The 54,668-nt window shown below is 64.4% G+C and carries 55 protein-coding genes, 1 tRNA gene and 1 pseudogene (2 of these 57 cut by a window edge); 30 read left to right on the forward strand and 27 right to left on the reverse strand.

Annotated elements, in window-relative coordinates; all coding sequences use genetic code 11:
• Positions 1-440, reverse strand: partial view of an alpha/beta fold hydrolase gene (locus ACZL02_RS19925; protein ID WP_472940637.1) — the beginning only. It extends 442 nt beyond the left edge of the window; the window shows 440 of its 882 coding nt (coding positions 1-440); the start codon lies at positions 438-440; the stop codon falls past the left edge of the window.
• A 176-nt stretch (positions 441-616) separates the two neighbouring features.
• Positions 617-1,075 (reverse strand): hypothetical protein, encoded by a 459-nt coding sequence (locus ACZL02_RS19930; protein ID WP_472940638.1) that lies wholly within the window; start codon positions 1,073-1,075, stop codon positions 617-619.
• Between the two features lie 150 nt (positions 1,076-1,225).
• On the opposite strand from ACZL02_RS19930, the gene ACZL02_RS19935 reads away from it, so the two are divergent.
• The gene (locus ACZL02_RS19935; protein WP_472940639.1) at positions 1,226-2,026 is read left to right on the forward strand and encodes an exodeoxyribonuclease III; all 801 of its coding nucleotides are present in this window, start codon (positions 1,226-1,228) and stop codon (positions 2,024-2,026) included.
• A gap of 108 nt (positions 2,027-2,134) precedes the next feature.
• On the opposite strand, the gene ACZL02_RS19940 is transcribed toward ACZL02_RS19935, so the two are convergent.
• Entirely contained in the window at positions 2,135-2,590 is a 456-nt protein-coding gene (locus ACZL02_RS19940) for a cyclic nucleotide-binding domain-containing protein (protein ID WP_472940640.1), read from the reverse strand.
• Positions 2,591-2,800: 210 nt separating this feature from the next.
• Positions 2,801-3,484: a response regulator transcription factor gene (locus tag ACZL02_RS19945; RefSeq protein WP_472935439.1), complete on the reverse strand. Its 684-nt coding sequence runs from the start codon at positions 3,482-3,484 to the stop codon at positions 2,801-2,803.
• A gap of 100 nt (positions 3,485-3,584) precedes the next feature.
• Here ACZL02_RS19945 and ACZL02_RS19950 point away from each other — a divergent pair, with 100 nt between their 5' ends.
• Together ACZL02_RS19950 and ACZL02_RS19955 are read left to right on the forward strand one after the other, a co-directional pair.
• Positions 3,585-4,121 carry a L,D-transpeptidase family protein gene (locus ACZL02_RS19950; RefSeq protein WP_472940641.1) on the forward strand — a complete coding sequence of 179 codons (537 nt, stop codon included), beginning with the start codon at positions 3,585-3,587 and terminating at the stop codon, positions 4,119-4,121.
• Positions 4,122-4,201: 80 nt separating this feature from the next.
• Positions 4,202-6,529, forward strand: coding sequence for an FdhF/YdeP family oxidoreductase (locus ACZL02_RS19955; RefSeq protein WP_472940642.1), 2,328 nt, complete (start codon positions 4,202-4,204; stop codon positions 6,527-6,529).
• Positions 6,530-6,584: 55 nt separating this feature from the next.
• Here the strand turns inward: ACZL02_RS19955 and ACZL02_RS19960 are convergent, their stop codons facing one another.
• Genes ACZL02_RS19960 through tsaD form a run of 6 tightly spaced genes read right to left on the reverse strand, consistent with a single transcriptional unit; the run spans position 6,585 to position 10,423 of the window.
• Positions 6,585-7,253: a class I SAM-dependent methyltransferase gene (locus ACZL02_RS19960; RefSeq protein ID WP_472940643.1), complete on the reverse strand. Its 669-nt coding sequence runs from the start codon at positions 7,251-7,253 to the stop codon at positions 6,585-6,587.
• 39 nt (positions 7,254-7,292) lie between these two features.
• Positions 7,293-7,511, reverse strand: coding sequence for a DUF3072 domain-containing protein (locus ACZL02_RS19965; protein WP_472935442.1), 219 nt, complete (start codon positions 7,509-7,511; stop codon positions 7,293-7,295).
• A gap of 60 nt (positions 7,512-7,571) precedes the next feature.
• On the reverse strand, positions 7,572-8,006 hold the full coding sequence (locus ACZL02_RS19970; RefSeq protein ID WP_472940644.1) for an EVE domain-containing protein: 435 nt from the start codon (positions 8,004-8,006) through the stop codon (positions 7,572-7,574).
• 3 nt (positions 8,007-8,009) lie between these two features.
• On the reverse strand, positions 8,010-8,297 hold the full coding sequence (locus ACZL02_RS19975) for a YciI family protein (protein WP_472940645.1): 288 nt from the start codon (positions 8,295-8,297) through the stop codon (positions 8,010-8,012).
• Between the two features lie 54 nt (positions 8,298-8,351).
• A complete protein-coding gene (locus ACZL02_RS19980) occupies positions 8,352-9,335 on the reverse strand; it encodes an NAD(P)H-dependent glycerol-3-phosphate dehydrogenase (RefSeq protein WP_472940646.1) in 984 nt (327 codons plus the stop codon).
• Complete coding sequence (gene tsaD, locus ACZL02_RS19985) at positions 9,332-10,423, reverse strand: tRNA (adenosine(37)-N6)-threonylcarbamoyltransferase complex transferase subunit TsaD (RefSeq protein ID WP_472940647.1); 1,092 nt, start codon at positions 10,421-10,423, stop codon at positions 9,332-9,334. The genes ACZL02_RS19980 and tsaD overlap by 4 nt, the downstream gene beginning before the upstream one ends.
• A gap of 198 nt (positions 10,424-10,621) precedes the next feature.
• Between tsaD and hemC the strand changes: the two genes are divergently transcribed.
• From hemC to ACZL02_RS20015, 6 genes are all read left to right on the forward strand, one after another.
• On the forward strand, positions 10,622-11,554 hold the full coding sequence (gene hemC, locus ACZL02_RS19990; RefSeq protein WP_472940649.1) for a hydroxymethylbilane synthase: 933 nt from the start codon (positions 10,622-10,624) through the stop codon (positions 11,552-11,554).
• Between the two features lie 3 nt (positions 11,555-11,557).
• Entirely contained in the window at positions 11,558-12,256 is a 699-nt protein-coding gene (locus tag ACZL02_RS19995; protein WP_472940650.1) for a uroporphyrinogen-III synthase, read from the forward strand.
• Between the two features lie 117 nt (positions 12,257-12,373).
• Positions 12,374-13,990 carry a COG4223 family protein gene (locus ACZL02_RS20000; protein WP_472940651.1) on the forward strand — a complete coding sequence of 539 codons (1,617 nt, stop codon included), beginning with the start codon at positions 12,374-12,376 and terminating at the stop codon, positions 13,988-13,990.
• 9 nt (positions 13,991-13,999) lie between these two features.
• Complete coding sequence (locus ACZL02_RS20005) at positions 14,000-15,610, forward strand: heme biosynthesis protein HemY (RefSeq protein ID WP_472940652.1); 1,611 nt, start codon at positions 14,000-14,002, stop codon at positions 15,608-15,610.
• Positions 15,611-15,710: 100 nt separating this feature from the next.
• Positions 15,711-16,178, forward strand: coding sequence for a tellurite resistance TerB family protein (locus ACZL02_RS20010; RefSeq protein WP_472940653.1), 468 nt, complete (start codon positions 15,711-15,713; stop codon positions 16,176-16,178).
• A gap of 4 nt (positions 16,179-16,182) precedes the next feature.
• On the forward strand, positions 16,183-16,974 hold the full coding sequence (locus ACZL02_RS20015; RefSeq protein ID WP_472940654.1) for a glutamine amidotransferase: 792 nt from the start codon (positions 16,183-16,185) through the stop codon (positions 16,972-16,974).
• A gap of 53 nt (positions 16,975-17,027) precedes the next feature.
• On the opposite strand, the gene ACZL02_RS20020 is transcribed toward ACZL02_RS20015, so the two are convergent.
• Positions 17,028-18,284 (reverse strand): MFS transporter, encoded by a 1,257-nt coding sequence (locus tag ACZL02_RS20020; RefSeq protein WP_472940801.1) that lies wholly within the window; start codon positions 18,282-18,284, stop codon positions 17,028-17,030.
• 363 nt (positions 18,285-18,647) lie between these two features.
• On the opposite strand from ACZL02_RS20020, the gene clpS reads away from it, so the two are divergent.
• The 7 genes from clpS to ACZL02_RS20055 all read left to right on the forward strand — a co-directional run bounded on the left by clpS (position 18,648) and on the right by ACZL02_RS20055 (position 24,538).
• On the forward strand, positions 18,648-18,953 hold the full coding sequence (gene clpS / locus ACZL02_RS20025) for an ATP-dependent Clp protease adapter ClpS (RefSeq protein WP_472940655.1): 306 nt from the start codon (positions 18,648-18,650) through the stop codon (positions 18,951-18,953).
• A 106-nt stretch (positions 18,954-19,059) separates the two neighbouring features.
• Positions 19,060-19,248, forward strand: coding sequence for an Rmf/CrpP family protein (locus ACZL02_RS20030; protein WP_472940656.1), 189 nt, complete (start codon positions 19,060-19,062; stop codon positions 19,246-19,248).
• A 224-nt stretch (positions 19,249-19,472) separates the two neighbouring features.
• The gene (locus ACZL02_RS20035; protein WP_472940657.1) at positions 19,473-20,309 is read left to right on the forward strand and encodes a metallophosphoesterase family protein; all 837 of its coding nucleotides are present in this window, start codon (positions 19,473-19,475) and stop codon (positions 20,307-20,309) included.
• The gene (locus tag ACZL02_RS20040) at positions 20,306-21,466 is read left to right on the forward strand and encodes an ABC transporter ATP-binding protein (protein ID WP_472940658.1); all 1,161 of its coding nucleotides are present in this window, start codon (positions 20,306-20,308) and stop codon (positions 21,464-21,466) included. The genes ACZL02_RS20035 and ACZL02_RS20040 overlap by 4 nt, the downstream gene beginning before the upstream one ends.
• Complete coding sequence (locus tag ACZL02_RS20045) at positions 21,459-22,382, forward strand: carbohydrate ABC transporter permease (protein ID WP_472940659.1); 924 nt, start codon at positions 21,459-21,461, stop codon at positions 22,380-22,382. Before ACZL02_RS20040 ends, ACZL02_RS20045 begins: the two co-directional genes overlap by 8 nt.
• A complete protein-coding gene (locus ACZL02_RS20050) occupies positions 22,379-23,215 on the forward strand; it encodes a carbohydrate ABC transporter permease (protein ID WP_472940660.1) in 837 nt (278 codons plus the stop codon). Before ACZL02_RS20045 ends, ACZL02_RS20050 begins: the two co-directional genes overlap by 4 nt.
• A gap of 57 nt (positions 23,216-23,272) precedes the next feature.
• Positions 23,273-24,538, forward strand: coding sequence for an ABC transporter substrate-binding protein (locus ACZL02_RS20055; RefSeq protein WP_472940661.1), 1,266 nt, complete (start codon positions 23,273-23,275; stop codon positions 24,536-24,538).
• A 58-nt stretch (positions 24,539-24,596) separates the two neighbouring features.
• Here the strand turns inward: ACZL02_RS20055 and ACZL02_RS20060 are convergent, their stop codons facing one another.
• Positions 24,597-25,568: a substrate-binding domain-containing protein gene (locus ACZL02_RS20060; RefSeq protein ID WP_472940662.1), complete on the reverse strand. Its 972-nt coding sequence runs from the start codon at positions 25,566-25,568 to the stop codon at positions 24,597-24,599.
• Between the two features lie 273 nt (positions 25,569-25,841).
• Between ACZL02_RS20060 and ACZL02_RS20065 the strand changes: the two genes are divergently transcribed.
• The 3 genes from ACZL02_RS20065 (at position 25,842) to ACZL02_RS20075 (ending at position 28,702) form a co-directional block, all read left to right on the forward strand.
• A complete protein-coding gene (locus ACZL02_RS20065; RefSeq protein ID WP_472940663.1) occupies positions 25,842-26,498 on the forward strand; it encodes a DUF5343 domain-containing protein in 657 nt (218 codons plus the stop codon).
• A complete protein-coding gene (locus tag ACZL02_RS20070; RefSeq protein ID WP_472940664.1) occupies positions 26,495-27,091 on the forward strand; it encodes a Swt1 family HEPN domain-containing protein in 597 nt (198 codons plus the stop codon). Before ACZL02_RS20065 ends, ACZL02_RS20070 begins: the two co-directional genes overlap by 4 nt.
• A 240-nt stretch (positions 27,092-27,331) precedes the next feature.
• A complete protein-coding gene (locus ACZL02_RS20075) occupies positions 27,332-28,702 on the forward strand; it encodes a tyrosine-type recombinase/integrase (RefSeq protein ID WP_472940665.1) in 1,371 nt (456 codons plus the stop codon).
• 224 nt (positions 28,703-28,926) lie between these two features.
• Here the strand turns inward: ACZL02_RS20075 and ACZL02_RS20080 are convergent, their stop codons facing one another.
• Positions 28,927-29,310 carry a hypothetical protein gene (locus ACZL02_RS20080; RefSeq protein WP_472940666.1) on the reverse strand — a complete coding sequence of 128 codons (384 nt, stop codon included), beginning with the start codon at positions 29,308-29,310 and terminating at the stop codon, positions 28,927-28,929.
• A gap of 349 nt (positions 29,311-29,659) precedes the next feature.
• On the opposite strand from ACZL02_RS20080, the gene ACZL02_RS20085 reads away from it, so the two are divergent.
• Positions 29,660-29,836: a hypothetical protein gene (locus ACZL02_RS20085; RefSeq protein WP_472940667.1), complete on the forward strand. Its 177-nt coding sequence runs from the start codon at positions 29,660-29,662 to the stop codon at positions 29,834-29,836.
• Between the two features lie 57 nt (positions 29,837-29,893).
• Complete coding sequence (locus ACZL02_RS20090; protein WP_472940668.1) at positions 29,894-31,096, forward strand: SIR2 family protein; 1,203 nt, start codon at positions 29,894-29,896, stop codon at positions 31,094-31,096.
• A 265-nt stretch (positions 31,097-31,361) separates the two neighbouring features.
• Here ACZL02_RS20090 and ACZL02_RS20095 read toward each other — a convergent pair whose 3' ends face one another.
• From ACZL02_RS20095 to ACZL02_RS20110, 4 genes are all read right to left on the reverse strand, one after another.
• A complete protein-coding gene (locus ACZL02_RS20095; protein WP_472940669.1) occupies positions 31,362-32,369 on the reverse strand; it encodes a hypothetical protein in 1,008 nt (335 codons plus the stop codon).
• A gap of 381 nt (positions 32,370-32,750) precedes the next feature.
• The gene (locus tag ACZL02_RS20100) at positions 32,751-33,269 is read right to left on the reverse strand and encodes a hypothetical protein (protein WP_472940670.1); all 519 of its coding nucleotides are present in this window, start codon (positions 33,267-33,269) and stop codon (positions 32,751-32,753) included.
• A gap of 233 nt (positions 33,270-33,502) precedes the next feature.
• Positions 33,503-34,033 (reverse strand): hypothetical protein, encoded by a 531-nt coding sequence (locus ACZL02_RS20105; RefSeq protein WP_472940671.1) that lies wholly within the window; start codon positions 34,031-34,033, stop codon positions 33,503-33,505.
• An 811-nt stretch (positions 34,034-34,844) separates the two neighbouring features.
• Positions 34,845-35,429 (reverse strand): recombinase family protein, encoded by a 585-nt coding sequence (locus ACZL02_RS20110; protein ID WP_472940672.1) that lies wholly within the window; start codon positions 35,427-35,429, stop codon positions 34,845-34,847.
• A gap of 497 nt (positions 35,430-35,926) precedes the next feature.
• Between ACZL02_RS20110 and ACZL02_RS20115 the strand changes: the two genes are divergently transcribed.
• Together ACZL02_RS20115 and ACZL02_RS20120 are read left to right on the forward strand one after the other, a co-directional pair.
• On the forward strand, positions 35,927-36,670 hold the full coding sequence (locus ACZL02_RS20115; RefSeq protein ID WP_472940673.1) for an FRG domain-containing protein: 744 nt from the start codon (positions 35,927-35,929) through the stop codon (positions 36,668-36,670).
• Entirely contained in the window at positions 36,667-37,749 is a 1,083-nt protein-coding gene (locus ACZL02_RS20120) for a DUF262 domain-containing protein (RefSeq protein WP_472940674.1), read from the forward strand. The genes ACZL02_RS20115 and ACZL02_RS20120 overlap by 4 nt, the downstream gene beginning before the upstream one ends.
• A 361-nt stretch (positions 37,750-38,110) precedes the next feature.
• Here the strand turns inward: ACZL02_RS20120 and ACZL02_RS20125 are convergent.
• Positions 38,111-38,186 (reverse strand) — tRNA-Ala (locus ACZL02_RS20125).
• A 266-nt stretch (positions 38,187-38,452) separates the two neighbouring features.
• On the opposite strand from ACZL02_RS20125, the gene ACZL02_RS20130 reads away from it, so the two are divergent.
• Together ACZL02_RS20130 and ACZL02_RS20135 are read left to right on the forward strand one after the other, a co-directional pair.
• Positions 38,453-38,755: a YggT family protein gene (locus ACZL02_RS20130; RefSeq protein WP_472940802.1), complete on the forward strand. Its 303-nt coding sequence runs from the start codon at positions 38,453-38,455 to the stop codon at positions 38,753-38,755.
• Positions 38,752-39,084, forward strand: a complete 333-nt coding sequence (locus ACZL02_RS20135) for a DUF167 family protein (protein WP_472940803.1) — start codon at positions 38,752-38,754, stop codon at positions 39,082-39,084. The genes ACZL02_RS20130 and ACZL02_RS20135 overlap by 4 nt, the downstream gene beginning before the upstream one ends.
• Positions 39,085-39,729: 645 nt before the next feature.
• Here ACZL02_RS20135 and ppa read toward each other — a convergent pair.
• Positions 39,730-40,281, reverse strand: coding sequence for an inorganic diphosphatase (gene ppa, locus ACZL02_RS20140; RefSeq protein ID WP_472940675.1), 552 nt, complete (start codon positions 40,279-40,281; stop codon positions 39,730-39,732).
• A 206-nt stretch (positions 40,282-40,487) separates the two neighbouring features.
• On the opposite strand from ppa, the gene ACZL02_RS20145 reads away from it, so the two are divergent.
• Both ACZL02_RS20145 and ACZL02_RS20150 read left to right on the forward strand, forming a co-directional pair.
• Positions 40,488-41,858 (forward strand): L-serine ammonia-lyase, encoded by a 1,371-nt coding sequence (locus ACZL02_RS20145; protein WP_472940676.1) that lies wholly within the window; start codon positions 40,488-40,490, stop codon positions 41,856-41,858.
• A gap of 187 nt (positions 41,859-42,045) precedes the next feature.
• Positions 42,046-42,567 (forward strand): annotated as a pseudogene (locus tag ACZL02_RS20150) (DUF2585 domain-containing protein).
• A gap of 102 nt (positions 42,568-42,669) precedes the next feature.
• Here ACZL02_RS20150 and ACZL02_RS20155 read toward each other — a convergent pair.
• Positions 42,670-43,176 (reverse strand): GNAT family N-acetyltransferase, encoded by a 507-nt coding sequence (locus ACZL02_RS20155; RefSeq protein WP_472940677.1) that lies wholly within the window; start codon positions 43,174-43,176, stop codon positions 42,670-42,672.
• A gap of 144 nt (positions 43,177-43,320) precedes the next feature.
• Positions 43,321-43,704 carry a PH domain-containing protein gene (locus tag ACZL02_RS20160; protein ID WP_472940678.1) on the reverse strand — a complete coding sequence of 128 codons (384 nt, stop codon included), beginning with the start codon at positions 43,702-43,704 and terminating at the stop codon, positions 43,321-43,323.
• A gap of 136 nt (positions 43,705-43,840) precedes the next feature.
• Here ACZL02_RS20160 and ACZL02_RS20165 point away from each other — a divergent pair, with 136 nt between their 5' ends.
• Complete coding sequence (locus tag ACZL02_RS20165; RefSeq protein ID WP_472940679.1) at positions 43,841-45,490, forward strand: flavin monoamine oxidase family protein; 1,650 nt, start codon at positions 43,841-43,843, stop codon at positions 45,488-45,490.
• A gap of 423 nt (positions 45,491-45,913) precedes the next feature.
• Here the strand turns inward: ACZL02_RS20165 and ACZL02_RS20170 are convergent, their stop codons facing one another.
• Together ACZL02_RS20170 and ACZL02_RS20175 are read right to left on the reverse strand one after the other, a co-directional pair.
• The gene (locus tag ACZL02_RS20170) at positions 45,914-46,375 is read right to left on the reverse strand and encodes a DUF3828 domain-containing protein (RefSeq protein ID WP_472940680.1); all 462 of its coding nucleotides are present in this window, start codon (positions 46,373-46,375) and stop codon (positions 45,914-45,916) included.
• 217 nt (positions 46,376-46,592) lie between these two features.
• Positions 46,593-47,444, reverse strand: a complete 852-nt coding sequence (locus tag ACZL02_RS20175) for a polysaccharide deacetylase family protein (RefSeq protein WP_472940681.1) — start codon at positions 47,442-47,444, stop codon at positions 46,593-46,595.
• Between the two features lie 196 nt (positions 47,445-47,640).
• Between ACZL02_RS20175 and ACZL02_RS20180 the strand changes: the two genes are divergently transcribed.
• Positions 47,641-48,153, forward strand: a complete 513-nt coding sequence (locus tag ACZL02_RS20180) for a GNAT family N-acetyltransferase (protein WP_472940682.1) — start codon at positions 47,641-47,643, stop codon at positions 48,151-48,153.
• Positions 48,154-48,227: 74 nt separating this feature from the next.
• On the opposite strand, the gene typA is transcribed toward ACZL02_RS20180, so the two are convergent.
• Positions 48,228-50,051 carry a translational GTPase TypA gene (gene typA / locus ACZL02_RS20185; protein WP_472940683.1) on the reverse strand — a complete coding sequence of 608 codons (1,824 nt, stop codon included), beginning with the start codon at positions 50,049-50,051 and terminating at the stop codon, positions 48,228-48,230.
• 239 nt (positions 50,052-50,290) lie between these two features.
• On the reverse strand, positions 50,291-52,333 hold the full coding sequence (locus tag ACZL02_RS20190) for a M3 family metallopeptidase (RefSeq protein WP_472940804.1): 2,043 nt from the start codon (positions 52,331-52,333) through the stop codon (positions 50,291-50,293).
• 197 nt (positions 52,334-52,530) lie between these two features.
• Here ACZL02_RS20190 and ACZL02_RS20195 point away from each other — a divergent pair, with 197 nt between their 5' ends.
• Positions 52,531-53,031: a MarR family winged helix-turn-helix transcriptional regulator gene (locus ACZL02_RS20195; RefSeq protein ID WP_472940684.1), complete on the forward strand. Its 501-nt coding sequence runs from the start codon at positions 52,531-52,533 to the stop codon at positions 53,029-53,031.
• 167 nt (positions 53,032-53,198) lie between these two features.
• Here ACZL02_RS20195 and ACZL02_RS20200 read toward each other — a convergent pair whose 3' ends face one another.
• Both ACZL02_RS20200 and ACZL02_RS20205 read right to left on the reverse strand, forming a co-directional pair.
• Positions 53,199-54,209 carry an LLM class flavin-dependent oxidoreductase gene (locus ACZL02_RS20200; RefSeq protein WP_472940685.1) on the reverse strand — a complete coding sequence of 337 codons (1,011 nt, stop codon included), beginning with the start codon at positions 54,207-54,209 and terminating at the stop codon, positions 53,199-53,201.
• A gap of 310 nt (positions 54,210-54,519) precedes the next feature.
• Positions 54,520-54,668, reverse strand: partial view of a lmo0937 family membrane protein gene (locus ACZL02_RS20205; protein ID WP_472935514.1) — the 3' portion only. 1 nt of this gene lie beyond the right edge of the window; 149 of the gene's 150 nt are visible here — the last part of the coding sequence; only part of the start codon is in view: it crosses the right edge, with 2 bases visible at positions 54,667-54,668; its stop codon occupies positions 54,520-54,522.

Raw genomic sequence — 54,668 nt, forward strand, 5'->3', positions numbered from 1 at the left:
TAGGTCTTCAGGGCGGCTTTGGCGTCCATCGCCTCCCAGACATCGATGGTCGGGACGATGTCGATGACGGCAAGTCGGGCCACCCTGTCCGGGTGGTCGAGCGCCAGCCGGTAGGCCACCCGTCCGCCGCGATCGTGCCCGGCGACGTGAAACTGCTGGTGTCCGAGAGTGCTCATCACCGCCGCCATGTCGGCGGCCATCACCCGCTTGGCATAGGCCTTGCCGCCCCGGCTCTCCGGCGCCGAGGATTGCCCGTAGCCGCGCAGGTCCGCGGCGACGACCGTGAAGTGCTCCGCCAGTTCATTGGCGATGCCGGCCCACATCGCCGAGGTCTGCGGGTAGCCGTGCAGCAGCAGCAGCGGTGCGCCGGTACCCTTGATGTGGACGAAGATGTCGGCACCGGCACCGGGAACGAGACGGGTCTCGAAGCGGTCGAACATCGGCTTTCCCTCCGGAAGGCCGTCCGCGCCGGATGGCGATCCCTATCGAACGGACTGAAGGCCGAGATCTAGGGCGCCAAGCGGGCCTTTGCACAAGACAGCCGAAGGCCCGGCTCCGGAACCCCGGCGCCGGACCGTCCTTGCGTTGATCCCGGTTCCGCGGGAGCCGCCTTGCGTTAGCGGGCGAGGAGGGCCGAAGGCCGCTCGACCGGGGCGCGGCCGAGATGCGGGGCGAAGCCCGAGGCCAGGGCTTCCTTCACCTGCTGGAGCCAGGCCTCCGCCTTGATCGCACGGTTGTTCGCCAGGGCCGCCGCGGCATTGGCGCGCTGCGTCTCGTCGCGGGCTTCCTTCAGCTCGGCCTGCATCCCCTGGCATTCGTCGAGCATGGCCTTCTTCTGGATCTCGATCTGCGTCTTCAGCGACTCGACCTCGGCATCCTTCTGCCAGAGCACGCCGCTCGCATTGCCGATCATCTCCAGCATGCCCGACCATTCCACCGCCTTCTCCGGCTCGTCCGGCAGGCTGGGCAGAGAGGCCATCACCTCCCGGTCAAAACTGTCGGGAATGGTGACGGTGATGTCTTGCCGGGTCTGCCACTGGTCCACTTCGACGGCACGCAGGTAGGTCTTTTCCATCGGATCCTCCGATCTCATCCATGGCGATTCAGAATTTCTTAACCCGCGAGGCTGCCCGGAAGCTGTCCTCCCGGCACAGTGATCGAGACTTGCACGCCCCGCTGCCCGCTCGCATAAGGGCGCGACCCTCCTGCCGCTGGAAGCCCCCGCATGTTTTCGATCGCCACCTGGAACATCAATTCCGTTCGCCTGCGGCTGCCGCTGGTCGAGCGCTTCCTCGGCTCGCACCGGCCCGACGTCCTCTGCCTGCAGGAGATCAAGTGCCAGGAGGACCAGTTTCCGCTGACGGCGCTGCAGGCGCTCGGCTACGAGCACATCGCGATGCACGGCCAGAAGGGCTATCACGGCGTGGCGACGCTCTCCTTGCGGCCGCTGGTCGACGTGACCCGCCAGGACTTCTGCGCCATCGGCGACGCCCGGCACCTGTCGGTGCGCATGGACGTCGGCGGTCGGCAGCTCAGGGTGCACAATTTCTATGTCCCGGCCGGCGGCGACGAGCCGGACCGGACGGTCAACCCGAAGTTCGGCCACAAGCTCGACTTCATCGACGAGATGCGCCGCACCAGCGCCATGGCCGAGCCGGGCGTCTCGTCGATCCTCGTCGGCGATCTCAATATCGCGCCGTTCGAGACCGACGTCTGGTCGCACAAGCAGCTCTTGAAGATCGTCTCGCACACGCCGCTCGAGACGGAGGGCCTGCTGCGGGTGATGACCGACGGCCACTGGGTCGACCTGATGCGGGCGCAGGTACCGATCGAGGAGAAGCTCTACACCTGGTGGAGCTACCGCGCGAAGGACTGGCTGGCAGCCGACCGCGGCCGGCGCCTCGACCATGTCTGGGGCTCGGCCGACCTCGCGCCGCTGCTGAAGGGCCTCGAGATCCTCAAAGATGCCCGCGGCTGGGATCGGCCGTCGGACCATGTCCCGGTGGTCGTCAGCCTCGACATCTGACGCCGCTGGCCGCCTTCGCGGCGCCCGGCTGCGCCAGGTCAGCTCTGTCTGCACGCCCGTGCGTTACGAGACTTCCGAACACGCGCCAGCGCTCCTGCCGGAAGGCCGTCAGTCGGTGAAGCGGTGCTCCAACGCGGCGATGTCGTGCATCATCTGGCCGAGCTGGTCGGCGATCCGCTCGTGCAGGACCAGCGCGAGATCCGGATATTCCTCAAGCATCCGCCGGAACAGCGTGCGCGGAATGCGGATGAGGTCGCAGGTGCCCTCCGCGAACGCCGTTGCGGCGCGGCGGGTCTCGGTGATCAAAGCGAGTTCGCCGAGGAGGGCGCCCGGACCGTAGCTTGCGACCGGCACTTCCGCGCCTGCCGGACCGGCCTTCAAGGCGATCTCGCCGCTGACGATGACGAAACCCTCGTCGGCCCGTGCAGCCACACGGAAAAGCGTCTCGCCCGACTTCAGACGGCGATGTTCCGACCCGAAGGCCAGCAGCCGCAGCTGATCTGCCGTCAGATCGGCAAACAGCGGAACCTGCCTCAGCACCGCGATGTCGCTTTCGAGGCTCATCCGGCGCTGACCACTCCCGTCCCGAACGAAGCCGCACCCGATGCGGCCCCTGAGAGGCTGACTCTATATCGATCGACATTGCTCAGGAAAACTGCGTTCCCAGCCCATCAACACAACATACAGGAATACCGTACGTCGATACCGGGGCGATGTGGACGCCTGAACGCAGATCACCGAAAGGCCGAACGCGACCTGAGGGCGGCCCGGCTGCTACGGCATCAGCTTGTAGCCGCCGGACTCCGTAACGATCAGCCGGGCATTCGACGGGTCCGGCTCGATCTTCTGGCGCAGGCGATAGACGTGCGTCTCCAGCGTGTGGGTGGTGACGCCGGAATTATAGCCCCAGACCTCCTCGAGCAGGATATCGCGAGTGATGACCTTGCGGTCCGCCCGGTAGAGATAGCGGATGATCGCCGTCTCCTTCTCGGTCAGCCGGATCTTGCCGCCGCGATCGTCGAGCAGCACCTTCTGGCTGGGCTTGAAGATGTAGGGACCGACCTGGAACGTCGCATCCTCGCTCTGTTCGTGCTGGCGCAGCTGGGCGCGGATGCGGGCGAGCAGAACCGCGAAACGGAAAGGCTTGGTGACGTAGTCGTTGGCGCCCGCTTCGAGGCCGAGGATGGTGTCGGAGTCCGTGTCCTGTCCGGTGAGGATGATGATCGGCGCCTTGAAGCCGGACTTGCGCAGCACCTTCACCGCCTCGCGGCCGTCCATGTCGGGCAAACCGACATCCATGCAGACGAGGTCGATCAGCCCCGCGCGGGCGGCGGCGATCCCCTTGGCGGCGGTCGGTTCCTGCAGGACGGTGAACTCCTCGTGCAGCGACAGCTGCTCGGCGAGGGTCTGCCTCAGGTCGTCGTCATCATCGACGATCAGGATGCTGCGTGCGGTCATGAATGGCCTTCGCTCGGTTTATGCTGCCGTCCCGTTGCGGCGGACGGCATCGGGACGGTAACAATTCGTGACATCAGATAGGGTTCTTCTCGGCGACGTCATGCAAAAAAACACCCGTTGCACCGATATCCGTGTCCGCCGCTCGCCGCTCGACCCGCGCCGGGGCATCCTCTCGGCGGGAGCCTTGCGTCTTCCCTGTGCGCTCGGCCGCTCGGGAACGACGGTGTTCAAGCGCGAGGGCGATGGTGCGACGCCCGTCGCGGCGATGGCACTGCTCGGCTGCTATGTCCGCTCCGGCAGGCTTCCCGGCGTCCGTCCGGCATTGCCGATACTCCGCAGCCGCCCCGACAGCGGCTGGTGCGACGCTCCGACGCATCCGGCCTATAATTGCCCGGTGCGGTTGCCGTTTCCCGCGAGCACCGAGACGCTGCAGCGGGCGGACCGGCTCTATGATCTCGTCGTCGTGCTCGACTGGAACATCACCCGGCGCCAGCGCGGCAAGGGCAGCGCGATCTTTCTGCACATCGCCCGGCCGAACTATGCGCCGACGGAAGGCTGTGTCGCGGTGTCCCCGGCCGACATGCGGCGGCTGGCGCCGTTCCTGCGCCGTGGGGCCCGGCTGACGGTTTTGCGCTGAAAGCCGATGGAACGGCTCCAAACAGAGCCCGTTGCTCTGGCGATGCCGGCGGCCTGGCCCGCCTTTGCGGGAGATTTTCCATGGAACGCGCCGAAATCACCAACAATCCGGTCATTTCCGCCTACGACAAGCCGTCGGGCGGCTGGGGTTCGCTGAAGTCGGTGCTCGAGAAGATCCATGCCGAGGGCCTGTCGGTCGGTACGATGACCGAGATGCTGCGCAAGCAGAACAAGGCGGACGGGTTCGCCTGCGTCTCCTGCTCCTGGGCCAAGCCCGAAAAGCCGCATTTGGCCGAATTCTGCGAGAACGGCGCCAAGGCGACGGTTTGGGAAGTGACGTCGAAGCGCTGCGACCGCGCCTTCTTCGCCAAGCACCGCGTCAGCGAACTGCGCAACTGGACCGACCACGACCTGGAAAAGCAGGGACGCCTGACGACGCCGATGCGCTACGACGCCTCGCTCGACCAGTACATCCCGGTCAAATGGGCCGATGCTTTTCGCGAGATCGGCGCCGAGCTGCAGCAGATGGAGCCGGACAGCGTCGTGTTCTACGCCTCGGGGCGCGCGTCGCTGGAGACGTCGTACATGTGGCAGCTGATGGCCCGCATCTACGGCACGTCCAACCTGCCGGACTCCTCCAACATGTGCCACGAGTCGACGTCCGTCGGCCTGCCGAAGTCGATCGGCTCGCCGGTCGGCACCGTGCAGCTCGAGGACTTCGAGCTCTGCGACATGATGTTCTTCTTCGGCCACAACACCGGCACCAACGCGCCGCGGCTTCTCCACCAGGTGCACGACGCCCGCCAGCGCGGCGTGCCGGTGGTGACGTTCAACCCGCTGCACGAGCGCGGCCTGATGCGCTTCAAGGATCCGCAGTCGCCGATGGAAATGTTGTCGGGCGGCGAGGGCGTAAAGATGTCGAGCGACTACTACCAGGTGCGGTCGGGCGGCGACATGGCGGCGATGACCGGCATCGCCAAGGGCGTACTGGCGCTCGACGATGCCGCCATCGCAGCAAGCCGCCCGCGGGTTCTGGATACCGCCTTCATCGAGGAGCACTGCCACGGCTTTGCGGAATTCGAGGCTTTCGTCCGGGCGACCGGATGGGACGAGATCGTCCGCTGCTCCGGCATTCCGCAGGAAGAGCTCGAGCATGTCGCCCGCCAGTACTCGACCGCAAAGGCGGTCATCGCCAATTACGGCATGGGCCTGACCCAGCACCGGCACGGCACCGAGAACGTGCAGATGCTCTGCAACCTCCTCCTGATGCGCGGCAATATCGGCAAGCCGGGCGCCGGCATCTCGCCGATCCGCGGGCACTCCAACGTCCAGGGACAGCGCACCGTCGGCATCTCGGAAAAGCCGGAACTGGTGCCGCTCGACAAGCTCGCCGAGCTCTATCATTTCGAGCCGCCGCGCACGAAGGGGCTGGATACGGTGGCCTCGTGCAAGGGCATCCTCGACGGCAGCGTGCGCGGCTTTATCGCCCTCGGCGGCAATTTCTCCCGCGCGGCGCCGGAGACGGTGCTGCTCGAGGACGGCTGGCGCAAGATGCGGCTGTCTGTGCAGATTTCGACCAAGCTCAACCGCAACCATCTGCTGCCGGGCGAGGTGACCTACATCCTGCCTTGCCTTGGGCGGCTGGAGAAGGACGTCCAGGCATCGGGCGAGCAGCACGTCTCGGTCGAAGATTCCACCGCCTGCATCCACGGCTCCATCGGCTGGAGCGCGCCGGCCTCGGCCGAGCTCCTGTCGGAGCCGAAGATCGTCGCCGAGATCGCCAAGGCGACGGTGGCCGGCCGCTCCAGCGTGCCGTGGGACGAGTGGGTCGGCGATTATTCGAAGATCCGCGACGCCATCGAGAAGACCTATCCGAAGGACTTCACCGGCTTCAACGCGCGCTTCCTGCAGCCCGGCGGGTTCCACCGCGACATCGAGGCGTGCAACCGCGTCTGGAAGACCGAGACCAAGAAGGCGAACTTCCTCGTCCCGAACGGTCTCGACGTGAACCCGGACATCCATGTCGACGGCAAGACGATCCTCACCCTGATGACCGTCCGCTCCAACGACCAGTTCAACACCACGGTCTACGGCTACGACGACCGGCTGCGCGGCATCAGCGGCACCCGCATGGTGCTGTTAATGAATGCCGAGGACATGCAGCGGCTGGGGTTGAAGGACGACGACCGCGTCGACTGCGCGACGCATGCCGACGACGGCGTCGACCGCCGCGTGCTGGACCTGCGCGTCCACGCCTTCGCCGTGCCGAAGGGGGCGATCGCCGGCTATTATCCCGAGCTCAACCCGCTGCTGCCGCTCTGGCACCACGCGGAAGAAGCCCATGTACCGGCGGCCAAATCGATCCCGGTCGAGATCATCCGGCGCGGCAGTTTCGTCGCGGCGGCGTGAGGCGAGTTTGGTTCGCGGAAGGTGATGCAGCGTGGGGTGCGGCGCTGGCGGAGGGTCAGCCTTTCGGCTGCCACCGCCAGACGGTGCTGCGCTTGACCTCGGCATCCTCGAGCGCCCGGGTGACCGGGACCTCGTAGGTCGCGAGGCGGGCCAGCCTGTCCAGCGGCAGGTAGGCCCTGCCGGGATCGCCGACGAGAACGGTCTTGCCGGCGGCCACAAGGGTGTCGAACCAAGGAATGATCGCGTCCGCCATAGCCCGGTCGAAGAAGACGTCGCCAGCGAGCAGCACGTCCTCTTTCACACTCCTATCGACGAGATCGTCGATGACGACGGCGAGGTGGACCTCGTTCAGCTCGGCATTGAGGAGGATGGCCTCGCGGCAGAACGGGTCGATGTCGGCGGCTGTCACCTTTGCGGCGCCGGCCTTTGCGGCGGCGATGGCGACGAGGCCCGAGCCGGACGCGAAATCCAGCACGGTCCGGCCGCGGATTTCTTCGGAGTGATCGAGCACGTATCGCGCAAGGGCTTGTCCGCCGGCCCAGGCGAAAGCCCAGTAAGGCGGCGGCAAGCCGATCGCTTCCAGCTCGCCCTCCGTTCGCAGCCAGAGATCGTGCGCCTCCGTCGCAAGGCGAAGCGCGATCTCGGGCACGTGCGGCGGTCGGAGGATATCGGTATTATCCAGGATGAAGGCGCGGGCCCGCCCGGGCGTCAGGCGCCCGGGCATCGGTTCGGGGCGGGCGGCATCATGCCGGCCCTGCCGCGGTCAGCCTTCCTTGAGACGCTTGCTGCGGCCCTGCAGCTCGTCGATCATTTTCGACGCGTCGCCCTTGGTCAGCTTGTCGTTGAAGGTCTCGCCGGTCTCCTCGCAGAGGGTCTTGAGGTAGGAGCCCTGGGCGCCGGTCATCGGCTCGTCGCCGGTGGTCCAGTCGTCCGGGTCCTTCTCGGTATTGGACTGGCCGGTATCGGTCTTGGCATCGCTCATGTGAACACTCCATGGGTTGTGTGTTCTTGCAATGTTCCGAGCGACCCGTGGGTTCCATGCTCAGCGAAGCGCCTTTTCGAGATCGACGCCGCCCATCTCGCAGAGTGTCTTGAACTCCTCTTCCGTCACCGGCTGCACCGAGAGGCGGGAGTTGGTGGCGAGCACCATGTCCTTCAGCCGCGGGTCGGCCTTGATCACGTCGAGCCCAACCGGCTTCGGCACATCGGTCACGGCGACGAGGTCGACGCATTCCCAGGCCGGATTGTCGGCGGTGGAATCGGGATGGATCTCGTGGAGCACCGCGACGATGCCGACGATCTCCTTGCCGTCGTTGGAATGGTAAAAGAAGCCGCGTTCGCCCTTCTTCATCGTCCGCATGAAGTTGCGCGCCTGGTAGTTGCGCACCCCGTCCCATTCCTGGCCCTTTGCGCCGGCCTTCTTCTGCATGTCCCAGGACCATTTCACCGGCTCAGACTTGAACAGCCAGAATGCCACGGCTCAGGCTTCCGGGTTCTTGACGGTCCAGTTCCAGCGGCGGACCGTGGTCGACGCGAAGACGCCGGCCTTGGCATAGGGGTCCCCGGCGGCGATCGTCTTGGCGCCGTCGGCATTCTCTGCATCGACCACCAGCATCGAGCCGACCGGCTTGTCGTCGTCGCCGAGGAAGGGGCCGGCGAGCTTCAGCGTGTCGCCGAGGCCGGTGAGGAATTCGAGATGCGCGGGGCGGTTTTCGAGGCGCAGCGGCAGCGCGCCGGGCTTGTCCTCGCAGAAGATGGCGAACAGCATGGGGATCCTTTCAAGGCGGAGAGTGGCGGCAACCTAGCCGGCGGCCGGGCGGAATCAACCCAATTCGCGCTTCAGCGGACGGGCGAGGAGATCGCGCACGGCGTCCTCCACCGTCATCGACCCGCTGAGGATGGCGGCGACGGTGAAGATGATCGGCGCGTCGATGCCGCGCTCCTCGGCGAGGCGGGCGGCGATCCCGGCGGAGTGGACGCCCTCGGCAAGTTTCAGGCCCTTAAGGTCGTCGCCGCGGCCGAGCGCCGCGCCATAGGCGAAGTTTCTGGACTGGCTGCCGGAGCAGGTGAGGACGAGGTCGCCGAGGCCGGAAAGGCCCATCAGCGTCTCCGGCTGGGCGCCGAGCGCCTCGCCGAGCCGGCGCAGCTCGACGAAGCCGCGGGTGACGATGGCCGCGCCCGCCGAAGCGCCGAGCCCGTTGCCGGCCACCATGCCGGCGGCGATGGCGAGGATGTTCTTCAACGCGCCGCCGGCCTCGACGCCCAGCACGTCGGTCGCGGCATAGCCGCGGAACGTCTCGGTCGACAGGCGGCGCGCGAGGTCGTCGGCGAGGCCAGGGTCGGTGGCGGCGATGGTCACGGCGGTGGGCAAGCCGCGGGCGACGTCTGCGGCAAAGCTCGGCCCTGAGAGGACGCCGAGGGTCTCGGCCGGCAGGTGACGGGCGAGGACGGCGGAGGCGAAGGCGCCGGTCGCCCGCTCGATACCTTTCGCGCAGAGCACCACCGGCGTGCCGCGGACGAGATGGCGCGCAAGGTCCGGCCCGAGGGCGCTAAGGTTCTGCGCGGGGACGACGACGAGCACGAGGTCGGCGCTTCCCAGCGCCTCGCCGAGATCGGCGGTGACGGAAAGGGTCTCGGGAAGCGCGATGCCGGGAAGATAGCCCTCGTTGCGCCCGGTGTTGCGGATTTCCGCGACGGTGCCGGGGTCGCGGGCGTAGAGCACGGTCGGCCGGCCGGCGCGGGCCTCGAGCGCGGCCAGCGCCGTGCCCCAGGCGCCGCCGCCGAGGACGGCGATCTGGCCGCTCATGCCTTCGCCCCGCGGCGGCCGAAGCCGATCAGCGGCGCGGCATTGCCGTCGAGCGGCCAGCGCGAGCGCACGGGGGCCGCCATGTCGTCGAGGAGACCGGCCTCGAAGCGCTCGAGCCCGGCATAGGCGATCATCGCGGCATTGTCGCCGCAGAGCTTCAGCGGCGGCGCGACGAGGCGCACGCCGGCCTTCTCCGCGGCGCTGTTCAAAGTCGCGCGGATCTCGGCATTGGCGGCGACCCCGCCGGCGACGGCCAGCACGGGATCGGCGAGCGCCGGAAATTCGTCGCGAAAGCGGGCGAGCGCCCGGCCGACGCGGTCGGCAAGGCTCTCGGCGGCGGCGCGCTGGAAACCGGCACAGAGGTCGGCGACATCCTGTTCGCCGAGCGGCATCGCCGCCTGCGCGGCCTGGCGGACGGCGGTCTTGAGGCCGGAGAAGGAGAAGTCGAGGCGCTTCTCGCCGCGCATCGGCCGCGGCAAGGCGAAACGCTTGGGGTCGCCTCGCGCGGCCATCGCCTCGACGTGCGGGCCGCCGGGATTGGGCAGGCCGAGCAGTTTCGCCGTCTTGTCGAAGGCTTCGCCCAGCGCATCGTCGATCGTCGTGCCCCAGCGCGCGTAGTCGCCGAGGCCGCGGACCAGCAGGATCTGCGTGTGGCCGCCGGAGACCAGCAGCATCAGATAGGGATAGGCGACGCCATCGGTCAGCCGCGGCGTCAGGGCGTGGCCTTCGAGGTGGTTGACGCCGATGAAGGCGAGGCCGCTAGCGGCGGCGAGCGCCTTGCCGGTCATCGCGCCGACGATCAGCCCGCCGATCAGGCCGGGACCGAGCGTCGCGGCGACGGCCGAAAGGTCCGCGAGCGCGACGTCGGCGTCGGCCAGCGCCGCGGCGACGATGCCGTCGATCGCCTCGACATGGGCGCGGGCGGCGATCTCCGGCACCACGCCGCCGAAGGCCGCGTGCTCCTCGACCTGGCCCAAGACGACGTTCGAGAGGATGACGGGCGCGCCCGCCGCATCGCGGCCGACGACGCTCGCGGCGGTCTCGTCGCAGCTGGTCTCGATGCCGAGGATGAGGGATGTCGGTCGCAAGGGCACGCGGTCTCCAGTCTTCCCGCCGGCGCGGGGTGTGCCTTCCCTCTGTTCACGAAGGCGAAGGTGCGCCTTCCATCGCCTTGACCGCATCGAAATGTCAAAGGTGGCGGCAGAAAAACCGCCGCGCGTTGCCCCCGGGGCCGGCGATCCCTTATGACAGGCAGAAAGCCAGATCGGACGAGACAGGGGAACGAGATGACGAGAGTCCGGATCGGCACGCGCGGCAGCCAGCTGGCGCTGGCCCAGGCGAGCGAAGTGCGGGCGCGGCTGATGGTGGCGCACGGGCTGGCCGAGGAGGCTTTCGAGATCCAGGTGATCTCCACCTCCGGCGACCGCATCCTCGACCGGCCGCTGTCGGAGGTCGGCGGCAAGGGCCTGTTCACCAAGGAGATCGAGGAGGCGCTGCTGGACGGCCGGATCGATCTCGCGGTGCATTCGTCGAAGGACATGGCCACCGCGATCCCCGCCGGCCTCTACATCTCCGCCTTCCTGCCGCGCGAGGACGTGCGCGACGCCTTCATCGGCCGCACCGCGCCGACCATTGCGGAACTGCCCGAGGGGGCCGTGGTCGGCTCGGCGTCGCTCCGCCGGCAGGCGCTCCTGAAGCGGCTGCGGCCGGATCTCAAGATCGTCATCCTGCGCGGCAACGTGCAGACCCGGCTGCGCAAGCTCGAGGCCGGCGAAGTCGACGCGACGCTGCTGGCGCTCGCCGGCCTGAACCGCATGGGCATGGGCGACACCGTCACCGAGCTGCTCGACGCCACCGCCTTTCCGCCGGCGCCCGGCCAGGGCGCGATCTGCATCGAGAGCCGCATCGGCGACGGCGACGTCGACCGTCTGGTCCAGGCGATCGGCGATCCCGACACCACCATCGCGCTCACAACCGAACGCGCCTTCCTCGCCGAGCTCGACGGTTCCTGCCGCACGCCGATCGCCGCCCATGCGACGGTGTCCGCGGGACGGTTGACCTTGCACGGCATGATCCTGAAGCCCGATGGCGGACAGATGCACGAGGGCAAGACGGACGGCATCCCGGCCGAGGCGGCAGCGCTCGGCCGGGCGCTGGCCCGCCGGCTCCTCGATGCCGCCGGCCCCGGCTTCTTCGACGGCTGGGGCGCGGGCGTCTAGGCCATGGCGCGGGTGCTGGTGCTGCGGGCCGCAGCGGAGGCGGCATCGACCGGCGCAGCGCTCGCCGCGCGCGGTCACGTGCCGTTGCTGCTGCCGCTGCAGGCGATCGAGACGCTGGAGACGCCGCTGCCGGACGGCCGCTTTGCCGCGCTCCTGGTGACCAGCGCCAATGCGGTGCCGGCGCTCGCGCGCCAGCCGCAGCTGACGGCGCTGCCGGTGCTGGCGGTAGGGGCGCGGACCGGCGCGGCGCTGAGCGAGGCGGGCTTTGCCGACGTCACCGTCGGAGATGGCGATGGCGCGGCGCTCGCCGATGCCGCCCGGCCGCTGGCGGCGCGCACCGGCCTGCCGCTGCTCTACGCCGCCGGCAGGGTTCGCACGTCCGGCCTCGAAGACCGCTTGACCGCGCTCGGCATGTCCTTTCTGGTGGTCGAGACCTATGACACAAAGCCGCTGCATCCGGGCCTTAATGAGATCGCAACGGTCCTTGCGGGAAAAGCGCCGGACATCGTCCTCGTGCTGTCGGTCGGTCAGGCGGAGGGCTATGCCGGGCTCGTCCGCGACCAGCCGGAGTCGTTTCGGCCGCCGCCGCGGCTGCTTTGTCTTTCCGCCCGGATCGCGCGCGCGCTGCCGATGGAACTGCAGGGCGCCGCGGAGATTTCTGCCACGTCGAGCCTTCCGGTGCTGTTCGAACGTGATCTCTAACCTAACTTGCCAACGGTGCTTGCGCCGGGGCGGGAACTGGCCAACGAATGAACCTGGAGCTTTTGCTCCGCTCGTCCGCCAGTTGCCTGCCTAGATTGGAAAACGGAGTCTCTTTCGATGAGCAATCCTCCGCGCCGTGCGCGGCCGAAGAAGCCGGCCCAGACGATCGATCTCGAGGCGAGGGTCCTGCCGGCGGTCGGCTATCCCGGCCCGGTCTCCGCGGACACCGCCGCCGATGGCGCTGCCTTCTATGACGACGGCGTCGTGGCACCCGGAGCCTTGGCTGCCAACGACGGCGACGCGCTGACCGAGAACCTCGCCGTTCTCGGCGACGGCGGCGAGCGCGCCGACGGCAGCACCCCGGCGGTCTCCGAAAAATCTGCGGCCGAAAGCTTTGCCGAGGAGGAGAGCCTTCGCGGCACGCCGAACCGGACGGAGTTCGACGAGACCATTCTCGCGGCGGCCGAGCCCGACTTCGTCAACCATGCCGACGGTACAGAACCGCCGGCCGGCCCGCCGCCGCCGTCGCATGATTATACGAGGACCTCGTCGCTGCCTGAGTCCAAGGGCAGCGTCGGCTCGTCCTTCGGCTCCGCGTTGCTCGGCGCCGCGCTGGCGCTCGCCGGCGCCGGCCTGCTGCAGTATGCCGGCGTGCTGCCGAGCGTCGGCCAGACGCCGGTCGATCCCAACACCGGCCAGTACGCGCGCACCGGCGACGTCCAGCAGGTGACCACCGACGTCACCGCCATCAAGGCCGAGGTCGAGCAGCTTCGCTCCGCGCAGGCGGCCGGCGGGACCGGCGCCGGCGCCTCGCAGTCCGATCTCGTCGCGCTGACCGACAGGGTCACCGCCATCGAGCAGCGCGGCGAGGCCCGCGCGGCGACATCCACCGTCAACGGCGAGGCCGCCAACGCAGCCCAGCAGACCGCCGATGGCGCGAGGGAAGCGGCGGAGGCCGCCAAGGCCGCGGCAGAGGCGGTCCGCCAGGCCGCCCAGCAGGCGAGCGAAGTCGCCGGCCAGTCGAAGACCACGGCGGAAGGCGCCCGCCAGATCGCCGAGACCGCGCAGCTGGCCGCCCAGACGGCGCAGCAGGCGGCAGCGACCGCCCAGCAGGCCGCGAGCGCCGCCCAGAGCAGCGCCAATACCGGCACCGAGAGCATCAACGCCTTTGACAAGCGCCTCGCGGCGATCGAGTCGGGCAACAAGCAGGCCGCCGTCGCCATCGCGGCCGCCAGCCTGAAGGCGGCGATCGATCGCGGTGGGCCGTTCATGGGCGAGCTCGAGGCATTCGCAGGGGCTGCCGGCGCCCAGCCGGCGATCGAGACGCTGCGCGGCTTCGCGGCCGAGGGCGTGCCGTCGGCGCAGTCGCTCGCCGTCGCCTGGCCGGACGTCGAGTCCCGGCTGATGGACGCGCTCAACCCGGCCGATCCCGATGCCAGCGTCAGCGATCAGCTGCTGTCCGGCCTTGGCGGCCTGATCACGGCGCGTCCGAGCGGTGCGCCGTCGGCCGGGGCGACCGGACCGGAAGCGACCGTCGCTCGGATGGCGGACGCCATCGCCAACGGAAAGTTCCAGGCCTGGATCGACGCCTGGGAGACGCTGCCGCAGGCGGCCAAGGACGTCAGCCGGGACTATCAGACGCGGGTCTCCGCGCGGGCGCAGACGGAAGCGATCGTCGGCGAGACCTTGGGAAATGCAGTCAAGGCGGCCACGCCCGCTGGAACGGCCGGGTGAGGAACTGACATGCTGCGCATTCTCGCCTTTCTCCTCCTCGTTCTCGCACTGGCACTCGGCTTCGGCTGGCTGCAGGACCACCCCGGCGAGATCTCGCTGGTCTGGCCGGGCGTTCTGCCGGCCGGAAGCGACAACATCTCGCTCGGCGTCACCACCTTCATCGTCATCGAACTGGTGCTGATCGCGCTGGTCTGCCTGGTGCTCTGGCTGCTGACCGGCTTCCTCAAGGCGCCGAAGCGCCTCGGCCGCTTCTTCGGCACGCGGCGCCGGGACAAGGGCTACAGCGCCCTGTCGGCGGGCATCGTCGCGGCCGGCGCCGGCGACGCCGTGCTGGCACGGCGGATGACCAAGCGCAGCGAGAAGTTCCTGGCCAACCGCCGCGAGCCGCTGGTGCGCTTCCTCGATGCGCAGACGGCGATGATCGAGGGCGACCACGCCCGCGCCCGCTCGGCCTTCGAGACCATGGAGAAGGAGCCGGAGACCCGGCTGCTGGCGCTGCGCGGCCTGTTCCTCGAGGCCGAGCGCCTCGGCGACGACGCTGCCGCCCGCGGCTATGCCGAACGCGCGGTGCGGATCGCGCCGCATGTTCCTTGGGCCGGCGGTGCCGTGCTGGAGGCGAAGTCCATCGAGGGCGACTTCGAGGGCGCGCTGGCGATCCTCGAGGCGCAGAAGAACGCGCGTCTGATCGAGCGCAAGGAATCGACGCGTCTGCGTGCCGTGCTGCTCACCGCCCAGGCGATGGCGATCGCCGACCGCGACCCGGCCGGCTCGAAGCTCGCGGCACTCGAGGCGCAGAAGCTCGCGCCCGACCTGACGCCTGCAGCGATCACCGCGGCGCGGGCACTGTTCCGCCTCGGCGACGTCAAGCGTGGCAGCAAGGTGCTGGAAAAGGCGTGGACGGAGGAGCCGCATCCCCACATCGCCGCGGCCTACGTCCAGGCCCGCCCGGGCGACAGCGTCACCGACCGCCTGAAGCGGGCGAAGACGCTGCAGCAGCTGCGCCCCAACCACGTCGAATCCTCGCTGGTCGTCGCCCAGGCGGCGCTCGACTGCCGCGACTTCACGCTGGCGCGCGAAGAGGCGATGGCGGCCAGCCGCATGGTCCAGCGCGAAGGTGTCTATCTCCTCCTCGCCGATATCGAGGAGGCCGAAACCGGGTCGGAAGGCCGCGTGCGGGAATGGCTTGGACGTGCGATCCGCGCGCCGCGCGATCCTGCCTGGACGGCCGATGGTTTCGTGTCGGAAAACTGGGCACCGGTCTCTCCGGTCACCGGACGGCTCGATGCCTTCCGCTGGAAGGTGCCGGCCCAGCGCATCGGCCAGGACGGCGCGGTGATCGAGACCGACGCCGAGTCCATGCTGCTCGACGAGGCCCCCTCGCAAGGATCGGCATCGTCGATGCTCTCCGACCGGACCGCGGCGACCGACCAAACTGCGGCGACCGAGATGCCGCCGATGAGCAGCACAGGCGCAAACGCCGGCATCGCGCCCCCCAATGCGACGATGCACGGTACGTCGTCCGAACAGGGTGTGCACGAGGCCTTGCCGGGCTCGGACGCCGCCAACGCCAACCGTGCGCCCGGCGAGACGCCGGCCGAGCAGAAGTTCAAGCTGTTCTGAGCCATGCAATCTTGGCGTTGGTCGACGCGCCGCGCCGCTGTAGACAGGAGGGGGGCGGCACGGCGACAGGCCGCCTCCGGCCGGTGATGGGGATACGGGAATGTTCGAGGCGTTTCGCGACTTTCTGAAGTCGATCGGAAGCGACCATGCCGGCTCTGGCGGAATGGCCGGCGACGACCCGCGTGTCGCAGCGGCAGCCCTCCTGTTCCATGTCGGCGAGGCCGACGGAACGATCACGGAGGCCGAGCTGTCGCGGCTGAAGGAATTGCTCGCCGCCGAGTTCGGGCTCGACGAGAACGAGACCCTTCGCGTGCTGGAGGCGGGCCGCGAGGCCGACCAGGACGCCGTAGATCTCTTCCGTTTCACCAACGTCCTCATGAAGTCGCTCGACGAGGCCCGGCGGGTGCATTTCATCGAGCTGCTCTGGGAAATCACCTATGCCGACGGCGAGGTGCATGAGCTTGAGGACAACACGATCTGGCGCGTGGCGGAACTCCTGGGCGTCTCGACGCGGGACCGCATGCTGATGAAGCGCCAAGCCGCGGCGCACAGCGGAGTTGCGGACTGACGGCATGGCCGAGCTTTTGATGCAGGATACCGAGACCTCGGGCGGCAGTGATGCGGCGAGCGAGCCCCGCCGCTACCGCCTCGACGGTGCCGCGGACGAACGTCCGGTGCTGGTGGTCTTGCACCAGGAGACGTCGACGCCTGGCCGTGTCGGGCAGGTCCTGACCGCGCACGGCATCCGCCTCGACATCCGCCGCCCGGTGATCGGCGACCTTCTGCCGGAGAGCCTCGACGATCACCGCGGCGCCATCGTGTTCGGCGGGCCGCCGAGCGCCAACGATGCCGAGCCGCATTTGCGCCAGGAGATCGACTGGATCGACGTGCCGCTGCGGGAAAACCGGCCTTTCCTCGGCATCTGCCTCGGCGCTCAGATGCTGTCGAAACATCTCGGTGGTACCGTCGCGCCGCATCCCGACGGCCTTGTCGAGGTCGGATACTACCCCCTCCAGTCGACCACCGAGGGCCGGATGCTGATGCCGCACTGGCCCGACATGGTCTACCAGTGGCACCGCGAGGGTTTCGACCTGCCGCGCTCGGCGACGCTGCTTGCCACCGGTGAGCGCTTCCGCAACCAGGCCTTCCGCTATGGCGACCATGCCTATGGCGTGCAGTTCCACGCCGAGCTGACTCTGGCCATGCTCTACCGCTGGACGACGCACGGGCACGAGCGCACTCTTCTGCCCGGCGCCCAGCTCCGGCGTGCGCATTTCGATGGGCGGGCACTCTACGATGCGCCGGTGAAGCGCTGGCTCGAACAGTTCCTCGGCTGCATTCTTGGTGAGCCAGTCGAGGACTGACGGGCGCTAACCGGACGTCGCCGATACAAGCGTGTCGCCCAGCCGCATGTCGCTCAGACCCGCTCCTGCAAGTCCTTCGCCTTTCGGAGGCCTGGGAACAGCGCGGCCCAGACGGCGGCGACGCCGACCGTCGCCGCGCCGCCCAGCACCACCGCCGGCACCGCGCCGATCCAGAAGGCCATGACGCCGGCGCGGAATTCGCCGAGTTCGTTCGAGGCGCCGACGAACACCATGTTGACGGCGCTGACACGTCCGCGCACCTCGTCCGGCGTCCAGAGCTGCAGCAAGGTTTCGCGGATGTAGACGCTGATCATGTCGGCCGAGCCCATCAGCGCCAGCGCCAGGATCGACAGCCAGGGGGCGGTCGAGAGGCCGAACAGCATGGTGAAGACGCCGAACAGCGCGACGAAGGCGAACATCACGACGCCCGCATTGTTCCGGACCGGATGGCGCGTGAGGTAGAGGACGGTGAGGATCGCCCCGATCCCGGGCGCCGCGCGCAGCATGCCGAGGCCCCAGGGGCCGACCTCGAGGACGTCGCGGGCATAGATCGGCATCAGCGCCACCGCGCCGCCGAGCAGCACGGCGAAGAGATCGAGCGAGATCGCGCCGAGCACCACCTTCTCGTGCCAGATGTAGCGGAAGCCGGCGACGATGGTCGAGAGCGTTGCCGGTTCGTTGCGCGTCCGCGCCGCCAGGCGCCGCATCGACAGGACGAGCCCGCTGGCGAGGAGGAACAGCACCAGCGCGACGCTGTAGGCGACATGCGGCGAGAAGCCGTAGAGCAGGCCGCCGGCGACGGGGCCAACGATCGAGGCGATCTGCCAAGCCGAGGAGTTCCAGGCGATGGCGCTCGGCAGTTCGGCACGCGAGACGATGTTGACCACCAGCGCCTGGCTGGACGGCCCGAAGAACGCCCGGGCGATGCCGAAGACCACGAGCACCGCGAACACCGGCAGCGGCGAGGAAAGACCCTCGTAGGTCATTACCAGAAGGGCGAGCGCGCCGAGGGCCTCGACGGCGATCGCGAGGCCCATGATCATCCGCCGGCTGTAGCGATCGGCGACCGCGCCGGTGACGAGCACGAGCAGCAGCGCCGGCAGGAACTGGCAGAGCCCGACGAGGCCGAGATCCAGCGGGTTGCGGGTGAGATCGTAGATCTGCCAGCCGACCGAGACGGCGACGATCTGCACCGCGAACGACGCGGCGAGCCGGGACAGCCAGTAGCGCAGGTATTGCCCGTTGCGAAAGGCACCGAACCTGTCCTCCGCCACCGACGCGGTTTCGGCCAGGGGCGTATCGTCTTCGATGATCACGGTGCTGATGCCATTTATTGCGGACGCAGAGCCCTGGAGCGCCGTGCGTCCGGAAGGATGCACAAAGGACGCTCTACCTTGTTAGATCGAGAGCATCGTTCTTCGACCGGGTGTTGCCACCCAATCGCAGGTTGCTCTAGCCGGGTTTCAACTGGGATACCAGTGCCGCTCTGCCACTGTGCGTTAGCGTCTGGCGAGGTTGCAGCCTTGCGGTGCCGGGGCAAACCGCAGGCGCTGCGGCGCACTGGCTGTCCGGCCGCCATTCCCTACATAGCTCCCAAGGCCTTCGCCCGCATCGGCGCATCCTCGCGCGATAGCGTCCGCCGTCGTTGGCCGCGAAAGATCCGGAGTCCCGAGATGCCCGACAGCGACCTGAAACCCCGTACCGTCACCAAGGAAAAGGTCGAGCGCCCGCGCCTCTACAAGGTCCTTCTCCTCAACGACGACTACACCCCGCGCGAGTTTGTCGTCCGCGTCCTCAAGGGCGAGTTCCGGCTCAGCGACGACGAGGCGAGCAAGGTGATGATCACCGCCCACCAGAAGGGCAGCTGCGTCGTCTCGGTCTATCCGCAGGATGTCGCCGAGACGAAGGCCTCGCAGGCCAGCGAGGCCGGAAGGGCCGCCGGCTTTCCGCTGATGTTCATCGCCGAGCCGGAGGAGTAGCGGCGCGGTGCCGGAGGCGCCGACCGTCGTCGGCCCTGATCGCCAGGAAAGCTCCGCGCAGGTTGGCAGGTCCAGCATGCGGGCCTCAACGTTGAGGGAGGTGGTGATGGACGACAATCGCAGACGCGAAGGGGCGAGAGCCTTCAACCGCGGCATGGAGCGGGACCAGTGTCCGCATGCGCCGGGAACCCCGGCGTTTCGCAGCTGGGTCGACGGCTGGAAGCAGCAGAAGGCGGAGTTCCAGCTGCGGCTGGAATCCGAGCGCAGCGCGGTCAAGTTCGCCCGAGCCGTCTAGGCTCGCCACAACGCCTCGGTTTGCCCTCCCGGCCACCGCCGGGCACAGCGCCGCGCGGCGACGCCGCCGCCCAACATGAAACTTCCATGACGAAACTGAGCGCCGGCTGAGTGGGTCCGTTGTCAAAGTGACATCGCGTCTTGCTAACAGGCCGCAGGGATCGGCGACTTCTCTTGCCATTGGGCAAGCCGGTCCGTCCGACCGACTGAAAGCGCCCGGCCATCATGAAAATCGTCCAGATCACCGACACCCATCTCAGCCCGTCCAAGCCGCATTTCAACCGGAACTGGGAGCCGCTGGCGGAGTGGATCCAGTCCGTCCGCCCCGATCTCGTCATCCACACCGGGGATCTGTCGGTCGACGGCGCGGACCACGCGGCCGACCTCACCTACTCGATGGACCTGATGCGCCAGCTGCCGGCGCCGGTGCGGGTCCTGCCGGGCAACCATGATGTCGGCCATCTCGCCGGCTCGCGCCAGCCGGTCGACGCCGCGCGCCTCGCCCGCTGGAACGACTGCGTCGGCCCTGATCATTTCGCCGAGGACCACGGCGACTGGCGCCTCATTGGCCTCGACGCCCTGCTGTTCGGCCATGGCAGCGTGGAGGAGGCGGCGCATTTCGACTGGCTGGCCGAGACGCTCGCCAGCCGCGCTGGCCGCCGCATCGCGGTGTTCTCGCACAAGCCGCTGTTCATCGACCGGCCGAGCGAGGGCGATACCGGCTATTGGGGCATCGACCCCGCCAGCCGCCAGCGCCTGCTCGATCTCTTCGCCGGACAGGACGTGGCGCTGTTTGCCAGCGGCCACATTCACTGGAGCTGGGCCGGTGCGCTCGGCGACATGGCGCTGGTCTGGGCGCCGTCCTCGGCCTTCGTCGTCGACGGGCTGGAGCGCGAGATGCCGGGCGAGCGCATGCTCGGCGCCGTCGTCCATACGCTCGGCGACCACCTCGTCAGCGAGGTCGTCGCGGTGCCCGGCCTCACCCGCTACGCGATCGACGACGTCATCCACGAGGTCTACCCGTGGGCGGTGCCGAAGGATGTGCCCGAGGCGGCGCAATGACCGCCTTCGCCATCCGCAACATCTGCAAGTCCTTCGGCGGCAACGCCATCCTGAAGGACATTTCGATCACCGCCGAGCCCGGCGAGTTCATCGCCCTCGTCGGCCCGTCCGGCTGCGGCAAGTCGACCTTGCTGCGCATCATCGCCGGGCTCGACCAGGCCGATGCCGGGCAGATCTCGATCGGTGGTCGCGACGTCACCGAGGCGGGCCCGGCCGACCGCAACGTCGCCATGGTGTTCCAGTCCTACGCGCTCTACCCGCACCTCACCGCCGGCGAGAACATCGCCGTGCCGCTGGCGATGCGCGACCTCAACACCCGCCAGCGCCTGCCGGTGCTCGGCCGCCTGCTGCCCGGCACGCGGACGATTTCGGCCGGCATCAAGAGCCGCGTGCGCGAGACGGCGGTGACCCTGCAGATCGAACACCTTCTCGACCGCAAGCCCGGCCAGATGTCCGGCGGCCAGCGCCAGCGCGTGGCACTGGCGCGCGCCCTGGTGCGGCGGCCGGCGGTGTTCCTGATGGACGAGCCGCTGTCGAACCTCGACGCGAACCTTCGCGTCCACGCCCGCGGCGAGATCGTCGATCTCCACCGCCGCGCCGGCGTGCCGACGATCTACGTCACGCACGACCAGGCCGAGGCGCTGTCGATGGCCGACCGCGTCGCGGTGATGATCGGCGGGCATCTGCTGCAGCTCGCCTCGCCGCAGGCGATCTACGAGGATCCGGCGCATCTCGATGTCGCCCGCTTCGTCGGCAGCCCCCGCATCAACCTCATCTCGGCCACCGTCGATACCGGCGGCTTCGCCCGCAGCGGCGACGTCGCGTTGATCGGCGTGCGCGGCATGCTGCCGGGCACCGCCATCACCCTCGGCATCCGCCCGGAATTCCTGCGCCTGCGGAGGCCGGGCACCAATACCCTCGATGCCGTGGTCGAGCGACTGGAGTTCCTGGGCTCGGAAGTCCTCGTCTTCGCCCGCCCGGATGGCGCGACGGAAGCTTCCGTCGCCAAGCTGAGCCCGATAGAGGCTGCGGGCATCGCGCCCGGCCAGCGCGTCGCGCTCGGCTTCGAGCCCGCCAACGTGCTGATCTTCGCCCCCGACGGCCAGCGCATCCGCCAACCCGCGGCCGCCCGTCGCCCGGAGGCGGCGCATGTCTGAGGCGCTGGTCTTCAACCCCGCCGCCGTCCGACCGGTGCGCAAGGCCGCCAGCGACGAGCGCAAGGCGCTACTCCTGGCCTCGCCCGCGCTGATCCTCCTCGGCCTCTTCGTCATCCTGCCGACGATCGCGGTTGTGGTTCTCAGCCTCACCGACTTCGAGCTCGGCTATGGCAGCTTTCGCTTTGTCGGCTTCGAGAACTATGCCGAGCTCTGGGGCGACCGCACCTTCCGCACCTCGCTCTCGAACACCGTGGTCTATTCGCTCATCGTCACCCCGGTCTCGATCGCGCTCGGCCTCGGCGTCGCCTTGCTGATCGAGGCGGAGACGCGCGGAAAGGCGTTCTTCCGCACGGTCTACTTCCTGCCCGTCGCCTCGCTGCTCGTCGCCATGGCAACCGTCTGGCAGTATTTGCTGCACCCGACCATCGGCCCGGTGAACGCGATGCTCGCGACCCTCGGGATCGCCGGGCCGAACTGGCTGGGGTCGAGCAGCACGGTGCTGGTCAGCCTTGCCCTCATCGGCATCTGGCAGACCATCGGCTTCAACATGGTACTGTTTCTCGCCGGCCTCACCGCCATCCCGCGCGATCTCTATGCAGCGGCCGAGGTCGACGGCGCCCGCACCGCCTGGGAGCGTTTTCGCCTCGTCACCTGGCCGATGCTCGGGCCGACGACGCTGTTCGTCGCGACCATCAGCGTCATCAACTCGGTCAAGGTGTTCGAGACGGTGAAGACGCTGACCGAGGGCGGGCCGAACAAGGCCTCCGAGGTGCTGCTCTTCACCATCTACCAGGAGGGCTTCGTCTACCTCCGGGTCGGCTACGCCTCGGCGATGACGGTGATCTTCCTCGCCATCCTGGTCGTCCTGATGATGATCCAGTACCGCGTCCTCGACCGCCGGGTGCACTACACATGATCGCCCGCAGCCTCTCCGCCGGCCGGGCCTTGCGCCTGTCGCTGCTGTCGCTCGGCGCCATCGTGATGCTCGCGCCCTACATCTGGATGGTCTCCGTCGCCGGCAAGTCGCGCGCGGAAATCTTCTCCTCCTCGCTCAACCTCATCCCCGAGACCTGGTCCTACGGCGCCAACATCGCCAAGGCGCTCGGCCGGGTGCCGATGGGAACGCTGCTGTTCAACGGCGTCCTCGTCTGCGGCCTGATCCTGTTCTTCCAGGTCGCGGTGGCGCTCCCTTGCGCCTACGCCATGGCCAAGCTGCGCTTCCGCGGGCTGAAACCGATGATGGCGCTGGTGATGCTCGGCCTCCTCGTGCCGATCCACGCCACCGCGCTGCCGATCTATCTCGCCTTCGGCGAGCTCTCGATGCTGAACAGCTACACGGCGCTGGTTGCCCCGTTCACCATCTCGGTGTTCGCGATCTTCCTGTTCCTGCAGTTCTTCCGCGCGCTGCCCAACGATCTGATCGATGCCGCGCGCCTCGATGGCATGTCGGAGGTGTCGATCCTTCTGCGCGTCGTCGTGCCCAATGCCTGGCCGGCGGTGACCGCGTTTGCGATCTTCTCGGTCGTCGCGCACTGGAACGACCTGTTCTGGCCGCTGATCGTCGTCACCGACGGGCGCTATGCGACCCCGCCGCTCGGCCTCCTGTTCTTCCGCTCGGCCGAGGCCGGCGACGACTACGGCGCGCTGATGGCCGCGACCCTCATCATCACGCTTCCGCTCGTCGTCGCTTTCCTGCTCGCGCAGAAGCGCTTCGTCGAAGGCATCACCATGACCGGTCTGAAGGGCTGACCGGGCACTTCCCCCCCCCAAGACACCTCCCCCAGACACCTCCCCAGGAGAACCAGCATGAACATCATCAAACGGGCGCTCGCAGCCGCTGCGATCGCCTCGAGCCTCTGCGCGCCTGCCTTCGCCGACACGACCTTGACCGTGCACTATCCGATGCCCGGCTTCTTCAAGGACGTGATGGACAAGATCTCCCAGAAGTTCATGGCGGAGAATCCCGACGTCAAGATCAGCTTCGCCAGCCCTTCGGCGACCTACGAGGAGGGCGTCCAGACGATCCTCCGCCAGTTCGGCACCGCCGAGGCGCCCGACATCACCTTTATCGGCCTCAACCGGCTGCGCATGGTGAACGAGCGCGACATCCCGCTCGACCTCGCGCCGCTGGTGGCCAAGGAGGGCGACATGTCTGCCAAGGGCTTCTCGGACAACATCCTGAAGCTCGCCCAGGTCGACGGCAAGCAGGTCGGCCTCGCCTTCGCGACGTCCAACCCGATCATGTACTACAATGCCGATCTCGTCCGCGCGGCCGGCGGCAATCCCGACGTCCCGCCCACCACCTGGGACGAGGTCATCGCGCTCGGCGGCAAGATCAAGGCGCTCGGCGACGGCAATGAGGGCATCGACTTCCGCTGGCAAGGCGACGACTGGATGTTCTCGGCGCTGCTCTTCGGCGCCGGCGGCCACATGCTGGACGACGACCGCAAGAAGGTCGCCTTCGGCGGTCCGGAGGGCCTCGCCGCCATGACCGTGCTGGACCGCATGGTCAAGGAGGGCGGCCTTCCCGTCCTCACCAAGCAGGCCGGCGAGCAGGCCTTCGTCGCCGGCAAGGTCGGCTTCGCCTTCCAGACCACCGGCGCGCTGCGCAACACCATCAACAATGTCGGCGAGAAGTTCGACCTGCGCACCGGGCCGATCCCGATGATCGATCCCGCCAAGGGCCATCTGCCGACCGGTGGCAACGCCGTCGTCATCCTCACCCGCGACGAGGCCAAGCTCGACGCCGCCTGGCGCTTCGCCAAGTTCGCCGCCGGCCCGTACGGTGCCTCGGTCGTGGTGCCCGGCACCGGCTACGTCCCGAACAACGAGCTCGCCGCCACCTCCAAGGACTACCTCGCCGACTTCTACGAGAACAACCCGTTGTTCCGGGCCGGCCTGAACCAGATGCCGAAGATGGTGCCTTGGTATGCCTTTTCCGGCTCGAACGGCGTCAGGGTGACGCAGACCATCGTCGACAACCTGTCGCGCATCGTCGAGCAGTCCGCGACCCCGGAAGAGGCCCTCGCCGACGCCGCCGACGAGGTGCAGAAGCTGCTGCCGCGGAAGTAAACCAACCCTCTTGGAATGGACGGAAAGGGCGGGCCGGCAATGGTCCGCCCTTTTTGCGTTATCGAAGGTCTCGGATGGTGCCGCCGGGATAGAGCTGGGCATCGAGGTTCATGCTCCGCGCCGGCGCGGCGTTGTCGAGCATGTCGAGGAGCAGCGAGGCGGCGACCGCGCCCATCGCAGCATTCGGAATGTCGACCGTCGAGAGCGTCGGCGCGATCATCCGGCCGATCGCCATGCCGTCGAAGCCGGCGACCGACACGTCCGCGGGCACCGCGACGCCATGGCTGCGCAGCGCGTGGATGACGCCGAGCGCCAGGAGGTCGTTCGAGGCGATGATCGCGGTCGGCCGGTGTTCGGCCAGCGCACCGGTGAGATCGAGCATGGCGTAGTCGTCGATGAACGACACCTGGACCGGCGCCAGCGGGGCGAGCCCCGCCGCCGTCATCGCCGCCCGGTAACCCTGGTGGCGCCGTGCCGCCCGGTCGGAGGCGGTGAACTCGCCGGAGACGAAGAGGATGCGGCGGTGCCCGAGGCGAACGAGATGCGCCGTCAGCAGATCTGCCGCCCAGTGGTTGTCGATCGTCACCGCCGCCGGATGATCCAGCGTCGCCGCGTTGTGCAGCAACACGGTCGGCGGCAAGGCGCCCAGCAGAGCGGCACTGTCGGCGGCCGAGCAGACCGTCAGGATCAGCCCGCGCGGCCGCTCGGCGAGCAGCGCTGCCACGGCCTCCACTTCCTGCACGGGATCGTAGTTCGACTGCGCGATGAGGACGCCATGCCCGGCCCCGCGCATGCGCTCCTGGATGCTCGACAGCGATTGCGCAAACACCGGATTGGTCACGCTCGGCACGAGGACGCCGATCATCCGCCGCTCGTGGCGCCGGACGTAGAGGCTGGCCGCCAGCTCGCTCTCCGCCTGCCGGACGCGCCGGACCATCTCCGCGCCGACCGGCCCGGACCGGTTCAGCACCCGGCCGACGGTCGAGACGGAACACGCCGCCCGCCGCGCGATCTCCTCATAGGTCGCCATGTGCTTCTCTGCCGCCGATGGAGCGCGCTGAAATCAGGGATCGCCGGCTGCTATCCCGCAACTCAACAGCCGACGAGCGGTGGCGGTAGATCAGCACTCGGGCTACCCCCGAAATACTCCGTGGTTGGTAGGGTGGAGGGGGCTACGGAAGAAAAGGTCGCCTCCGCTCAGACGCTAGGGGAGTCCAAATAATCAGCTCAATTCTAAGTCGGTATATTGCGCTTGCCGTCCCGCCGCTGCAGCTTGGCGTTGAGATCTTCGGAGAATTAGCAAATGGCCAATCCCCCCTTCATCAACACGCCCAACTTGATCGGCAAGGTGCTAGACAAGATCAAAGACGCTCAAACACCAGCAAGATTTACGCAGGACTTTCTTGCATCAAAACTGGGATTTACAACGAGTAGCGCTCGCCCAATGATCCCCCTGTTGAAAAGACTAAATCTTCTGTCAAACGATGCTGCGCCAACAGAGTTGTACTCGCGCTTTAGAAATCCCGGGGAGCGCGGTGCAGCTATGGCAGAGGCAATAAAGATTGGTTACAAAGAATTATTCGAGCGGAACGAGTATGTCAATGCGTTGCCGCGCGATAAACTTCAAGATCTTGTTATTCAAGTTACGGGCCTGTCTAAAGACAATTCAGTCATTCGTGCAATAACGGGGACTTTTTTAGCTTTAAGTGAGTACGCTGATTTCGACGCTAAGCAAGAAAATGCATTGAAGGGCGAGAGGAAAGCTCGCGACGCGATGTCGGTGCTCGAAGACATATCATATCAGGATCGTTCTCATGAGCCCAGGATACCGCCGCACCGAGACGACGGTATAGCAATGACGCTCGGATACACCATTAACCTCAATCTTCCAGAGAGCACGAACCCAGACGTGTTCAATGCAATTTTCAAGGCTCTTAAGGAGAACCTTCTTAAAAGATGAGCGAGACTTCCGAAGAAATCGCTCGCCGTTTCGGCGCGAACAACCTGTTGATTCATGCAGCTATGCAAGAGGTGCAGCGCGAGATCGGAACAACTATCCTTGCCGAGACCGCGAAGGAGGACGCGCACGACTCAACCTACTATCCTCAGTTTACGGAAAGCATCCGCCGTGAGGCCGCCGAGATGGCTCGCCACTACGAAATCTTTTACTGCCTCGAGGCCTCAATCAGGGCGCTTGTAAGCGAGCGATTGATCGAAGAAAAAGGTGCCGACTGGTGGACCACCAGTGTGCCTGAGGTTGTCAGAAAGAATGCTGCGGGCAATCGTCAGCGAGAATTGAAGACTGGCGTGACCCCTCGGTCCAACGACATGCTTGCCTATACAAACTTCGGCGAGCTCGGTGAAATCATAAAATCAAACTGGACGGTCTTTCAAGATACGTTTCGCGATATCAGCGCTGTCGAGTCGATTCTCGCCCGACTTAACGCGCTTCGAGCACCCATAGCTCACTGCAGTCCGCTCGCTGAAGACGAGGCGGTTCGGCTACGATTGTCGTTGAGGGATTGGTTTCGGCAGATGGGCGCGGCTGCCTAATCGTCTTGGGTATGCAAACAGGTATACGCTGCGGGTACCCAAACATGTCGCGTTGCGACGCCGCGTAGCGCTAATCAGCCAGACTTTCTGCTGCATAAAGCTCGGGGAGTGTCCTGGTGGAGCTGAGCGGGCGCTCCAGCCCTCGCGTACGCAAGCCATACTTTAAAGGATGTGTAGACATTGCAGGTGCTTGCGGGTACTCAAACCGGGTACGCAACCGGGTACGCAAGGTGCTTAAAGATGTCCCGCTCTTCCCCGTCTGACGCTAGATATCTCGAACGCAAAGATCGAAAATACCGGGTGGTTGTTGCGGTCCCTCGCGCTTTGCATTCTGAACTGGGCACGAAGCTAAAGCGCAATCTCAATACCGACAGCCTCGCCACCGCAAATTCTCTAAAGTGGCAGATCGTCGCCGAGCTCAAGGCGCAAATCTCCTCAGCCCTAAGCCGTGGGGGACGTGACCCTATCACGCGGGAAGCGCTAACAATCGCCGCTATGCGCTCACGTGCACAGACCGATGACGATCTCTACGGCTTGGACGTGGCTACGTCGATCAGAACCGAGCAGATAGCTGGGCCGGTCCTGTCAGTGGAGGAGGATGCAAACGGGAAAGCAGTGGAAGTGCGCGATCCAGAGCGGGAACGCCAAGCCATAGCCTTTGTAGAGATGGCTGCCGGCAGAGCGACCCCCATCGGCCACTACCACCCGGACTACCTCAAGCATCTCACCGTAAAGCCTCGCACCCGTGCTGACGATGAAAGGGCACTGCGTTACCTCGAAGATTGGTGCGCCCGGAATAGGGTCGCTCCCACTTTGCAGGCTATCAGCAGGAAGGTCGCCACGCGCTTCATGGATGGCCTCGGGACCGTCACGAAGGGGCAAGGCAATGTCACCCTCCAGAAATATCTGATCCGCCTCTCCGTCTACTGGAAGTGGTTGCTGCAGCGCGAGCACGTCGAGATGAATGTGTGGGCCGGCTTGAAGCTTCCCACAAAGCAGGCAGCCCATGATGAGGTGGAGCGACCTTTCAGCAAGGAGGAGATGCTCAAGCTGCTCGCCGGGCCGGCCACCCCTCAGATGCACGATCTAATGCGGATCGCGGCGCTTACAGGGGCGAGGTTGGATGTGATTGTGGACCTTCGCGCTGGAGACTGCGCCGATGGGGTCTTTCTCTTCAAACCGCAGAAAAAAGAGACAGGCATGCGGGCCGTTCCGATCCATCCCGCGCTTATGGCTATTGTTAAGCGGCGGACTGAGGGCAGGGAGGCGGCGGCAGATGTGTTTCCCGAATGGCCTGCTCCGCATTCGAACAGCCTCAGAGAAAAGTCTTTTAAGGCCTCTAATGCATTCACAGCCTACAGAAGAGAAATTGGCGTCGATGAGCGCGTCGATGGGAAGCGCCGATCACTGGTTAACTTTCACTCCTTCCGCAGGTGGTTCATCACGGAAGCAGAGAGAGCCGGACAGCCAGAGCACATCATCGCGGCCGTCGTCGGGCATAAGCGGCAGGGGATGACCCTAGGGCGCTACTCGGCGGGTCCCTTGCTGGAGCAGGCCCGGCAATGTGTCGAGGCCGTTCAGCTGCCTCGTCAATACTCAAATAAGGAGTGAGGTCTGCCCATGACTAGCGGCGCTGTCATACCGTAGAGCGAAGTCGGAATTGGGGGTGGCAGCGTTCCTGCCATCTGCAGCTAACCTTGGCGACGAGAAGCGAGCTTTACGTCCTTTTGTCAAATGTGCCTAAGAGCCCGATGCTGCGGGTAGGGATTATGCCGAGGTGAGCCATGCAATGCCTTCAACAACCTCCCTAGGTTCAAAGTTGAGTAGCACTCGATCTAGCGGATGCCAAAATAAACCAATTTCAGCAAGATTATCAGGTATGCTCCGCCGAAAAACACGCCCACTATCCAAACTCGAATAGCCGCGAGCGCAATCGCCGTTCTCTCCCGGACAATAAAAGCGTACTCCGCGATTTCCCGGTTTGTTGGTTCGTATCGATCAGGGACCTTCGGACTGTATCGTGCGATTTCCTCGATAGTCGGGATAAGGATGTAGGTTCGCTTATTTCGACGCTTACGGCGATCCTCAAGAGAAATGGAGACGTACTCGATTCCCGCCGTAAGAAGCTTCAGAGCAGTAAAAACCGCTGTCAGCGCTCCGGCAATGGCGGCAACGGTCGTTAGTAGATTCAAGCTAAACAGCGACCCGACATTACCCAACTAGCAGATCCAATACTTAGGTGGCGGGCGAACCCCGATAGGCCGGGTACTCCGCTGAGCAGATACCGTATGCTCCGGTAGGGCGCGATAGACCACCATTTCCAGATTCTTTCGCGTAGAGTCGGACATGCTGCCATCAGTCTTTCTTCGAGGTGACCGAGCAATGGAGAGGCCCGATGACCCTCCTGATGCCCGCTTGCATACCATGGGCTCGATCCTTCCCTGTAGCGAGATGGTGGTGATGATACCCGTCCCGGCGGGTAGGTTCAGATTAAAGTCTCCTGTGCACCACCCGTGGTGGCAATCCCAGCCCTACTTGATACGATAGGATAACGGGGAGATTCGCTTAATGGTCGATGCTACTGAGTTTGAAGGCTACAAGGCGAAGAACCTCGTTGCGATCAAGGCGATGCTTGAGGGTGTGGGGTGTCGCCCGGTGCTATTCCTCGGCTCAGGCATCAGTCGCCGCTACATTGGCGGCCCCTCTTGGCTTGAGCTTCTCGAAGTATTGGCCGAACAGATCTGACTTGAGCCCGAAAAGTTTGCATTCCTATCTCAAAAAGCGGATGGAAACGCAATTACATTGGGTACCCTTCTTGCTGACGAAGTCCATCAATGGGCTTGGAAGTCTGGTCAGAACGCCTTCCCTAAGAGTTACTTCTCTCCCAAAACAGAGAAGTCACTTTTTATAAAGCACCTTGCCGCTTCATATTTGAATAAGCTTTCTGCAGACGCCGCCGAAGCGGGCGAGCATGCAACTGAAATCGATTTGATCAAGAGAATTTCGCCTCATGCCATTATCACTACAAATTTCGATAATTTAATTGAAACGCTTTTTCCCGGATATGAGCTCGTCTGCGGAGAAAGCATTATTCCAATGTCCATGAATATAACAGGCGAAATATACAAGATTCATGGGACAGCTTCTGATCCTGGAACAATGGTATTGATTGGGTCTGACTATGAGCGTTTTGCCAGGAAAAGGCGTTATATCAGCAGTAAGATGATGACATACTTTGCCGAATATCCTGTGTTCATATTTGGTTATGGATTAGGAGATATTAATATTAATTCCATAATTTCGGACTTAGGCGAGGCCCTGAAGGATAAGGGTGGCCTTCTCGATAATGTTATTTATGTCGAATGGGTAGAAGATATTTCCGTTCTGCCATTTCTCCGTGAAGAGTATGCGCTTTCCGCAACTGATGATCCGTCGAAGTCGCTACGTCTCAGAACAATAGTCACCCCAGATCTTACGTGGATATTTGAGGCGTTGGCGGATCTCAGTGCCCCCGTGTCTGTTCATAGCCACATGCTACGCGAGCTTGCTGCCCGTGTTGTAAAACTAGTTCGTACAGATATACCCCAGAACCAGATCGAAGTTAACTATCAGCATATCGAAAGATTGCTAGACGATCAAAGTGAGCTTGCGTCGATCCTTGGTATTGCGAATATAACAAATCCAAATATCGGTTTTCCTCACCTAATGTCGCAGGTTGGAAAAAACCTTGGCTACAAAGGATGGAACTCAATACACAAGATGATGCCTGAAGCCAACAAACGAGTTGGATACGACATAAAAGCCTCCGACAACGAATTTCATATTGCTTATATGAGTGGAGCGACCACCAAGACGCACAAATTCTCAGAGTCGTTTGTTACATTGATGCGGACTATATCGGACGAGGGAAAGCTGCAGCTAATTGGCGGCGAGGCAGGCTCCACTACAGCGTTCGATGCCGTCGCTTCGCAGGAGGCACTCACTGGGCAAACCTTACCCGAATGATGTGTATTCTACGTCTAACGGTTTTTTGTCCCCGTCCTGGATATAGACTGGAAGCCCCCTGCCCAAATCCGGAACCTTACTTCCGATGTGGATCGCCGAGCCCCCCGCACCAAGCTGCTGGATAGGAGAGATAGCTGGGAACTAAAGGCCTTAAAGAAAGGTTTTTTCCGCCCAGTCTATTACGGCGAAACGGCCCTTCGGTGAACTCGAACGTCTTTAGAGGCATCGAGAGCAAGCCAGTTTGCGGGCAATGGGAATTACCTTGCTACAAGAGAGCCGTCTCGCTCACCGGGATTGCAACGCCGGCAACCTCCAGAGAAGCTGTCCGCATGGCCTCTTTCGCCTCCCGCACTTTCGATGCCGGCACCATGGCCCCATCATGAATTGGCAAAGCCGGAATGCCTTGGGAAATCAGGTCGTGAAGCGCGGCCATCATGATCTGGCTCTCGGTGAACATGAGGTCCATGGCGAAGTCTCGGCCGAAGAGTGGCACGAGGGCCGGGTGCTTGGCCTCGACGGCTGCCTTGAAGCGGCCGGCGGTCCAGCTATCCGGCAGAGCCCCCTTCACCTTAGTCGGCAATCTGGACATCTCGCTTCCCGTGGAAAGGAGCGCGGAGAGACCGCCCTTGACCCCTTGCCGGTGAGCTTCAAGCCCAGGGATGGCGTAAGGATCGCCTGGAGGAGGTTCCTTGCCCAAGCTGGCATAGGCGAGCCGCGGGAACATGCTGGCGAAGTCCAGATCAGCGATCGGCTCACCATTGATCCTCAGAGCCGCCCTTTGCCTCTTCGGCAGCGTAATCCAGAATGCCCCGTATATGCGGCCATGCAGGTCCCATGTCGGCAGGGCGCCGGGATTGCGAAGGAGAAAACGGCGGGTGAGCGAGAAGTCAGTTCGCCTCATGCCCCCTAGCTCAATGGTCTGGGCTTGAAGGAAGTCGTTGATCTCGCCAAGCTCCTCCCGCAAGGCCACGGTCTCGGAGGTGTCCTCATAGTCGATAAGGACGGCTGGGAGCTCTCGTCCCCGCTCATCCTTTCCGGTCCTTGCAGTGAGCAGGATTGTCTCTCCGCCGCTAACCTTTCCAACTTCATCGAGGCTGCATCGAGAGTCGCACAACGCCACCCTAAGGCTGCCGGCCGCCTCGATGGTCGTTGCTTTAAGGTGGCGCTTGCCTGGATGCACTCGGATCAGCCCTGCGGCTGCCATCGAGTCTAGAATTTCCCGCCGTTGGGAGAAGCCCTGACGCTCGTACCGGGTGACCTTCGTGTTCCGCATGGGGACGGAGACGAGGCCGCTTGAGGTTTGGCTTTGGGCCCATGCAAGATTGGCAATGATGGCTGAGGTGATCGCTCTTACCCTCTCCACTTGGTCGGCTTTAGGCTGGCGGGCTCTGGGGAATGCATCGAGATGCGCTTCAGTCGCGCCTTCAGCCAATGGGTGGAGGAATGGACCAGAGCAAGTCAGCCACGGGTCAAGCCATGAGCCTTGTATGGTAGATCGATCTTGCTCTTGTTCCGCCACCACTGTCACCAGAATGCTTGCTTTGAGTAGAGGGCCCCCTAGAGGGATATGGGGGACCTAAGGAGGCGATTGGCAACATCTGCGCACGTCCACCCCGTCACCTGATGGCAAGCACGCATGCCGACTTTTTGTAGCTCACAGGGGCGCCTCCCGGTGCCAAGCCGGACGCCAGCCAGGAAGTCGGGAGGGATGCTCGCCGAAGCGCTCAACCTTCAAAGCCACTACCTCTTTGATGGCCGTCTCAGGAACTGACCTACAGGCCTTATCGATCGCCTCTCCGATCCTCCGCAGGACCAAGCCCGAAGATGGTGGATAGGCGTGCACTTCGATCAGCATCGGGTTGCCTCTGGGGTCGAAGGCATCCCATCGACGGTGAGTCCCGCTTGCGAGCCGATGCGCCGCCTTAGCAATCTGCACAATGCGGAACTCACGGACTCGATGGCTTCCCAAATCGTCGCTTATGAGGGCCGAGATACCTAGATGGATCGCCGTGAGCCGCTCGGGGGCAATGCCGGCCTGTCGCAACCTAGCGAAGGCGATGCGAGCGCGGCGCGATGCAGACACCCGCCGCAGGTTCATGGCCGGCTCAACGCGTCCTGAGGTCACCAGCAGCTCGTTCACGGCACGGACAGCGAAGAATGCCTCATCATCCATCCGATGAGCTGCGAGCCACTGAGCTGAGGCTAATATGTAAGGCTTTAGCTCGCTTGCTTTGTAAGAGTGGTGCCAATGAGATCCGTGTCGAGCTTTGTGCTGGATGTGGTAACGGCAGTGTTGGCTCAATAGATTGACTAGCGGCGTTAAGACAGCCGAACGCCCACAGCCTGGGAGGGGGCAAATTTGATCCTGCTGCCTCCTGATTGCAGCGCCTGTCTCATGATACGGCGTCATGCAACCTCCAGGCTCGGGCCATCACCCTCACCCTCGACTGCGAGGCCGATGTTCGATTTCGGAAGATTTGCAAGAACGTAATTTGCAACACGCGTGGCACCTGCATCCATGTTTTCCAATGCACGGCGCTCCGACATATTTGTCGAGGAACGAGGTGGTTGCAGCTCGCCTAGTGCTTTCAATATCAGTGCATCTCTCCAAGCATCATGCTCATCGGGGAACTTTTTGGTCGGGCGAAGCTCATAGGCCAAGGTGGACGCCAACCTGTTCCAAAACTTGGGATTATTAGCAACGATTTCGATTGGCATAGGACCATCGATATTTGTTAGCTCCGGCATGTCTGCAATCGCGCGACTTACAGATGCCTCGATCCCAAAAGCAAACATCGCCGCAGGGTCTTGAGTCCACCCGCCGCCCCAGAGCATTACAACTGATGTCCCGTTATCTACGGTTGCGTAGTAGCCCGACGCTGATGGACCCTTCTCGTTCCGATGCAGTCCTGTAATCGAGATGTATATTCTAATCATTTCTCGCTCCATTCTTCCTTTTGTAATGTGAGCCTAGAGCGAGGCATTTTCAAAAGCACAGGTTACCAATTTTCACTAAAATGCTGATCGGCCATTTGCGAATCTATTTTATGTCAAGTGGGCCTATGCGAACGGAGGAGAGTTTTTATTTCTAAATCTCGGACGCTCTTTTCAAATTGGCTCGCGTCACCTAAAATCACGACGAGCGCAGACGCGGCGTTCCGGGGCGTGGAAACCCTGAGTCTAGCGGTATGTGCACCGACCGGAACGGTGCCGATCCTTGACCTCTTTTTGGTCGGGGAGCCTGTGGCTATGTCCAGGTTCCTCCGAACTAAAGGCTGCAGGGACCGTCTAGACTCGGTTTTCCAACTCCCCGATCAGGGGCAAGGAGGCTTGCTTGCGGGGGCGTACCGCAGGCCATCGCCTTAAGGGAAAACCGATGCGCTTACCGGGGCAACCAAACGTCTTCATGTTGGCCGTCGCTGTCAGTCTCGGCATTATGGCTGTCGCTTATGGCAGCATCCCGAAAACAAGTAGAAACTTTGCGCTATCAGCCTCGGGGGATACTGCGTGGCGCCTGAATGTGCAGAGCGGCAATATTTCTTGGTGCAGACGCGTCGGCATTGAGCGTCCTCCAGTCTGTAGCCCAATGGGAACTCAATCGCTTGCTGAGGCGAAGGCGTTTTCCCGAGGATCGAAAGCGCACAAAGCTGTTGCGCCTGTGATCCCAACTGAAGATGACGACTTCATGCGGGCCATGGACCAGCTTGAAAGAGATGGGGCTGCCACGGAATAGCGGCTGTTTGCGCTGTTACGCCACAACAGGCGAAGCAAGACTGGTGGCCTCTGGAGCAGATGTCAGGATACGGTGAACTGAGCCCTTCCCGATGCCAAGCTCCGCAGCAATCTGCCCCATGCTAAGCCCCTTGGACGCAAGACGCTTCACATCCTCTGACTTTGCCCGTGCGGTTGGCTTGCGGCCCTTGTAGGCCCCCTCAGCCTTCGCCCTCGCGATCCCTTCGCGCTGTCGCTCTAGCATCATCTCGCGTTCGAACTGAGCCACTGAGGCGAGGACGTTGAGCATTAGCTTTCCTGTAGGCGTTGCCGTGTCGACGCCCATGGCCTCGATGCGTAGCGCTACGCCCTTGGCTTCAAGCCGGCCAACGATCTCACCCATATGTATTACCGAGCGGGCAAGCCGATCGAGCTTCGTCACCGCCAGGGTATCGCCTTTGCGGGCAAACGTAATGGCGGCTTCAAGCTGATCCCTGCGGCCGACTGAGGAGACTTGCTCGCGGAATATCTCCGAGCAGCCCAGACCGGCGAGATCTCGAAGCTGGGCATCGAGGCCGGCCTCCTGTTCGAGGGTGGAGGTGCGGGCATAGCCGATCAGCATGGGAGATATCCTCGGAGCGTTCCATTAGGCTCTAGGACAAGATGATTCCTTTCGTTCCGAATGTCAACACCACTCTTCTGGAACGGCGCCGGCCTTACTATGGAACGGTCCACATGAGCTTGCCCTGTGGAACAGCTTTGATTTGAGGGTGAGCGGTAACGTTAGATCACCTGGGTGCAAGGCCTGATGCCAGTTGTCCTGTCGGTGCCGTTTGCGTGTTGGCTGAACGCTAAAACATGTAAGCCCGGAGGTACGTTCTGAAGATGTTTGCACCTGCTTGGCTTAAAGACTTCTGCCAATCGATTCCGAGTAGCCGAATGGCGTTGGGGGAAGGGGGGACGCTGCCGTTAGACTGGCATGTGTAGGGGGTCTTACATTTGTCTCCGAAAATTTAAGCCGAAGCTGTGCAAATGTGAAGGTGGGCCAAACCACTTAGGGTAGAGTCCGCACGACGGTGCTATTGAGACTAGCACAAAGCCGCATCAAGGAAGGACACCATGAAAGAGCGTGAGATAAACGGGATCTCTGATTTCCTTGACGGCATTCAGGCTGATCATGACGCGTCGCAAGGCGATGTCTGGTTTCGGGGGCATTCCGATGCGAGTTGGAAACTCCTGCCTACATACCTTCGCGCGGCGGTGACGACTTCGGAGACAACCCTACTCAATAGATTTCGGCAAAGCGCGGCAATGCTTGCGGAGCGGCGTCCAGTAAGTGGTTTTGACTGGACATTTTTAATGCAGCATTACGGGGTACCAACACGACTTTTGGACTGGAGCGAAAGTCCACTCGTTGCCTTATACTTTGCTGTGGAGAAATACCAGGCTACAACTAATGACGCCGCCTTGTGGTGTCTTTGGCCGGTTGTTTTTAATAGGCATGCCAATATTGTTGATAAAATCGAAGATAAATATATTCCCTCGTTTGAGGATGACGAATTAAGCTCGTACACTACTGAGAGCATTCGACAGGGTAGGCGAGTTGAGCTGTTCCCGGTTGCCACAATTGCTACTCGTAACAATGCACGGATACAAGCTCAAATGGGAACGTTTACGATACATCATAGCAAAGCTGTTGCAATTGAGGATGTCGGCGATACCACCCACGTCGCAAAGTACACTATCCCAAGCGCATCTAGAGAAAGGATTTTTAAAGAGCTTCAGTTGCTGGGTATGACTAGATTCAGTCTTTTTCCCGAGCTTGCTAGTGTTGGTGCTATTTTGAAGGATATGATGCGGTGACTTTTGTTGAAACCTCAGTGATGAAAAATAGCACTATTATGCTGCTCTTTTCTGAGAGATCCGAAATTAATATGAGCCCCGAGTATCAACGTATGGGAGGGGTATGGACGATCGAGAAACGTAGGCTGCTGATTGACTCAATTCTTAATGACTATGATCTTCCAAAGATATATTTTCATGAGCTCGGTAATGATGAATTTCGTAAAACAGGAAACCGATACGCGGTTATCGACGGAAGGCAGCGTCTTGAGTCGATTTGGGGGTTTATGGACGGTGAATTTACTCTTTCTAGCGACTTTGAATATCAGCGAGACCCCAATGTGAACTTAGCTAAGCTCAGTTACGAAGACATTGCGAAGCAGTACCCAAAAATACGTGTCAAATTTGACTCGTTTGTTCTGCCTGTAGTAACAGTCTCAATCGAGGGCGATGACCTTGATCTTATTGAGGATATGTTTTCGAGACTGAATGAAGCAGTTCCATTGAATGCTGCCGAAAAGCGTAATGCTATCGGGGGCGATCTCGTTAAATCGATAAATCAAATTGCTAATAGACCCTTCTTTACCGATCGAGTTAGATTCAAGAACAATCGATATCAGCATCGTGAATCATCAGCGCGATTTCTGTTAATTGAAAGCTGTCTCATTGAAGGAAGAACGTTAGTAGACACAAAAAAGATCTATCTAGACGGCCTAGCTCGGCGAATGTATAGCGGTCTCGCTAGTGAAATTGTGAAAATGCAGGATGGCGTTGAAAATGTCCTGCAAGCCATGGAGCAACAGTTTACTAGCAAGGATGAGCTGCTCGCGGGGCAGGGCATTCTCGTTGTCTACTACATCGTATTTAGGTTAGCCATCGATCAAGGCCTTGTTCATCATGTTACCCGTAGAAGTCTTTTCGACTTCAGAGATCGGCTCGCATCAAACCGTGAACTGGCTGTAAAAGATTTTGAAAGGGCATCCTTTGAAATGCTTGAGTTTGATCGCCTGAATCAACAGGGGACGAATGACGCATCAAGCATCAAAGAGCGAGTTAGAATTCTGGCCTCATTTCTCGGTGTTGCGGCACCCCTGGCTTGAGTCCCCGCTTAGAGTATTGTTCACGGGACATGTGGAAAAGACAGTGCGTGGCGAGCAGGCGTCAGGATTTTTTCCCGCCTGCTGTCAGCCTGTCTGCGAAGTTAGAATATTGGTCGCCGACCGTAGTCCGCAGCAAGAGGTGCCCTACCGCTCTCTATTGATCTTCGGAAGCAGAAAGCCTGACGGAGAAGGGTAAGCGATTCGTCAACAAACGTCCGGGATGAGCGGATACGCCAGCGGCCGAGGCCTATTCTCGTCTAATAGCGGGTACTAACTCGGGGTACGCAAACGGGTACGCGCACTTTTCCCAGCTCCCGGCAACTCGTTGTTATTAAAAGCATTATCGATGAAATATGTGTCCTGGTGGAGCTGAGCGGGATCGAACCGCTGACCTCGTCATTGCGAACGACGCGCTCTCCCAACTGAGCTACAGCCCCATCCACCAGACGGCTGCATCTAGAGCGTGGGGGCGGGGAGTGTCAAGCGCCGGAATGCTGCGCCGGCGCCACGGCCCGACGGGACGGCGAGGCGTGGTGCCGCCATCGGCCCGAGAGGCGAAAGGCCCGTGGCGAGGGCGGGGCGTGATGCGGTCGTTGATCGTCTTGCCGGAGCGGTAACGATGCCGGCGATCCCTTGGGGCCAACGCCTTGCGCGGCAGGGGCAGCGTCGTTAGATGAAGGCCGATCTCCACGAAGGCTCCGCCATGCTCGCTGTCCTGCAAGTCGTCCTCCTTGTCCTCGATATGCTGTGGTGGCTGATCATCCTGTCGGCGATCGTCTCCTGGCTCTACGCCTTCAATATCGTCAATCCCGGCAACCAGTTCGTCGACCAGGTCGGGCGCTTCCTCTACCGCGCCACCGAGCCGCTGTACCGGCCGATCCGCCGGGTGCTGCCGGACCTCGGCGGCATCGATCTGTCGCCGCTGGTGGTGCTGCTCGCGATCTTCTTCCTGCAGCAGCTGACCGTCATCTACATCGCGCCGGCCGTCGTCCGGGCCGGCATCTGAGCGCTGCCTTCTTCGAGCATCTGCCGGAGGGGCTCTCGCTCCGCATCCGGCTGACGCCAAAAGCCTCCGCCGACCGGATCGACGGCATCGGCGCCGCGCCGGACGGTCGCGCCGTGCTGCTGGCGAGGGTCCGCGCCTTGCCGGAAGACGGCGCGGCCAATGCCGCCCTCATCGCGCTGCTGGCGAAATCTCTCAAGCTGCCAAAATCCAACCTCTCGCTCGCCAGCGGCGGCAAGGGGCGGGTCAAGACGGTGCTCCTCACCGGCGATCCCGCGGCGCTGTCGGACGCTCTGGCGCGGCTGGAGGGCCGGCTCGCCGGGAGCGTTTAGGAAGCGCGCGACCGTAATGGTCGTGCGTGAAGGGAGCTGACCTCAACGGTCGTCGTCCTCGCGCGCAGCGCGGGGACCCATGCCGAGGCGTGGATGGCGACATTTCGGTGGACCTGAACTGCCAGTTCCTGGACCGAGCAGTGATGCCATCGGAGAGGCATGGGTCCCCGCGCTGCGCGCGAGGATGACGAAGCGACGAGCGATCTGTGTTTTCCGTCTAAAACTGCTGGCCTTGCAAACGACAACGATCGCGCCGGCGGGTACGACGCGGTTCTTGTCGGTGCCGGACCGGTGGGCTTACGTCTTCGGACGCTCGGACGCTCGGACGCTCGGACGTTCTGGCGCGGCTCGAGAGCCGGCTCGCCGGTAGCGTTTAGGGAGGGCGCTACCTCACCGGTCGTCATCCTCGCGCATCGCGCGGGGACCCATGCCTCTGCGATGGCATTGCTCCCCGGTCGAGGCGTTGGCAGGTTACGTCCACCGAAGTGTCGCTTTCCACGCTTCGGCATGGGTCCCCGCGCTGCGCGCGAGGATGACGAAACGTTGAGGGTGCTGCGCCTTCCATGCGGAATAGCCGATCCCGAAAACGACAACGACCGCGCCAGCCCTGCCGACGCGGTCGTTGTCAGGTGCTGAAAGGCGGCCTTACTTCGGCAGCGTGCCGGCCTTGTAGGCGGCGTCGCGGTCGACGGCTTCGAGGATCAGCTTCTTGGCCATGGCGCTGTCGCCCCAGTCGCCGATCTTCACCCATTTGCCGGGCTCGAGATCCTTGTAGTGCTCGAAGAAGTGGGCGATCTGCTGCAGCGAGATTTCCGGCAGCTGGTTGTACTCGGTGACGTTCTCGTAGCGCCGGGTCAGTTTTGGCGACGGCACGGCGAGAATTTTTTCGTCCTGGCCGCTGTTGTCTTCCATGATCAGCACGCCGATCGGCCGGCAATTGATGACGCAGCCGGGGAACAGCGGACGGGTGTTGCACACCAGCACGTCGATCGGGTCGCCATCGTCGGACAGGGTGTGCGGCACGAAGCCGTAATTGCCGGGATAGGTCATCGGCGTATAGAGGAAGCGGTCGACGAACAGCGCGCCGGCTTCCTTGTCCATCTCGTACTTGATGGGGTGGCCGCCGACCGGGCACTCGATGATGACGTTGATGTCTTCGGGCGGGTTGTTGCCCCGCGGGATGGCGTCGATGCGCATGGAATGACCTTCCTTCGAATAATGCGCGCTGCTTACCGGGAAGCGAGCGGCCGTGCAACACGGCGACGTGTTCGGGCGCTGCGCAAGGTTACCGCGGCCCGTGCGGCGACCCCGCCGATGTCGCGGATGGACACGGCGGCGACACGCGGCCTGCCTATCCTCGCTTTGTCCCGGGTCCTCGGCCGGGATGCATTCGGGAGACGGGCATGATCAGCATTTTCGAGCTCTTCAAGATCGGCATCGGCCCATCCTCCTCGCACACGGTCGGGCCGATGAAGGCCGCCTTCATGTTCGCCGAGGCGGCACGGCAGCAAGGCCTGGTCGGGCGCACGGTCAGACTGCGGGTCGACCTCTACGGCTCGCTCGCCTGGACCGGCAAGGGCCACGGCACCGACAAGGCGGTGATCCTCGGCCTTGCCGGCATGCGGCCGGAAACGGTGGATGCCGATGCCGCCGACGCGACCGTCGCGGCCTTGTCCGAGGAGAAGCGGCTTGCCTTCGGCGGCGGTGCCCCGATCGACTTCGATCCCGCCCTCGACATCATCTTCGATGGCGTTTCGGAAACCCCTCAGCACCCCAACACGCTTGCCTTCGCAGCCCTCGATGCGGACGGCGCCGTCCTCCTGGCCCAGCGCTGGTGCTCGGTCGGCGGTGGCTTCATCGTCGAGGAGGCCGAGGTCGGCCAGCTATCGGCCGACGAGCGCCCGGTGCCCTTCGCCTTCCGCAGCGGCCGCGCGCTGATGGCGCTCGGCGAGGCGCATGGTCTGTCGATCGCCGAGATGGTGTTCCGCAACGAGTGCGCGCTGCGGCCGGCCAAGGAGGTCGAGGCGCATATCGCGCTGGTTCACCGCGCGATGATGGACTGCATCGACCGCGGCCTGACCCGCAAGGGCGAGTTGCCGGGCGGGCTGCAGGTCCGCCGGCGCGCCGCGGCGCTGCGCGAGAAGCTGGAGGCCGAGCGCACCGCCAACGACCGGCCGCCGCACCAGATCATGGACTGGGTCAGCCTCTACGCCATCGCCGTCAACGAGGAGAACGCCGCGGGCGGGCGCGTCGTCACCGCGCCGACCAATGGCGCGGCGGGGATCATGCCGGCGGTGCTGCGCTATTTCCGCGAGCACTGCCCGGGTGCGGCGATGGCGGGCGCGCGCGATTTCCTCCTCACCGCGACGGCGGTTGGCGGCCTGTTCAAGATGAACGCCTCGATCTCCGGCGCCGAGGTCGGCTGTCAGGGCGAGGTCGGCGTCGCCTGCTCGATGGCGGCGGCGGGGCTCGCCGCGGCGCTCGGCGGCACGATCGCGCAGATCGAGAACGCCGCGGAGATCGGCATGGAGCACCACCTCGGCCTCACCTGCGACCCGATCGGCGGCCTGGTGCAGATCCCCTGCATCGAACGCAACGCCTTCGGTGCCGTCAGCGCCATCCAGGCGGCGTCGCTGGCGCTGCGCGGCGACGGGCGCCATGTCGTCTCGCTCGACAAGGTGATCCACACCATGCGCGAGACCGGGCGGGACATGCAGTCGAAATACAAGGAGACGTCGCAAGGCGGCCTCGCCGTGAATTTTCCGGAGTGCTGAGAAGCCTCGCTTCGCACCTCCCGGGTTGCGGAACTGACACGGCGGACTTGCATCCGGACGACATTTAACCGAGAGGCAAAGCCGGCCGGTTCATCCGCTTTGTTTCCCGGAGGCCGCCCTTTTGCCCGGAGCCAGAATGTCCAGCAACGCCCGCCTTGCCCCCTGGCATATCGTCCTCGTGCTGGCGATGATGGCCACGACCGCCGCGATCCTCCTCGCGATGGGCCGGGTGCCGATCTGCCCCTGCGGGACCGTCTCGCTGTGGAACGGCGCGGTGAACAGCCCGGAAAACTCGCAGCAGCTTTCCGACTGGTACTCGCCCTCGCACCTGATCCACGGCTTCCTGTTCTTCGGCCTGTTCCGGTGGGTCGCCCGCGGCCAGCCGATGGGCGTGCGGCTGGCGATGGCGGTGGCGCTGGAGGCCGCCTGGGAAATTCTCGAGAACAGCCAGCTGGTCATCAGCCGCTACCGTGCGGCGACGATCGCGCTCGACTATACCGGCGACAGTGTGCTGAACTCGATGAGCGACATCGGCTTCATGATGCTCGGCTTTTTCCTCGCCGCGCGCCTGCCGGTCTAATTGACGGTGACGATCGCGCTGTTCTTCGAGATTTTCGCGGCGGTCATGGTCCGGGACAACCTAACGCTGAACGTCCTGATGCTCGTCTGGCCGCTGCAGGCGGTGAAAGACTGGCAAGGCGCGCTCTGATCATCTGGGGGTCGCCGTCAGGACCAGATGGTGCGGCATCAAACGAGCGGCCTCAAACGAGCGGCATGAGGTACGAAGAGCGCGCGTGTAAACGCGGTCGGCCTAGCGCCAGACGAAGGCGACCTTGCGCAGTGTCGTCTCTTCGAAGGTCTCTTCGCCCTCGGCGACGTCGGCACCCCCGAGGGCTCCGTAGAATTCCATCGCATTGTCGTTGTCGGCGAGCGCCCAGACGGCGATGCCGTTCATGCCGCGGGTGCGCAGCAAGTCGCGCGCCGCCGCGAACAGCCGTCGGCCGAAGCCGAGGCCCTGGAATTTCGGCTGCAGGTAAAGTTCGTAGATCTCGCCGTCGGCCAGCAGCGCCTTGGTGCGGTTGCGGCCGAGCGTGGCATAGCCGGCGATCTCGCCGTCGAACTCGATCACCAGGATCGCCGCCCGGTTGCCGATCGCCTGCCGCCACCAGTCGGGACCGCGCCGCTGCAGCATGCGCGTCAGCGACGAGTAGGGGATGATGCCGCGATAGGCGCCTTGCCATGATGCTGCGTGCACCGAAGCCAGGTCGGCTGCGTCACGTTCTTCAGCAAATCTTACTTCGGCGGCTATCGTCTTCATGCTTTGGTAACCATAAGGGCGAAGGTTCGATCCGCCTGTTCCATCCATTTACTTCAAATCACTGCGAAGTGATCCTTCGCCTAAGGAATCGTACCGGCCGGTCATGGTCAACGACGGATTGACACAGTCCGCTGCTTTGCACCGTTATTTGCGTTGCAGCACACCCGTGGCGAGTGCCCGCTGAATACCGGAGACGTTAGAAGAGCGCGACAATTGCCGGGTTACCGGCGTGCCTTGCGAGGAGATCCAGATCGTCAGTTCTGCATCCGTGTCGAAACTGCCGGCGGTTTCCAGCGAGAACATGGTGATCGAGCGGTAGGGGATCGAGTGGATCTCGCGCTTGCGGCCGGTGACGCCTTGCTTGTCGACGAGGATCAGCCGGTGGCTGGTGAACACCATCAGGTCGCGGACGATGGAGAAGGCGAGGTCGATCTCCTCGTCCGGCACCAGGATGGGCTCGAGGTCGCGCCGGACGCCTTCGACATCGACGTCGCTGGCAAGGCCCAGCAGTCCGGACAACAGTCCCATGTGCACTCTCCCCATCAGTTGGCGCCGCGCCGCGTCGGCTGCCGTGCTTGCCGCATATAGGTCGGGGCGGCTATCAGTCGACGGCGCCGCCGGGGCGCGGGGGGGTGGACGCCATGGACAGTCGGATGGTTCTGCGATGAGCGGCGCGTCGAGTTTCGGGCCGGACTTTCCCTTCGCCTTCGACAGCTGGCTGAAGCATCCGTCGGGCCTCGGCGAAATTCCGGCCGAGAAGCATGGCGCGGAGGTCGCGATCATCGGCGCCGGGATGGCCGGGCTGGTGGCGGCGCACGAGCTGATGAAGCTCGGGCTGAAGCCAGTGGTCTATGAATCCGGCCAGCTCGGCGGCCGCTTGCGTTCGCAGGCGTTCGAGGGCGCCGCCGGCATCGTCGCCGAGCTCGGCGCCATGCGCTTTCCCCGCACCTCCAGCGCCTTTTTCCACTATGTCGACGACCTCGGCCTCGCCACGCGTCCCTTCCCCAATCCGCTGACGGCCGCCGCCGGCTCGACCGTGGTCGATCTCGAAAGCGAGCACTTCTACGCCGAGACGCTCGCAGACCTGCCGCCGCTGTTCCAGGAGGTCGCCGCCGCCTATGCCGACGCGCTGGAGGAGGGGTTCGGCTACGCCTCGCTGAAGGCGGCGATCGCCGCCCGGGACGCCGCGGCGGTGAAGGCGATCTGGAACCCGCTGGTCTCGCTGTGGGACGAGCGGACCTTCTACGACTTCGTCACGACGTCGAAGCCGTTCCAGAAGCTCACCTTCCGCCACCGCGAGGTGTTCGGGCAGGTCGGTTTCGGGACCGGCGGCTGGGATTCCGACTTTCCGAATTCGATGCTGGAGATCCTGCGCGTCAATGCGCTGGGCTTCGACGACGACCAGCACTACATCGTCGGTGGCGCCGAGCAGGTGCCGCAGGGGATCTGGCGCAAGGTGCCGGAAAAGATGGCGCACTGGCCGGCCGGCACCAGCCTTGCCGACCTCAACCACGGCGCGACGCGCCCGGCCGCGGTGGCGATCAACCGGCTGCCCGGCGGACATCTGGAGGTGATCGACCGCTGGGGCCGGCGCAACAGCTATGATGCGGTGCTTGCGACTTGCCAGAGCTGGCTCTTGACCACGGCGATCAAGACCGAGGAGAGCCTGTTCAGCCAGAAGCTCTGGATGGCGCTCGACCGCACCCGCTACATGCAGTCGTCGAAGACCTTCGTGATGGTCGACCGGCCGTTCTGGAAGGACAAGGATCCGCTCACCGGCCACGACGTGATGTCGATGACGCTGACCGACCGGCTGACGCGCGGCACCTACCTCTTCGACAACGGTCCAGGCCAGCCGGGGGTGATCTGCCTCACCTATTCCTGGATGTCGGACGCGCTGAAGATGCTGCCTTTCACCGCCGAGCGGCGGGTCGAGCTGGCGCTGGACGCGCTGGCGAAGATCTATCCGACGGTCGACATCGCCGGCCACATCATCGGCGATCCCATCACCGTCTCCTGGGAATCGGACCCGAACTTCCTCGGCGCCTTCAAGGGCGCGCTGCCGGGCCACTACCGCTACAACGACCGCATGTACGAGCACTTCATGCAGGCGGCGCTGCCGCCGGTCGAGCGTGGCATTTTCCTCGCCGGTGACGACGTCTCGTTCACCCCCGGCTGGGTCGAGGGCGCCGTTCAGACCGCGCTCAACGCCGTCTGGGGCGTGATGGCGCAGTTCGGCGGCAAGTCGCCCGCCGACAATCCCGGGCCGGGCGATGTCTGGAAAGAGCTGAAGCCGGTACGCCTCAGCGACTGAGGCAACCTGCCGGCTTCACGGAAGTGGCGGTAGCCATAGAGCAGTGGGGCAAGCCCCTGAAGTTTTAACAGTGGCGTAAGCCTCTGAAGTTTCTGGTAGTGGCGCAAGCCCCTGAGGTTTCTGGTAGTGGCGCAAGCCCCTGAAGTTTCGTCATCCTCGCGCGCAGCGCGGGGACCCATGCCGAGGCCTCGGGAGACAACCTGCCCTTTTCACTTCAGCCGCTTGCTCCTTCAACGAAGCGATGGATGAAGCGAAGAGGCATGGGTCCCCGCGCTACGCGCTAGGATGACGATCGTGAAGGTCTGCGCTTTGCCAGAGTGTTGCAGTAATTGTGCGGTCAGGACCTGAAGCGATCCTGTCGGTCAACGCACCGGATTGTCCGATGCTTGCCCAGGATCTCCACCAGCTGCTGCAGGCGAAACTCTACTCGCCGGCTTCTTCGAACAGGGTGCTGAGCTTCCAGGGGAAATCCTTGCCCTTCGACTCGATGTCGTCGACCTTCCAGCCGCCGTGCTCCTTGACCAGGCTGTAGTAGAGCACCGTCGGGTCGTCCATGTTGTCGAAGCCGACGGTGGCGGTGGCGCTGGCGCCGGAAGTTTTCGGCGTGCCGATCTTGAGATTGGTGATCTTGAAATCCTGGCCGGCGATCACCGGATCGAAGTCCAGCGCGCCGATCTCGCCCTCCGGCGTCTTCGCCTCGTCGGCGGCATAGAGACCGTTCAGCCGGTCCGAGAAGAACGGCGTGTAGTCCTCGACGCTGATGTCCTCGAGATAGGGAGCATAGAGCGCCGTCAGCACCGCCTCGGGGCTGTCGAAGGGCTCGGCCCGAGCCGGGCTCGACAGCAGAGCGGAGAGAAACAGGAAGAGAAGGACAGGCAGGCGCATCGGTTCATCCTCGGCGAACGGTGACGCCGAGGATTAACAGAGCCGGTCGCCGGCGGACAGAGACGCCGTGAGCGGCTTTCAGTCGCGACTGCGCCAGGCCCGCCCGCGACTGCGGGCTGCCGGAAGGGCATCGTGGGTCCTGCCACCGCGCGGGAGCGCCGTCCGGCGTCCCGACCGCCTGCAGCGCGACGCCGTCAACCAAGGCGGCTTTCGGCGATCAGGTGCCGGCGCCGATCAGAAGGTTCTGCAGCGACTGGTGCGAGTTCGACGGGACGATGTTCACGACGGTATAGCCGCGGCTCTTCAGCGACGCGAGAAACTCCGGCAGCATCGCCGCCGTGCGGCCGTGGATGTCGTGGAACAGGATGATGCCGGATCCGCGCTGGTTCAGGCGGGCGATGCTGCGGCTCGCGACCTCGTCCGGCGTGCTGACGAAATAGTCCTTCGAATCGACGTCGGCATCGATGACGACGGTACCACTCGCTGCCAGCGCGTGGCGCAGCGCCTTGGTGTCGGAGAGGTAGGGAAAGCGGAAGAACGGCGCGGCCTTCACCCGCATCGGCGTAAGCGCTGCCGCAATGCTCTCCTGCCCCTCGCGAATTTCACCGAGCGCCTTTTCGGTCGACAGCTTTGCGAGATCGGCATGGTGCTGGGTGTGCGAGCCGATGGTGTGGCCGCGGGCGGCGACCTTGCGCACCATCGACGGGTAGGCGCGCGCCATGCTGCCGACCATCAGGAACGTCGCCTTGACCCCGTTGGTGTCGAGCGTGTCGAGAATGCGGTCGGTGTATTTCGGCGAGGGGCCATCGTCGAAGGTGAGGACGACCTCGCCCTTCTGGAGCGCGAGGTCCTTGACCGACTTGACGAGGATCGTCCGCCCGGTCAGCGCCGTCTTGCGGTCGCCGAGAAACGGCCCGGCCATCCGCAGCGGCGCGCCTTCTGTGGCGGCATCGGCGAAGGCCAGCGGCTTCGGCGCCAGCATGCCCGCGGTGTTCTTCGGGAGATTGGCACAACCGGCTGTCAGCATCAGGCAACAGGCGGCGGCGACGGTGGAAAACGACCTGATCATGCAAATCTCTATTCTCTTAATGCCTCCGCGGTTTACGCAATCATGGTTAACAGTCTCCTACTCCGCTCGCCGCCGTCCGGCGGCGTGGTAAGCTTCGCTGCAGGCTGGGCGCTGGCGGCGCGTCGTGCTTTCTGCGGTAGACCTGCTGATGGCGATCTCCTCGGAGGGGGCCGGGAAGCGGTGGGGGAGGACGTGCATGACCGGTGACACAGACACGGTGGCCCCGAAGCCGGGCACCTCGACCGGAGAGCCCTCGGGGCGCGCTCCCTCGGCGATGGCCACGGCGACAGCGACCGAGATTGCGATCGAGATCACCGATGCTCCGGGCGCCGAGGACGCCGCGCGGGTGGTGTCCGGCCTCGTCGGCTTCAATGCGTCGACGGTCGGCCCGTCGAACCGGCAGACGCTCGCAGCGCTCCTGCGCCGCGGGGAGGGCGTCGTCGGCGGGGTGATCGGCTATACCGCCTGGGGCTGGCTCTATATCGAAAAGGTCTGGGTCGACGCGGCGCTGCGCGGTCAAGGCTTCGCCGCCAAGCTGCTCGCCGCCGCGGAAGCCGAGGCGCGGCACCGCGGCTGCCGCGGCATCTTCCTCGATACGTTCAACCCTGCCGCCCGGCGACTTTATGAGCGCGAGGGTTTCGAGGTCTGCGGCGAGATCGCGGATTTCACCGCCGGCCAGCCGCGGACGTTCCTGCAGAAACGGCTGTAGACGCCGTCCCGAACGAAAAAAGGCGGAGCCGAAGCCCCGCCTTTTCCAAATCAATGTTGATTGCCGGAGGAGCCTTAGGCCGCCTTCGACTTCGAGTGCCGCTTGCGCTCGTTCGGGTCGAGGTAGAGCTTGCGAAGACGGATGGTCTTCGGCGTGACTTCCACCAGCTCGTCGTCCTGGATCCAGGAGAGCGCGCGGTCGAGGGTCATGCGGATCGGCGGCGTCAGCTTGATCGCCTCGTCCTTGCCAGACGCGCGCATGTTGGTCAGCTTCTTGCCCTTCAGCACGTTCACCTCGAGATCGTTCTCGCGGGTGTGGATGCCGATGATCATGCCCTCGTAGACCTTGACGCCGGACTCGATGACCATCGGGCCGCGGTCTTCCAGGTGGAACATCGCGAAGGCGACGCTCTCGCCCGAGTCGTTCGAGATCAGGACGCCGGTGTTACGACCGGCGAGCTCGCCCTTGTAGGGGGCGTAGGAGTGGAACAGGCGGTTCATGATCGCCGTGCCGCGGGTGTCGGTCAGCAACTCCGACTGGTAGCCGATGAGGCCGCGGGTCGGGGCATGGAAGACCAGGCGCTGGCGACCGCCGCCGGACGGGCGGAGCTCGACCATCTCGGCCTTGCGCTCGCTCATCTTCTGCACGACGACGCCGGCATGCTCCTCGTCGACGTCGACGACGACTTCCTCGATCGGCTCCAGCTTCTCGCCGTTCTCGCCGGTCTGCATGATCACGCGCGGACGCGAGATGCCGAGCTCGAAGCCCTCGCGGCGCATGGTCTCGATCAGCACGGCGAGCTGCAATTCGCCACGGCCGGAGACGTAGAAGCTGTCCTTGTCGGCGGCTTCCTCGATCTTCAGCGCGACGTTGCCCTCGGCCTCCTTGAGCAGGCGGTCGCGGATGACGCGGCTGGTAACCTTGTCGCCCTCGGTGCCGGCGAGCGGCGAGTTGTTGACGATGAAGGACATCGTCACGGTCGGCGGATCGATCGGCTGGGCGACCAGCGGCTCGGTGACCTGCGGGTCGCAGAAGGTATCGGCGACCGTGCCCTTCGACAGGCCGGCGATGGCGACGATGTCACCTGCCTCGGCGTACTCGACCGGCAGGCGCTCGAGGCCGCGGAACGACAGGATCTTGCTGATGCGGCCGGTTTCCAGCAGCGTGCCGTCGCCGTGCAGGACCTTGACGGCCTGGTTCGGCTTGATCGAGCCCGACTGGATGCGGCCGGTGATGATGCGGCCGAGGAAGGGGTTGGCCTCGAGGATGGTGCCGATCATCTTGAACGGCTCGTCCTTGCCGGCGGTGTCCGGCTCCGGAACATGCTTGACGATGAGGTCGAACAGCGGCTCGAGGCCCTTGTCCTGCGGACCCTCCGGCGCTTCGGCCATCCAGCCGCCGCGGCCCGAGCCGTAGAGGACGGGGAAGTCGAGCTGCTCTTCGGTGGCGTCGAGCGCGACGAAGAGGTCGAAGATCTCGTTCAGCACTTCCTGGTGACGCTCGTCCTGGCGGTCGATCTTATTGATCGCCACGATCGGCTTCAGGCCGACCTTCAGCGCCTTGCCGAGCACGAACTTGGTCTGCGGCATCGGGCCTTCCGACGCGTCGACGAGGATGACCGCGCCGTCCACCATGTTCAGGATACGCTCGACCTCGCCGCCGAAGTCGGCGTGGCCTGGCGTGTCGACGATGTTAATGCGGATGTCCTTCCACTCGACCGAGGTCGCCTTGGCGAGGATCGTGATGCCACGTTCCTTTTCGAGGTCGTTGGAATCCATCGCGCGCTCTTCCTGGCGCTGGTTCTCGCGGAACGAGCCAGACTGGGAGAGCAGCTTATCGACCAGGGTCGTTTTGCCATGGTCGACGTGCGCGATGATCGCGATGTTGCGGAGCTTCATTCAATACCACCGGAAAAGATTGGCGCGTCGCGGTGTTTCACGTGAAACAATATCGCAAAGCTTGCATGCGCGGTGCCTTACATGATTTTCCGCAGATGCGAAAGGTCTGAGGCAAAGCGTCTGTCCGGGAGATGGGGTCCGGCGCCGTCGATTGCCATCCCCGACACCCATTGGTGCCGTATGCCCGCCGGCGCGTCGACCTCTACGCGCCGGCCGACGCCCCGACTGGCAAGGCCTTGTCAGGCCGCGAAGCCACGCTTGCGCAGGAGCGCCTGCGTCGTCGGCATGCGGCCGCGGAAGGCGGTATAGAGCTCGGCGGCCTCGCGCGTGTCGCCGGCCGAGTAGATGTATTTCAGCAGTTTTTCGCCGGTCGCCTTGTCGAACGCGTCGCCGGTCTCGGTGAACGCTTCGAACGCGTCGGCATCGAGAACCTCCGACCACATGTAGGAATAGTAGCCGGCGGAATAGCCGTCGCCCGAGAAGATGTGGGCGAAGTGCGGCGAGCGGTGGCGCATGACGATTTCGCGCGGCATGCCGAGCCCTGCGAGGATCTCCGCCTCGCGCGCCATCGGATCGACCGGCGACGTCCCGCTCTCGTGCAGCGCGAGGTCGACCAGCGCGGACGATGTGTACTCGACGGTGGCGAAGCCCTCGTCGAAGGTGCGGGCGGCCTTCATCTTGTCGACCAGCGCCTGCGGCAGCGGCTCGCCGGTCTCGACGTGGCGGGCATGGCGCTCGAGTACCGAGGGCACGGTCAGCCAGTGCTCGTAGAGCTGCGAGGGCAGCTCGACGAAGTCGCGGGCGACCGAGGTGCCGGAAAGGCTCGGCCAGGTGACGTCGGACAGCATGCCGTGCAGCGCGTGGCCGAACTCATGGAACAGCGTGCGGGCGTCGTCGATCGATAGCAGCGCCGGTTCGCCTGGCGCGGGCTTGGCGAAGTTCATGACGTTATAGATCACCGGCTTCTGGCCGCCGTCGAGCTTGTGCTGGCGGCGCAGGCTGCTCATCCAAGCGCCCGACCGCTTGGAGGCGCGGGCCAAGTAGTCGCCGAGGAAGGTGCCGATCTCGGCACCATCGGCATTGCGGACCCGCCAGATCCGGACGTCGGGGTGCCAGGCCGTCGCCTCCGGCCGCCGCTCGAAGGACAGGCCGAACAGGCGGGACGCGACGTCGAAGGCCGCCTCGATCATCCGGTCGAGCTCGAAATACGGCTTCAGCTCCGCCTCGTCGAAGTCGAACTCGGCTTGCCGGCGCTTCTCGGCGAAATAGCGCCAGTCCCACGGCTCCAGGCGGGCATTGTCGCCCTCCGCCGCGGAGAGGGCCTGGAGCGCCGTGGCGTCGCCGAGCGCCCGCTCGCGGGCCTTGACCCAGACCTCTTCCAGCAGCGCGCGCACGGCGCCGGGCGTCTTGGCCATGGCGTCATCGAGCTTGTAGGCGGCAAAGGACGGGAAGCCGAGGAGCTTCGCCTTCTCGGCCCGCAGCGCGAGAATCCGGGCGATCAGGGTCCGGTTGTCGGTCGGGCCGGGGTTCTCGCCACGCGCGATCCAGGCGCCGAAGGCCTTTTCGCGGAGGTCGCGGCGGCTGGAGAAGGTGAGGAACGGCGTCACGATCGAGCGCGACAGCGTCAGCGCGTAGCCCTCGATGCCGCGCTCGCGCGCCGCCTCGGCCATCGCCGACCGCGCAAAATCCGGCAGTCCGGAAAGATCGGCTTCGGTAAGCGGCAGGACGAAGTCGCGCTCGTCGGCGAGGATGTTCTGCGAGAAAGCCGTGCCGAGCTCGGAAAGCGTCGCGTCGACCTCGGCGAGGCGCTCGCGGTCGGCGCCTTGCAGCCGGGCGCCGCCGCGGACGAAACCGAGGTGAACGCGGTCGAGCAGGCGCAGGTCCTCGGCCGACAGGTCCTCTGCCGACCGGTCCGTGGCAAGGCTCTCGCGCTGTGCGAACACCGCTTCGATGCGCGCGAAGAGGCCGGCGTCGAGCGAGATCGCCGAGCCGTGCCGCGACAGTTTAGGCGAGATCTCGCGCTCCACCGCCTGCAACTCCTCGTCGGTATGGGCACCGGCCAACGTGTAGAAGGCGGAGGCGACGCGTGAGAGCCGGCGGCCGGCCCTTTCCATCGCGCCGATGGTGTTGGCGAAGCTCGGTGCCGCCGGATCGGCGACGATCGCATCTATCTCGGCCCGGTGAAGGCGCATCGCCATTTCGAATGCGGGCGCGAAGTCGGCTGGCTTAAGCTTTGAAAAGTCGGGCCATTCCCCGCTGAAGGCATCTTGACCCTCGGCCATCCCAACGGAATCGGCGCTGATGTCGATGAGATTCGCTGCCATAATCTTTGCAACCTTTGCAAACTACGTTACAAGTTCTCTGAGCCTTAAACGGCTATAGAGTCTGAACAAAACCGACATGACAGGCGGGCCGGAGGACATTCAGCGAGGCCCGTCACCGCCTTCGTCGAGGCTACACCTTTTTCGAGAAGAGAACGATGACCCAGCTCATTCCCGGAAATTCCCTCGGCTTCCTCCTCACCGATCTATCACGCCTGTTTCGGCAGGCGTTCGAGAAGGTCGTCGGCGTTGCCGGGCTCGAGCTGACGCCCGGTGAAATTCGCGCTTTGGCCCAAGTCGCGCGCAACAGTGGTGCCCGGCAGGCGGTGCTGGCAGAGCTCATGGGCGTCGAGCCGATGACGCTGTCGGCCTACCTGGACCGGCTGGAGGCGCACGGCCTGATCGCCCGGACGACCGATCCGACCGACCGCCGCGCCAAGGTCATCAGCCCGACGCCCGCGGCCGAGCTGGTCTTCCAGCGGGTGCGGCCCCTGGCGATGCAAATCTACAATGAAATGACCGCGGGGATCGACGAGCCGGATCTGCGCATCGTCGACAGCGCGCTGATCAAGATGCGGGCAAACCTTGTCAGCGAGCTGGAATCCGGCGGTCCGAAGCCAGTATTGCCGATCCAGCCCGTCATCGCCAAGATCGCCTGACGGGCAAGACGCACAGCACCTACTGGAGCACGAACCGCGTCGCGTTGCGCCATGCTCGTGCCCTTGTCTGTGTGTCGACCGTTTGGGGGCCCGCGGGTCCCGTCACGCCCTTGGGGCGACGGCACCGATCGGGCGTCGTCCCAGCCAATTCAGCTCGCAAGTCCCCGCTATTCCGCGGCGACCTGCTGGGCATAGGTGGACCTGACCGCGTCTGCGGCGATGGCGAAGGACCGTAGCCTGTCGGCCTGTCCGTGGATCTGGCCGGTGATGATGATCTCGTCCGGCGCATAGCGGGCAACCAGCGCTGCGATCTCGCGCCTAACGGTTTCCGGCGAACCGGTGGCGGAGACGGACAGCGCCTCATCGACGCCATGCTTCACCATCGGATCCAGCACCGCGTCGATGTCGTCCACCGGCCGCGGCAGCGGGCCGGGATGGCCGGTCCGCAGATTGGCGAAGGCCTGCTCCATCGAGCTGCGAAGACGCCGGCCCTCGGCATCCGTCTCGCCGGCGAAGACATTCATCGCCAGCATGAAATACGGCGACGCCAGATATTCCGACGGACGGAAGGTGTCGCGGTAGACCTCGATCGCCTGCTCCAGCGCCGCCGGGGCGAAATGCGAGGCGAAGGCGTAAGGCAGGCCGAAATGCGCCGCCAGCTGCGCGCCGTAGAGGCTGGACCCGAGGATCCAGACGGGGACGTTGGTGCCCATGCCGGGGACGGCCCGCACCCGCTGGTTCGGCCCCGCCTCGGCGAAATAGGCGAGCAGCTCCATCACGTCCTGCGGGAAGTTGTCGCTGTTGTCGAGGCTGCGGCGAAGCGCGCGGGCCGTGTTCATGTCCGTGCCCGGTGCCCGGCCGAGGCCAAGGTCGATGCGGTCGGGGTAGAGCGTCGCCAGCGTTCCGAACTGCTCGGCGATCACCAGCGGCGCGTGGTTCGGCAGCATGATGCCGCCGGATCCGACGCGGATCGTCCTGGTGCCGGCAGCGACATGGCCGATCACCACCGCCGTCGCCGCGCTGGCGATGCCGGTCATGTTGTGATGCTCGGCAAGCCAGAAGCGGTTGTAGCCAAGCGTCTCGGCGTGCTGCGCCAGGGCCAGCGAATTCGCCAGCGCGTCGGCAGCGGTGCCACCTTCGGGGATCGGCGAAAGGTCGAGGACGGAATAGGGAAGCATCGGGTCTGTCCATCTCATGCGTGAGCCAGAGCGTCGTGCATCCCGAAGGGCGCACACAGGACGCTCTGTCCTACTAAATCTCGAGCATCTCTCGTTGATTGGGTGAATTCACCCAACCGCAGGATGCTTCGAAGGAGATGGGAACGGCGGGCGTCGCTGTCCAGCTCGGAGGGCAGTGCCTGCCCCGGCAGAGCGAGGCCGGACAGCCCGGAAAGCCCTATGGACTGGGCGTCTGACCGATCGGTAGAAAAAAAAGCCCCGCCGGTCTCCGGCAGGGCTTTTTCAGAGTGGACGTGGCGTTTGCCCGTCCTCAGATCCGGCGACGGCCCTGGATGATCTGAACGACGACGACGATCACCGCGATTACGAGCAGGAGATGGATCAATCCGCCGGCGACGTGGAACACGAAGCCGCCAAGAATCCAGGCGATCACCAAAATTACTGCAAGTGTCCAAAGCA

The sequence above is a fragment of the Mesocryomonas fontinalis genome (genome assembly GCF_055730125.2).

What these genes read in the sequence shown, in the direction of transcription:
- ACZL02_RS19930 (WP_472940638.1), bottom strand. Translation starts at nt 1,075, where the DNA reads ATGGAAAAGACCTACCTGCGTGCCGTCGAAGTGGACCAGTGGCAGACC.
- ACZL02_RS19935 (WP_472940639.1), top strand. Translation starts at nt 1,226, where the DNA reads ATGTTTTCGATCGCCACCTGGAACATCAATTCCGTTCGCCTGCGGCTG.
- ACZL02_RS19940 (WP_472940640.1), bottom strand. Translation starts at nt 2,590, where the DNA reads ATGAGCCTCGAAAGCGACATCGCGGTGCTGAGGCAGGTTCCGCTGTTT.
- ACZL02_RS19945 (WP_472935439.1), bottom strand. Translation starts at nt 3,484, where the DNA reads ATGACCGCACGCAGCATCCTGATCGTCGATGATGACGACGACCTGAGG.
- ACZL02_RS19950 (WP_472940641.1), top strand. Translation starts at nt 3,585, where the DNA reads ATGCAAAAAAACACCCGTTGCACCGATATCCGTGTCCGCCGCTCGCCG.
- ACZL02_RS19955 (WP_472940642.1), top strand. Translation starts at nt 4,202, where the DNA reads ATGGAACGCGCCGAAATCACCAACAATCCGGTCATTTCCGCCTACGAC.
- ACZL02_RS19960 (WP_472940643.1), bottom strand. Translation starts at nt 7,253, where the DNA reads ATGCCCGGGCGCCTGACGCCCGGGCGGGCCCGCGCCTTCATCCTGGAT.
- ACZL02_RS19965 (WP_472935442.1), bottom strand. Translation starts at nt 7,511, where the DNA reads ATGAGCGATGCCAAGACCGATACCGGCCAGTCCAATACCGAGAAGGAC.
- ACZL02_RS19975 (WP_472940645.1), bottom strand. Translation starts at nt 8,297, where the DNA reads ATGCTGTTCGCCATCTTCTGCGAGGACAAGCCCGGCGCGCTGCCGCTG.
- ACZL02_RS19980 (WP_472940646.1), bottom strand. Translation starts at nt 9,335, where the DNA reads ATGAGCGGCCAGATCGCCGTCCTCGGCGGCGGCGCCTGGGGCACGGCG.
- hemC (WP_472940649.1), top strand. Translation starts at nt 10,622, where the DNA reads ATGACGAGAGTCCGGATCGGCACGCGCGGCAGCCAGCTGGCGCTGGCC.
- ACZL02_RS19995 (WP_472940650.1), top strand. Translation starts at nt 11,558, where the DNA reads ATGGCGCGGGTGCTGGTGCTGCGGGCCGCAGCGGAGGCGGCATCGACC.
- ACZL02_RS20000 (WP_472940651.1), top strand. Translation starts at nt 12,374, where the DNA reads ATGAGCAATCCTCCGCGCCGTGCGCGGCCGAAGAAGCCGGCCCAGACG.
- ACZL02_RS20005 (WP_472940652.1), top strand. Translation starts at nt 14,000, where the DNA reads ATGCTGCGCATTCTCGCCTTTCTCCTCCTCGTTCTCGCACTGGCACTC.
- ACZL02_RS20010 (WP_472940653.1), top strand. Translation starts at nt 15,711, where the DNA reads ATGTTCGAGGCGTTTCGCGACTTTCTGAAGTCGATCGGAAGCGACCAT.
- ACZL02_RS20015 (WP_472940654.1), top strand. Translation starts at nt 16,183, where the DNA reads ATGGCCGAGCTTTTGATGCAGGATACCGAGACCTCGGGCGGCAGTGAT.
- clpS (WP_472940655.1), top strand. Translation starts at nt 18,648, where the DNA reads ATGCCCGACAGCGACCTGAAACCCCGTACCGTCACCAAGGAAAAGGTC.
- ACZL02_RS20030 (WP_472940656.1), top strand. Translation starts at nt 19,060, where the DNA reads ATGGACGACAATCGCAGACGCGAAGGGGCGAGAGCCTTCAACCGCGGC.
- ACZL02_RS20035 (WP_472940657.1), top strand. Translation starts at nt 19,473, where the DNA reads ATGAAAATCGTCCAGATCACCGACACCCATCTCAGCCCGTCCAAGCCG.
- ACZL02_RS20040 (WP_472940658.1), top strand. Translation starts at nt 20,306, where the DNA reads ATGACCGCCTTCGCCATCCGCAACATCTGCAAGTCCTTCGGCGGCAAC.
- ACZL02_RS20045 (WP_472940659.1), top strand. Translation starts at nt 21,459, where the DNA reads ATGTCTGAGGCGCTGGTCTTCAACCCCGCCGCCGTCCGACCGGTGCGC.
- ACZL02_RS20050 (WP_472940660.1), top strand. Translation starts at nt 22,379, where the DNA reads ATGATCGCCCGCAGCCTCTCCGCCGGCCGGGCCTTGCGCCTGTCGCTG.
- ACZL02_RS20055 (WP_472940661.1), top strand. Translation starts at nt 23,273, where the DNA reads ATGAACATCATCAAACGGGCGCTCGCAGCCGCTGCGATCGCCTCGAGC.
- ACZL02_RS20060 (WP_472940662.1), bottom strand. Translation starts at nt 25,568, where the DNA reads ATGGCGACCTATGAGGAGATCGCGCGGCGGGCGGCGTGTTCCGTCTCG.
- ACZL02_RS20065 (WP_472940663.1), top strand. Translation starts at nt 25,842, where the DNA reads ATGGCCAATCCCCCCTTCATCAACACGCCCAACTTGATCGGCAAGGTG.
- ACZL02_RS20070 (WP_472940664.1), top strand. Translation starts at nt 26,495, where the DNA reads ATGAGCGAGACTTCCGAAGAAATCGCTCGCCGTTTCGGCGCGAACAAC.
- ACZL02_RS20075 (WP_472940665.1), top strand. Translation starts at nt 27,332, where the DNA reads ATGTCCCGCTCTTCCCCGTCTGACGCTAGATATCTCGAACGCAAAGAT.
- ACZL02_RS20085 (WP_472940667.1), top strand. Translation starts at nt 29,660, where the DNA reads ATGGTCGATGCTACTGAGTTTGAAGGCTACAAGGCGAAGAACCTCGTT.
- ACZL02_RS20095 (WP_472940669.1), bottom strand. Translation starts at nt 32,369, where the DNA reads ATGCGGAACACGAAGGTCACCCGGTACGAGCGTCAGGGCTTCTCCCAA.
- ACZL02_RS20100 (WP_472940670.1), bottom strand. Translation starts at nt 33,269, where the DNA reads ATGGATGATGAGGCATTCTTCGCTGTCCGTGCCGTGAACGAGCTGCTG.
- ACZL02_RS20105 (WP_472940671.1), bottom strand. Translation starts at nt 34,033, where the DNA reads ATGATTAGAATATACATCTCGATTACAGGACTGCATCGGAACGAGAAG.
- ACZL02_RS20110 (WP_472940672.1), bottom strand. Translation starts at nt 35,429, where the DNA reads ATGCTGATCGGCTATGCCCGCACCTCCACCCTCGAACAGGAGGCCGGC.
- ACZL02_RS20115 (WP_472940673.1), top strand. Translation starts at nt 35,927, where the DNA reads ATGAAAGAGCGTGAGATAAACGGGATCTCTGATTTCCTTGACGGCATT.
- ACZL02_RS20130 (WP_472940802.1), top strand. Translation starts at nt 38,453, where the DNA reads ATGCTCGCTGTCCTGCAAGTCGTCCTCCTTGTCCTCGATATGCTGTGG.
- ppa (WP_472940675.1), bottom strand. Translation starts at nt 40,281, where the DNA reads ATGCGCATCGACGCCATCCCGCGGGGCAACAACCCGCCCGAAGACATC.
- ACZL02_RS20145 (WP_472940676.1), top strand. Translation starts at nt 40,488, where the DNA reads ATGATCAGCATTTTCGAGCTCTTCAAGATCGGCATCGGCCCATCCTCC.
- ACZL02_RS20155 (WP_472940677.1), bottom strand. Translation starts at nt 43,176, where the DNA reads ATGAAGACGATAGCCGCCGAAGTAAGATTTGCTGAAGAACGTGACGCA.
- ACZL02_RS20160 (WP_472940678.1), bottom strand. Translation starts at nt 43,704, where the DNA reads ATGGGACTGTTGTCCGGACTGCTGGGCCTTGCCAGCGACGTCGATGTC.
- ACZL02_RS20165 (WP_472940679.1), top strand. Translation starts at nt 43,841, where the DNA reads ATGAGCGGCGCGTCGAGTTTCGGGCCGGACTTTCCCTTCGCCTTCGAC.
- ACZL02_RS20170 (WP_472940680.1), bottom strand. Translation starts at nt 46,375, where the DNA reads ATGCGCCTGCCTGTCCTTCTCTTCCTGTTTCTCTCCGCTCTGCTGTCG.
- ACZL02_RS20175 (WP_472940681.1), bottom strand. Translation starts at nt 47,444, where the DNA reads ATGATCAGGTCGTTTTCCACCGTCGCCGCCGCCTGTTGCCTGATGCTG.
- ACZL02_RS20180 (WP_472940682.1), top strand. Translation starts at nt 47,641, where the DNA reads ATGACCGGTGACACAGACACGGTGGCCCCGAAGCCGGGCACCTCGACC.
- typA (WP_472940683.1), bottom strand. Translation starts at nt 50,051, where the DNA reads ATGAAGCTCCGCAACATCGCGATCATCGCGCACGTCGACCATGGCAAA.
- ACZL02_RS20190 (WP_472940804.1), bottom strand. Translation starts at nt 52,333, where the DNA reads ATGGCCGAGGGTCAAGATGCCTTCAGCGGGGAATGGCCCGACTTTTCA.
- ACZL02_RS20195 (WP_472940684.1), top strand. Translation starts at nt 52,531, where the DNA reads ATGACCCAGCTCATTCCCGGAAATTCCCTCGGCTTCCTCCTCACCGAT.
- ACZL02_RS20200 (WP_472940685.1), bottom strand. Translation starts at nt 54,209, where the DNA reads ATGCTTCCCTATTCCGTCCTCGACCTTTCGCCGATCCCCGAAGGTGGC.